The organism is Hymenobacter nitidus (assembly GCF_020447315.1).
Taxonomy (GTDB): Bacteria; Bacteroidota; Bacteroidia; order Cytophagales; family Hymenobacteraceae; genus Hymenobacter; species Hymenobacter nitidus.
Window position 1 is genome coordinate 342,062 of sequence record NZ_JAJADQ010000001.1, and the last position, 55,264, is coordinate 397,325.

53 protein-coding genes (2 of these 53 cut by a window edge) are annotated in these 55,264 nt (G+C 62.0%); 25 read left to right on the forward strand and 28 right to left on the reverse strand.

All coding sequences use genetic code 11. The features are described 5' to 3' along the window. Positions 1 to 488, forward strand: partial view of a response regulator gene (locus LGH70_RS01545; protein WP_226181990.1) — the 3' portion only. 565 nt of this gene lie to the left of the window's left edge; 488 of the gene's 1,053 nt are visible here — the last part of the coding sequence; its start codon lies off the left edge, out of view; the stop codon is at positions 486 to 488. 188 nt (positions 489 to 676) lie between these two features. Here the strand turns inward: LGH70_RS01545 and katG are convergent, their stop codons facing one another. The 3 genes from katG to LGH70_RS01560 form a co-directional block, all read right to left on the reverse strand. Then, positions 677 to 2,923, reverse strand: coding sequence for a catalase/peroxidase HPI (katG, locus tag LGH70_RS01550; RefSeq protein ID WP_226181992.1), 2,247 nt, complete (start codon positions 2,921 to 2,923; stop codon positions 677 to 679). A 90-nt stretch (positions 2,924 to 3,013) separates the two neighbouring features. Further along, positions 3,014 to 3,403 carry a group III truncated hemoglobin gene (locus LGH70_RS01555; protein ID WP_226181994.1) on the reverse strand — a complete coding sequence of 130 codons (390 nt, stop codon included), beginning with the start codon at positions 3,401 to 3,403 and terminating at the stop codon, positions 3,014 to 3,016. A 31-nt stretch (positions 3,404 to 3,434) separates the two neighbouring features. Next, entirely contained in the window at positions 3,435 to 3,929 is a 495-nt protein-coding gene (locus LGH70_RS01560; RefSeq protein ID WP_226181996.1) for a hypothetical protein, read from the reverse strand. Between the two features lie 186 nt (positions 3,930 to 4,115). On the opposite strand from LGH70_RS01560, the gene LGH70_RS01565 reads away from it, so the two are divergent. The 3 genes from LGH70_RS01565 (at position 4,116) to LGH70_RS01575 (ending at position 7,279) form a co-directional block, all read left to right on the forward strand. Continuing rightward, on the forward strand, positions 4,116 to 6,548 hold the full coding sequence (locus LGH70_RS01565) for a heavy metal translocating P-type ATPase (protein WP_226181998.1): 2,433 nt from the start codon (positions 4,116 to 4,118) through the stop codon (positions 6,546 to 6,548). A 12-nt stretch (positions 6,549 to 6,560) separates the two neighbouring features. After that, positions 6,561 to 6,707, forward strand: a complete 147-nt coding sequence (ccoS, locus tag LGH70_RS01570; RefSeq protein WP_226182000.1) for a cbb3-type cytochrome oxidase assembly protein CcoS — start codon at positions 6,561 to 6,563, stop codon at positions 6,705 to 6,707. Positions 6,708 to 6,778: 71 nt separating this feature from the next. Continuing rightward, positions 6,779 to 7,279, forward strand: coding sequence for a DUF2199 domain-containing protein (locus tag LGH70_RS01575; RefSeq protein WP_226182002.1), 501 nt, complete (start codon positions 6,779 to 6,781; stop codon positions 7,277 to 7,279). Here LGH70_RS01575 and LGH70_RS01580 read toward each other — a convergent pair. Further along, positions 7,268 to 8,029: a DUF8737 domain-containing protein gene (locus tag LGH70_RS01580; RefSeq protein ID WP_226182004.1), complete on the reverse strand. Its 762-nt coding sequence runs from the start codon at positions 8,027 to 8,029 to the stop codon at positions 7,268 to 7,270. The two genes, LGH70_RS01575 and LGH70_RS01580, sit on opposite strands and share 12 nt — an antisense overlap. An 11-nt stretch (positions 8,030 to 8,040) precedes the next feature. Then, positions 8,041 to 8,631 carry a Crp/Fnr family transcriptional regulator gene (locus LGH70_RS01585; RefSeq protein WP_226182007.1) on the reverse strand — a complete coding sequence of 197 codons (591 nt, stop codon included), beginning with the start codon at positions 8,629 to 8,631 and terminating at the stop codon, positions 8,041 to 8,043. A gap of 210 nt (positions 8,632 to 8,841) precedes the next feature. On the opposite strand from LGH70_RS01585, the gene ccoN reads away from it, so the two are divergent. From ccoN to hemF, 9 genes are all read left to right on the forward strand, one after another. After that, positions 8,842 to 11,055 (forward strand): cytochrome-c oxidase, cbb3-type subunit I, encoded by a 2,214-nt coding sequence (ccoN, locus tag LGH70_RS01590; RefSeq protein WP_226182009.1) that lies wholly within the window; start codon positions 8,842 to 8,844, stop codon positions 11,053 to 11,055. Between the two features lie 20 nt (positions 11,056 to 11,075). Next, positions 11,076 to 11,285 (forward strand): hypothetical protein, encoded by a 210-nt coding sequence (locus tag LGH70_RS01595; protein WP_226182011.1) that lies wholly within the window; start codon positions 11,076 to 11,078, stop codon positions 11,283 to 11,285. After that, the gene (locus tag LGH70_RS01600) at positions 11,279 to 11,554 is read left to right on the forward strand and encodes a hypothetical protein (protein ID WP_226182013.1); all 276 of its coding nucleotides are present in this window, start codon (positions 11,279 to 11,281) and stop codon (positions 11,552 to 11,554) included. Before LGH70_RS01595 ends, LGH70_RS01600 begins: the two co-directional genes overlap by 7 nt. Continuing rightward, positions 11,551 to 12,429, forward strand: coding sequence for a cbb3-type cytochrome c oxidase N-terminal domain-containing protein (locus tag LGH70_RS01605; protein ID WP_226182015.1), 879 nt, complete (start codon positions 11,551 to 11,553; stop codon positions 12,427 to 12,429). Before LGH70_RS01600 ends, LGH70_RS01605 begins: the two co-directional genes overlap by 4 nt. A gap of 118 nt (positions 12,430 to 12,547) precedes the next feature. Beyond that, entirely contained in the window at positions 12,548 to 13,957 is a 1,410-nt protein-coding gene (gene ccoG / locus LGH70_RS01610) for a cytochrome c oxidase accessory protein CcoG (protein WP_226182017.1), read from the forward strand. Between the two features lie 79 nt (positions 13,958 to 14,036). Next, on the forward strand, positions 14,037 to 14,510 hold the full coding sequence (locus tag LGH70_RS01615; protein WP_226182019.1) for a FixH family protein: 474 nt from the start codon (positions 14,037 to 14,039) through the stop codon (positions 14,508 to 14,510). Positions 14,511 to 14,585: 75 nt separating this feature from the next. Beyond that, positions 14,586 to 15,314, forward strand: a complete 729-nt coding sequence (locus LGH70_RS01620) for a sulfite exporter TauE/SafE family protein (protein ID WP_226182021.1) — start codon at positions 14,586 to 14,588, stop codon at positions 15,312 to 15,314. A gap of 51 nt (positions 15,315 to 15,365) precedes the next feature. Further along, entirely contained in the window at positions 15,366 to 16,286 is a 921-nt protein-coding gene (locus tag LGH70_RS01625) for a universal stress protein (protein ID WP_226182023.1), read from the forward strand. A gap of 53 nt (positions 16,287 to 16,339) precedes the next feature. Continuing rightward, entirely contained in the window at positions 16,340 to 17,263 is a 924-nt protein-coding gene (hemF, locus tag LGH70_RS01630) for an oxygen-dependent coproporphyrinogen oxidase (protein WP_226182025.1), read from the forward strand. Between the two features lie 69 nt (positions 17,264 to 17,332). Here the strand turns inward: hemF and LGH70_RS01635 are convergent, their stop codons facing one another. The 7 genes from LGH70_RS01635 to LGH70_RS01665 all read right to left on the reverse strand — a co-directional run bounded on the left by LGH70_RS01635 (position 17,333) and on the right by LGH70_RS01665 (position 23,386). Next, positions 17,333 to 18,001: an MIP/aquaporin family protein gene (locus LGH70_RS01635; protein WP_226182027.1), complete on the reverse strand. Its 669-nt coding sequence runs from the start codon at positions 17,999 to 18,001 to the stop codon at positions 17,333 to 17,335. A 228-nt stretch (positions 18,002 to 18,229) separates the two neighbouring features. After that, the gene (gene arsS / locus LGH70_RS01640; RefSeq protein WP_226182673.1) at positions 18,230 to 19,276 is read right to left on the reverse strand and encodes an arsenosugar biosynthesis radical SAM (seleno)protein ArsS; all 1,047 of its coding nucleotides are present in this window, start codon (positions 19,274 to 19,276) and stop codon (positions 18,230 to 18,232) included. 60 nt (positions 19,277 to 19,336) lie between these two features. Next, entirely contained in the window at positions 19,337 to 19,669 is a 333-nt protein-coding gene (locus tag LGH70_RS01645; RefSeq protein WP_226182029.1) for an arsenosugar biosynthesis-associated peroxidase-like protein, read from the reverse strand. A 54-nt stretch (positions 19,670 to 19,723) separates the two neighbouring features. Then, entirely contained in the window at positions 19,724 to 20,563 is an 840-nt protein-coding gene (locus LGH70_RS01650; protein WP_226182031.1) for an SDR family oxidoreductase, read from the reverse strand. Continuing rightward, positions 20,553 to 21,554: an NAD-dependent epimerase/dehydratase family protein gene (locus tag LGH70_RS01655; protein WP_226182033.1), complete on the reverse strand. Its 1,002-nt coding sequence runs from the start codon at positions 21,552 to 21,554 to the stop codon at positions 20,553 to 20,555. Before LGH70_RS01655 ends, LGH70_RS01650 begins: the two co-directional genes overlap by 11 nt. Next, positions 21,554 to 22,246, reverse strand: coding sequence for a TIGR04283 family arsenosugar biosynthesis glycosyltransferase (locus LGH70_RS01660; protein ID WP_226182035.1), 693 nt, complete (start codon positions 22,244 to 22,246; stop codon positions 21,554 to 21,556). Before LGH70_RS01660 ends, LGH70_RS01655 begins: the two co-directional genes overlap by 1 nt. A 51-nt stretch (positions 22,247 to 22,297) precedes the next feature. Further along, positions 22,298 to 23,386: a BamA/TamA family outer membrane protein gene (locus LGH70_RS01665; RefSeq protein ID WP_226182037.1), complete on the reverse strand. Its 1,089-nt coding sequence runs from the start codon at positions 23,384 to 23,386 to the stop codon at positions 22,298 to 22,300. Positions 23,387 to 23,498: 112 nt separating this feature from the next. On the opposite strand from LGH70_RS01665, the gene LGH70_RS01670 reads away from it, so the two are divergent. From LGH70_RS01670 to LGH70_RS01685, 4 genes are all read left to right on the forward strand, one after another. Beyond that, a complete protein-coding gene (locus LGH70_RS01670; protein ID WP_226182039.1) occupies positions 23,499 to 24,317 on the forward strand; it encodes a DUF547 domain-containing protein in 819 nt (272 codons plus the stop codon). Positions 24,318 to 24,378: 61 nt separating this feature from the next. Further along, a complete protein-coding gene (gene arsM, locus LGH70_RS01675) occupies positions 24,379 to 25,347 on the forward strand; it encodes an arsenosugar biosynthesis arsenite methyltransferase ArsM (protein WP_226182041.1) in 969 nt (322 codons plus the stop codon). Between the two features lie 78 nt (positions 25,348 to 25,425). After that, positions 25,426 to 26,037, forward strand: coding sequence for a DUF6134 family protein (locus LGH70_RS01680; RefSeq protein ID WP_226182043.1), 612 nt, complete (start codon positions 25,426 to 25,428; stop codon positions 26,035 to 26,037). Positions 26,038 to 26,247: 210 nt separating this feature from the next. After that, positions 26,248 to 27,699, forward strand: coding sequence for a phytoene desaturase family protein (locus tag LGH70_RS01685; protein WP_226182045.1), 1,452 nt, complete (start codon positions 26,248 to 26,250; stop codon positions 27,697 to 27,699). A gap of 114 nt (positions 27,700 to 27,813) precedes the next feature. Here LGH70_RS01685 and LGH70_RS01690 read toward each other — a convergent pair whose 3' ends face one another. The 5 genes from LGH70_RS01690 to LGH70_RS01710 form a co-directional block, all read right to left on the reverse strand. Next, positions 27,814 to 28,218 carry a hypothetical protein gene (locus tag LGH70_RS01690; RefSeq protein WP_226182047.1) on the reverse strand — a complete coding sequence of 135 codons (405 nt, stop codon included), beginning with the start codon at positions 28,216 to 28,218 and terminating at the stop codon, positions 27,814 to 27,816. Positions 28,219 to 28,410: 192 nt separating this feature from the next. Continuing rightward, positions 28,411 to 30,444, reverse strand: a complete 2,034-nt coding sequence (uvrB, locus tag LGH70_RS01695; RefSeq protein ID WP_226182049.1) for an excinuclease ABC subunit UvrB — start codon at positions 30,442 to 30,444, stop codon at positions 28,411 to 28,413. 127 nt (positions 30,445 to 30,571) lie between these two features. Beyond that, positions 30,572 to 30,976 carry a DUF6970 domain-containing protein gene (locus tag LGH70_RS01700; protein ID WP_226182051.1) on the reverse strand — a complete coding sequence of 135 codons (405 nt, stop codon included), beginning with the start codon at positions 30,974 to 30,976 and terminating at the stop codon, positions 30,572 to 30,574. 47 nt (positions 30,977 to 31,023) lie between these two features. Next, positions 31,024 to 32,667 carry a hypothetical protein gene (locus LGH70_RS01705; protein ID WP_226182053.1) on the reverse strand — a complete coding sequence of 548 codons (1,644 nt, stop codon included), beginning with the start codon at positions 32,665 to 32,667 and terminating at the stop codon, positions 31,024 to 31,026. Beyond that, positions 32,648 to 33,313 (reverse strand): RNA polymerase sigma factor, encoded by a 666-nt coding sequence (locus tag LGH70_RS01710; RefSeq protein WP_226182055.1) that lies wholly within the window; start codon positions 33,311 to 33,313, stop codon positions 32,648 to 32,650. The genes LGH70_RS01705 and LGH70_RS01710 overlap by 20 nt, the downstream gene beginning before the upstream one ends. A 357-nt stretch (positions 33,314 to 33,670) precedes the next feature. Between LGH70_RS01710 and wrbA the strand changes: the two genes are divergently transcribed. Together wrbA and LGH70_RS01720 are read left to right on the forward strand one after the other, a co-directional pair. After that, complete coding sequence (wrbA, locus tag LGH70_RS01715) at positions 33,671 to 34,282, forward strand: NAD(P)H:quinone oxidoreductase (RefSeq protein WP_226182057.1); 612 nt, start codon at positions 33,671 to 33,673, stop codon at positions 34,280 to 34,282. A gap of 437 nt (positions 34,283 to 34,719) precedes the next feature. Beyond that, complete coding sequence (locus LGH70_RS01720) at positions 34,720 to 37,263, forward strand: TonB-dependent receptor (protein ID WP_226182059.1); 2,544 nt, start codon at positions 34,720 to 34,722, stop codon at positions 37,261 to 37,263. A 268-nt stretch (positions 37,264 to 37,531) separates the two neighbouring features. Here the strand turns inward: LGH70_RS01720 and LGH70_RS01725 are convergent, their stop codons facing one another. The 9 genes from LGH70_RS01725 to LGH70_RS01765 form a co-directional block, all read right to left on the reverse strand. Next, the gene (locus LGH70_RS01725; RefSeq protein WP_226182061.1) at positions 37,532 to 38,272 is read right to left on the reverse strand and encodes a shikimate dehydrogenase family protein; all 741 of its coding nucleotides are present in this window, start codon (positions 38,270 to 38,272) and stop codon (positions 37,532 to 37,534) included. Positions 38,273 to 38,369: 97 nt separating this feature from the next. Beyond that, positions 38,370 to 39,044, reverse strand: coding sequence for a DedA family protein (locus LGH70_RS01730; protein ID WP_226182063.1), 675 nt, complete (start codon positions 39,042 to 39,044; stop codon positions 38,370 to 38,372). Positions 39,045 to 39,169: 125 nt separating this feature from the next. Further along, entirely contained in the window at positions 39,170 to 40,528 is a 1,359-nt protein-coding gene (locus tag LGH70_RS01735) for a PQQ-dependent sugar dehydrogenase (protein WP_226182066.1), read from the reverse strand. A 190-nt stretch (positions 40,529 to 40,718) separates the two neighbouring features. Beyond that, positions 40,719 to 41,549, reverse strand: coding sequence for a phosphosulfolactate synthase (locus LGH70_RS01740; RefSeq protein ID WP_226182068.1), 831 nt, complete (start codon positions 41,547 to 41,549; stop codon positions 40,719 to 40,721). 168 nt (positions 41,550 to 41,717) lie between these two features. After that, positions 41,718 to 43,115 (reverse strand): tetratricopeptide repeat protein, encoded by a 1,398-nt coding sequence (locus LGH70_RS01745; protein ID WP_226182070.1) that lies wholly within the window; start codon positions 43,113 to 43,115, stop codon positions 41,718 to 41,720. 91 nt (positions 43,116 to 43,206) lie between these two features. After that, on the reverse strand, positions 43,207 to 44,226 hold the full coding sequence (locus tag LGH70_RS01750; RefSeq protein WP_226182072.1) for an NAD-dependent epimerase/dehydratase family protein: 1,020 nt from the start codon (positions 44,224 to 44,226) through the stop codon (positions 43,207 to 43,209). A 53-nt stretch (positions 44,227 to 44,279) separates the two neighbouring features. After that, a complete protein-coding gene (locus tag LGH70_RS01755) occupies positions 44,280 to 45,044 on the reverse strand; it encodes a tyrosine-protein phosphatase (RefSeq protein ID WP_226182074.1) in 765 nt (254 codons plus the stop codon). 20 nt (positions 45,045 to 45,064) lie between these two features. Next, the gene (locus LGH70_RS01760) at positions 45,065 to 47,530 is read right to left on the reverse strand and encodes a polysaccharide biosynthesis tyrosine autokinase (protein WP_226182076.1); all 2,466 of its coding nucleotides are present in this window, start codon (positions 47,528 to 47,530) and stop codon (positions 45,065 to 45,067) included. 64 nt (positions 47,531 to 47,594) lie between these two features. Next, positions 47,595 to 48,551 carry a polysaccharide biosynthesis/export family protein gene (locus LGH70_RS01765; protein WP_226182078.1) on the reverse strand — a complete coding sequence of 319 codons (957 nt, stop codon included), beginning with the start codon at positions 48,549 to 48,551 and terminating at the stop codon, positions 47,595 to 47,597. Between the two features lie 233 nt (positions 48,552 to 48,784). On the opposite strand from LGH70_RS01765, the gene LGH70_RS01770 reads away from it, so the two are divergent. From LGH70_RS01770 to hpf, 4 genes are all read left to right on the forward strand, one after another. Further along, complete coding sequence (locus LGH70_RS01770; protein WP_226182080.1) at positions 48,785 to 49,924, forward strand: acyl-CoA dehydrogenase family protein; 1,140 nt, start codon at positions 48,785 to 48,787, stop codon at positions 49,922 to 49,924. Positions 49,925 to 50,016: 92 nt separating this feature from the next. Then, positions 50,017 to 50,211, forward strand: a complete 195-nt coding sequence (gene rpsU, locus LGH70_RS01775) for a 30S ribosomal protein S21 (protein ID WP_100337199.1) — start codon at positions 50,017 to 50,019, stop codon at positions 50,209 to 50,211. 137 nt (positions 50,212 to 50,348) lie between these two features. Next, on the forward strand, positions 50,349 to 51,236 hold the full coding sequence (locus LGH70_RS01780) for a tyrosine-type recombinase/integrase (protein WP_226182082.1): 888 nt from the start codon (positions 50,349 to 50,351) through the stop codon (positions 51,234 to 51,236). A gap of 37 nt (positions 51,237 to 51,273) precedes the next feature. Further along, positions 51,274 to 51,573 (forward strand): ribosome hibernation-promoting factor, HPF/YfiA family, encoded by a 300-nt coding sequence (hpf, locus tag LGH70_RS01785; RefSeq protein ID WP_226182084.1) that lies wholly within the window; start codon positions 51,274 to 51,276, stop codon positions 51,571 to 51,573. A 106-nt stretch (positions 51,574 to 51,679) separates the two neighbouring features. Here hpf and metK read toward each other — a convergent pair whose 3' ends face one another. Continuing rightward, positions 51,680 to 52,942 (reverse strand): methionine adenosyltransferase, encoded by a 1,263-nt coding sequence (metK, locus tag LGH70_RS01790; protein ID WP_226182086.1) that lies wholly within the window; start codon positions 52,940 to 52,942, stop codon positions 51,680 to 51,682. Between the two features lie 495 nt (positions 52,943 to 53,437). On the opposite strand from metK, the gene LGH70_RS01795 reads away from it, so the two are divergent. Continuing rightward, positions 53,438 to 54,136: a DUF2975 domain-containing protein gene (locus tag LGH70_RS01795; protein ID WP_226182088.1), complete on the forward strand. Its 699-nt coding sequence runs from the start codon at positions 53,438 to 53,440 to the stop codon at positions 54,134 to 54,136. A 1-nt stretch (position 54,137) separates the two neighbouring features. After that, positions 54,138 to 54,371 (forward strand): helix-turn-helix domain-containing protein, encoded by a 234-nt coding sequence (locus tag LGH70_RS01800; RefSeq protein WP_226182090.1) that lies wholly within the window; start codon positions 54,138 to 54,140, stop codon positions 54,369 to 54,371. Between the two features lie 53 nt (positions 54,372 to 54,424). On the opposite strand, the gene LGH70_RS01805 is transcribed toward LGH70_RS01800, so the two are convergent. Continuing rightward, positions 54,425 to 55,264, reverse strand: the 3' portion of a protein-coding gene (locus LGH70_RS01805; protein WP_226182092.1) for a hypothetical protein. It continues 84 nt past the right edge of the window; the window shows 840 of its 924 coding nt (coding positions 85–924); its start codon lies beyond the right edge, outside the window; its stop codon occupies positions 54,425 to 54,427.

The window sequence follows — 55,264 nt, forward strand, 5'->3', positions numbered from 1 at the left end:
TGAAGGCCACGGCCGGCGGCAAGGAGCTGATTACGGGGCTCTACGGCCCCGGCGAGTTTTTCGGGTACCTGCCCCTGCTGGAGCAAACCCCGCACAGCGACTCGGCCGTGGCCCTCGACGACACGGAGCTGGTTTACATTCCCCAGGCCGACTTTTCGCAACTCCTGCGCAACCCCGCGGTGGGGCAGCAGTTTATCAAGCTGCTGGCCGGGCGCGTGTCGGAGCGGGAAGAGCAGCTGCTGGGCATGGCCTACAACTCCATCCGGCGCCGCGTGGCCGACACGCTGCTGCGCATGCACGAGCAGGCCGCCGCCACGCCCGACGCGGCCATCTACCTCTCCCGCGACGACATGGCCGCCCTGGTGGGCACGGCCCCCGAGTCTCTGATCCGGACCCTGAGCGAATTCAAGAACGACGGCCTGATTGAGCTGACGCCCAAGAACATCCGAGTGCTGCAACCCGAGAAGCTGCGCCGCGCCCACTGGTAGAAGGTAGCCCGGCCGTCGTCTGGCATGGTACGATCCAAGCGCCTGGCCTTTGCCCAGCAGGGCCGTTTTATCCCTGCCTGAGCACTACGGGCCCCTCCCGCATACAAAAGGCAGCCCCTGTTCGGAGGCTGCCTTTTATCATTGAAACGGGTTTCTGCCGGTTGCCGGCTCACGCCGCGGCGTGGGCTTTACGCCAGGTCGAAACGCCCCAGGTTCATCATTTTGGCCCACACGGCCACGAAATCCGTGACAAAATTCTCCTGGGCGTCGGTGCAGCCATACACTTCGGCCAAAGCGCGCAGCTCGGAGTTGGAGCCGAAAATCAGGTCTACGCGCGTGCCGGTCCACTTTACCGCGCCGGTTTTACGGTCCCGGCCCTCGAAGGTGGCCTGCGCGTCCGAAGTAGCCTGCCAGGTGGTGCCCATGTCGAGCAGGTTCACGAAGAAGTCGTTGGTCAGGGCGCCCGGGCGGGAAGTGAATACGCCGTGCTGCGACTGGTTGAAGTTGATGTTGATGGCCCGCAGGCCGCCGAAAAGTACCGTCAGCTCGGGCACCGTCAGCGTTAGCAACTGGGCTTTATCAATCAGCATTTCTTCGGCCGCGGCCCGGTGGTGGGGCTTCAGGTAGTTGCGGAAACCATCGGCGGCTGGCTCCAGGGCCGCAAACGACATGACGTCGGTTTGGGCCTGGGAGGCGTCGGTGCGGCCGGCCGTGAATGGCACGGTGACCTGCCGACCGGCATTCTTAGCGGCTTGCTCCACGCCCACGCAGCCCGCCAGCACAATCAAATCGGCCATGGAAACCTGCTTGCCGCCCTGCTGGGCCTGGTTGAACTGCTGCTGAATTCCGCCCAGCGCGTGTAGCACGGGCGCCAGCTCGGCCGGATTGTTTACTTCCCAGTACTTCTGCGGGGCCAGGCGCAGACGCCCGCCGTTGGTGCCGCCCCGCTTGTCGGAGTCGCGGTAGGTGGCGGCCGAAGCCCAGGCGGTAGTTACCAGCTGGGTCACCGACAGGCCCGACGCCTGAATCTGCTCTTTGAGCGCGGCCACGTCCTGGTCGTCCACTAAGGCGTGGGTAAGGGCCGGAATCGGGTCTTGCCAGAGCAGCTCCTCAGTGGGCACCTCGGGGCCCAGGTATCGCTCCTTGGGGCCCATGTCGCGGTGGGTCAGCTTAAACCAGGCCCGGGCGAAGGCATCGGCAAACTGGTCGGGGTTTTCGTGGAAGCGGCGCGAAATTTTCTCGTAGGCGGGGTCTACGCGCAGGGCCAGGTCGGTGGTGAGCATGAAGGGCGCATGCTTCTTGGCCGGGTCGTGGGCATCAGGAATGGTGCCCGCGCCGCCGCCGTTCACCGGCCGCCACTGGTGCGCGCCAGCGGGGCTTTTGGTCAGCTCCCACTCGAAGCCGAACAGGTTATCGAAGTAGTCGTTGCTCCACTGGGCGGGCGTGCGGGTCCAGGCGCCTTCCAGGCCGCTGGTGATGGTATCGGCGCCGTGGCCCTGGCCGTAGCTGTTGCGCCAGCCCGTGCCCAGCTCTTCGATGCTGGCCCCGGCGGGCTCCGAGCCCACGTATTTGCTGGGGTCGGCTGCGCCGTGGGTTTTGCCGAAGGTGTGGCCGCCGGCAATGAGGGCCACGGTTTCTTCGTCGTTCATGGCCATGCGGCCGAAAGTTTCGCGAATGTCGTGGGCCGACGCGGCCGGGTCGGGCTTGCTGTTGGGGCCTTCGGGGTTCACGTAGATCAGGCCCATCTGCACGGCCGCCAGCGGGTTGTCCAGCTTCCGGTCATTGGTGTAGCGCTTGTCGGCCAGCCACTCGGTTTCGGGGCCCCAGTAGATGTCCTGCTCGGGCTCCCACACGTCTTCGCGGCCGCCGGCAAAGCCGAAAGGCTTGAAGTTCATCGACTCCAGGGCGCAGTTGCCGGCCAGCACCAGCAGGTCGGCCCAGGAAATTTTCTGGCCATACTTCTGCTTAATGGGCCAGAGCAGCAGGCGGGCTTTGTCGAGGTTGGCGTTGTCGGGCCAGCTGTTGAGTGGCGCGAAGCGCTGGGCGCCTGAGCCCGAGCCCCCGCGGCCGTCGCCGATGCGGTAGGTACCGGCGCTGTGCCAGGCCAGCCGGATAAAGAACGGCCCATAGTGCCCGTAGTCGGCCGGCCACCAGTCCTGCGACGTCGTCATCACCTCGTAGATGTCCTGCTTAACGGCGGCCAGATCGAGCTTCTTGAATTCCTCGGCGTAGTTAAAATCCTGACCCAGGGGGTTGGAAAAGGCCGCGTGCTGGCGCAGAATATTCAGCTTGAGCTGGTTGGGCCACCAGTCGCGGTTCTGACGGCCACCGCCGGCGCTTTGCTTTAATGCCCCGCTGCTGAACGGGCACTGCGCCGCCGGTTCGTTGAGGTCGTACAGAATGGAGTTTTCGGGAGTACTCTGGGCTTCGTGCATAGTAAAACAGGGGGTTTATTATGCACTTACAATTCATACCGCCGTGAAAAGTTTGCGCCTACTCCGCCCAGTCTACTGAGCAGCTTCGGCCTACAGCAACGACAGCGGGTCGCGCTTGCGCAGGCGGTACTCAAACATGGTGGCAATGTTCAGGGCCCGCAGCCTGGCAACGTCGGCCACGGGACCGACAAACAGCTCGTCCACAGTGGCTTGAAACAACTCTAGCCAGCGGGCAAAGTGGGTAGCATCCACGGGCAGGGGCACGTGCTTGGGGAAGGGCCGGCCGCTGTAGCGCGAGGTGCCCAGCAGCAGGCTGCTCCAGAAATCGTACATGATGGGCAGGTGCTTGGCCCAGTCGACGTGGGCAAAGCCGTTGAAGACCGGGCTGAGCAGCGCGTCCTGGTTTACTTTCTGGTAAAACGTGTCGACCAGGCGCTGCACGTCGGCTTCGGTCTGGATATCGGGGCGGGAATCAGTCATGGCAGGAAGCAGAAAAGAAAAAGGCCGGAAATCAGGCGGGCTGCTGGGCGGCTTTGTGGTTGAGCAGCTGGCCCCGGGCGGCGCGCAGGGCCCACTGAAACGCCCAGCTGCCGGTGAGAAGCAAGGTGAGCAGCTTCACCACTTCCAGCCCGATGTAGGCCATGTGCAGCGAGCTGGGCGGGGCCGGGTGGCCGGCCAGCAACGCCAGGGCCCGCACGTCGAGAGCGGGCAACAGCCAGAAGGTTTGCAGCAGTAGAATGGTGCCGAGCAGCCCCAGCGCGGCGGCAATATGGGCCGGCACCCGCACGGCTAGGGCGCTGACGACGGCCAGCGTGGCCAATACCAGCTCCACCTTGTTCAGGGCCCCGAACACGATGCGGCCGATGCCCAGGCCCAGGGGCACGGTGATATTGGGGGCCGTAAACTTGAGCGGAGCTTCCAGAAAGGAAATGCCAGCCACCATGCCCGCCCACACAAACAGGGCCAGCACCAGCAGCAAGGAGCCAGTAGCGGGAAAACGGGACATAGCAGCAGGCAAAAAAGCAGGCCAGGCCGCCAGCAGCGGCGGCCCGACCAGCACGGAACAACAGGGCAAAGATGCGGGTTCGGCGGCGCACTTCGGGCTGAGATGAGTCAGGGCCGGGAATGACATTCGTCAGGTTTCCGGCGCGCGCCGTGTCGGAGCTTTGGGGCTTCACTAGTTTGCCTGCCCGTGTCTACTCCTGCCACTGCCCCCGCCACTGCCCCGCCGCTACCCCACCTGGCCTGCGCCCACTGCGGTGACGACTGCCCCGCGGAGCCGGTGCGGCTGGCGGCCCGGCCCGCGCTGCCCTTCTGCTGCCAGGGCTGCAAGGCCGTGTACGAGCTGCTCGACGCCAGCAACCTGTGCACCTACTACCGCCTCGACGAGAAGCCCGGCCAGAAAGTAAAGACCGTGGAGCTGCCCGGTCGCTTCGACTACCTCGACCTGGAATCGGTGCAAAGCCAGCTGCTCACGTTTCAGTCGCCTACGCTCCACCGGCTCACCTTCACCATTCCGCAGATGCACTGCGCTTCCTGCATCTGGCTGCTCGAAAACCTATTCAAGCTCAACCCCGGCATCAGCGCCTCGCGGGTCAATTTCCTGCGCAAGGAGCTGACGGTGAGCTACCAGCCGGCCACGACCAGTCTCAAAGACGTCGTGACCCTGCTGGCCGCCATCAACTACGAACCCCAGATTACCCTGGCCGAGCTGGGCGCCCAGCCCCACCACGCCGGCCGCCGCCTCACTTACCAGCTGGGCCTGGCCGCCTTTGCCTTCGGCAACGTGATGCTGATGGCCTTTCCCGACTACTTTTCCTTTACCGAGCAATTGCAAAGCCTGTTTGGCCGCTTCTTCGGCTGGCTGAGCTTCGCGCTGGCTGTGCCGGTGCTGCTGGTCAGTGCCCGCGACTTTTACTTCTCGGCCTGGCAGGGGCTGCGGCAGCGCTACATCAACCTGGATTTTCCCATCAGCCTGGGCCTCACGGCGCTGTTCACGACCAGCGTGTTCGACATTGCCACCGGCCGCGGCCCGGGCTACTTCGACTCGTTTACCGGGCTGGTGTTCTTCATGCTGATCGGCAAATGGGTGCAGCAGCGCACCTACGATGCGCTGCGCTTCGACCGAGACTTCACCTCCTATTTCCCCGTGGCCGTGACGCTCTTGACCAAAGAAGGTGAACAGTCGGTGTCGGTGAAGGAGCTGAAGGCCGGGCAGCGCATCCGGGTGCGGCACCAGGAAATTATTCCCGCCGATGCCGTGCTGCTGCGCGGCGCCGGGCAGATTGACTACAGCTTCGTGTCGGGCGAGAGTATGCCGGTGAGCAAGCAGGCCGGCGACATCGTGTACGCCGGCGGGCGGCAGGTGGGCGAGGCCGTGGAGCTGGAAGTGGTGCGCGAAGTATCGCAGGGCTACCTCACCCAGCTCTGGAACAACCCCGCCTTTCAGAAGGAAGGCAAGCCTACGCTGGAAACCTACGCCAACAAAGTAGGCCGCTACTTTGTGGCCGTAACCTTGCTGCTGGCCGTGGGCGCGGTGCTTTACTGGTACCCCCGCAACCCGCAGATGGCCCTGCGCGCCTGCACTTCGGTGCTGGTTATTGCCTGTCCCTGCGCCTTGTCGTTGGCTACGCCCTTTGCCCTGGGCGCCGCCCTGCGGGTGCTGGGCCGCCGCAAGCTCTACCTCAAAAACGCGGCCGTGGTCGAAACCCTGGGCCGGGCCGACACGCTTGTGTTCGACAAAACCGGCACCCTGACCGATACCCACCGCGCCCTGGTCAGCTTCCACGGCCTGACGCTTAGCCCCGAGGATGAGCAGCGCGTGGCCGCCCTGGCTGCCCAGTCGACCCACCCGCTCAGCCAGCGCCTAGCCGACCAGCTTGGGGCCTCGCCTCTGCGGGTGGAAAGCTACGCCGAAGTGCTGGGCCAGGGCCTGTGCGGGCGCGTGGCGGGGCGGGACGTGCGGCTGGGCTCGGCGGCCTTCGTCGATTTGCCCGCCGCGGCCCCACACGGTGAGCGGCAGGCGCGGGTGTACGTGGCCCTGGATGGGCTGGTGGAGGGCTGGTACGAGGTGAGCAGTGAATACCGCCCCCACCTGAACGGCCTGCTGCAGGAGCTGAGCAAAACGTATACGCTGGCCCTGCTCACCGGCGACAACGACGCCGACGAGCCCCGCCTGCGCCAGCTCTTCGGCCCCGCCGCCGAGCTGCGCTTCAACCAGTCGCCGCTGGATAAGCTGAGCTTCGTAGAAACCCAGCAGCGGCAGGGCCGGCGCGTGGTGATGGTGGGCGACGGGCTGAACGACGCCGGGGCCCTGCAGCGCGCCGATACCGGCCTGGCCCTCTCGGAGACGCTCACCAACTTCTCCCCCGCCTGCGACGCCATTCTGGACGCGGGCAGCTTCGGGCAGCTCAGCACGTTTCTCTGGTTTTCCCAGGATTGCCTGCAGATCGTGCTGGCCACCTTCGTACTATCGTTCTGCTACAACGGCATCGGGCTGGGCCTGGCGGTGCAGGGCCGGTTCACACCCATCGTATCGGCCATTCTGATGCCCATCAGCTCGTTGAGCGTGATGGTGTTTGCTACGTTGCTGGTCCGCTACGCCGCCTATCGGCGCGGGCTTTAACCCCTCTTTATCATGACCATCATCTTCCTGTTAATCGGCATCAGCCTGCTCGTGGCCCTGGTATTTCTGGGCAGCTTCCTGTGGGCCGTGCGCTCGGGCCAGTACGAGGACGACTACACGCCCTCGGTGCGCATGCTCTTCGACGACGAGCCCGAGTAGGGTACTACAGACGCCAGCGGCTGGTATCTTCGGGAAATCTATTTTGCGCCCAAACCAACTTTACGCACCCGATGGAAGGCTTCACCTGCTCCCGCTGCAATGAATTTCACGACGAGCTGCCGATGTGCTTTGGCGCGGAATTTCCGGACTACTACTTCAGCGTGCCACCGGAAGAACGCGCGGCCAGAATAGAGTACAGCCAGGATTGGTGCGTGGTCGACGAGGCCTATTTCTTCGTGCGAGGGCGCATCGAAATTCCCGTTATCGACTCGGACGAGGTGTTCTGCTGGAACGTCTGGACCAGTTTGAGTGAAAAAAGCTTTTTGCGCAGCCAGGATGTTTGGAATGACCCGGCGCGAGTAAATGAGCCAGCCTATTTTGGCTGGCTGCAAACTATCGTACCGGGGTATCCGGATACACGTAGCATCAAAACGAGAGAACACACGCAAGCTCTAGGCACTATTCCACGGGTCGAGGTTTTTGAAGAAGACCATCCGCTGACTATCGAACAGCGAGAAGGAATTACCTGGCAACGCGTGCATGAGCTGGTTGAAACCGTGCTACACGGCTAAAGAGGCAGAAGACCGTCTTGCCCTCAGCAGCTGCCGGATGGCGGCCAGGTGGGCTACCAGCACCAGGGGCACCACGCAGCTGGGCAGCCACTGAAAGGGAAAGTAGAGCACGGCCACGTTGGGCTGCTCGAAGGCCAGCTGCTGCACCGGCGAAGGCGCGGCCAGCACCGCGTGCCCCACAATATTGAAAAGTAACCCCAGACACAGCACATTCCAGAGCAACAAGCCGGTGGAACCCAGCCGCTGCCACCGGAACGCCAGCATGTAAACCAGGGGCGCGCTCAGGCCGGAGAGAATGTCCCAGTTGCGGCCCTCGAAGGTCATGAGCCGGGGCACCGCGCCGTAGAAAAACAGCCCCAGCAGCACCAGCTCCACCGGCACGCGCACGGTGTGCAGCAGCGTCAGGTAGTCGGGGCGCAGCGCGTCGAGGTAGGCCCGGCCGCGGGAGGTGAACAGCAGCCCGGCAATGAGCAGCAGGGCCGGCCCCAGGGCCCACAGCAGCCGGGGCGGCCGGGCCGAAGTAACGGTGTAGAACCCGCTCAGCCCCAGTTTGGCCTGCACCAGCAGCCAAGCGAGCAGCAGCCCCAGGGTGAAGCGGGAGTTGCGGGCTGCCCGGTAGAACAGCAAGACGGCCGCGGCGGTAGTCAGCCCGAAGGCCAGGCCCAGGGCAGCGGGTACGTTTTCTATGAGGCAGGGGGCGTGTGGTGAGCAGCAAAGGAAGCACACCACCCCCACGCCGGCACTTGCCAAATGACAAGAAATCAGGCCGGCTCGGGGCCGCGGCTGCCGGCCCGGATGCGGCTCAGGGACGAATCGGTAACGCCCAGGTAAGAGGCAATGTGCTTGAGGGGCACCTGCTGCAGAATCTCGGGGCTGCTGTGCAGCAGAGCTTCGTAGCGGGCCGCGGCGGAGGTGGTCGTCAGGGCCAGCAGGCGGGTTTTGAGCCGCGTCAGCTCCCGCACCAGCACCGAGCGGCCAAACTCCCGAAACTCGGGCCGGGCGTGAAACAGGCCGTTGAGCTGGGCGTAGCTGATGCCCCAGCCCGCGCTGTCGGTCAGGGCCTGCAGGGTTTCCTGGGACGGCGTGCGGTTAAAGAACGAAGCCACTTCCAGGGCCACCTGCCCGACCGAGAAAAAACCGGTCGTCACGTCGTTGCCATCCTCATCGAGGGCAAACGCGCGCAGCAGGCCCTGGTCCAGAAACAGGTATTCGTCGCTGACCTGGCCGGCCGGTAATAACAGCTCGTGCCGGGCCAGCGTGCGGCGCGTGAAGCCGGCGGCAATTTCGGCGGCCTGAGCCGCGCTGATCAGGCCGGTGCTCTGGAAAAAGCGGATGAGCGGTTCTCGGGTCATGGAGCTGGGGGGCGCAGGTGGTCAGGGCAAGACTGCGGCGGCGCAAACTACACTATTTGTCCCGGGCAAAAAGCCCCCACCGCGCCTTGATTCGGGCGGCACGCCCGGAGCCCTAGTGACATCAATCAGGACCTGGGCTGACATTCGTCATCTTTTCCAAAACCGCCTTGCAGGACCTTTGAGCAAGTAAAACATCTACTTCTGAAGGCTATGCAAGTCGAACCCCTACCGCCGGTTGTCGCGCCTCACCCGCCGCTGGTACCCTCCACGCCCGCCCGGGCCGTCGACACCTTTTTCTACGACAACAAGATTGTGCGCGACTTCGGGGTGGCCACCGTCATCTGGGGCATCATCGGTATGCTGGTGGGGGTGCTGGCCGCGTTTCAGCTGGCCCGCCCCGAGCTGAACATGGGCACGGCCTACACCACCTTCGGCCGCATCCGCCCGCTGCACACCAACGCCGTAATTTTCGCCTTCGTCGGCAACGGCATCTTCACCGGCGTGTACTACTCCTTGCAGCGCCTGTGCAAAGCCCGGATGTTCTCCGATAAGCTCAGCAAGCTCCACTTCTGGGGCTGGCAGCTCATCATTCTCTCGGCCGTGGCCACCCTGCCCCTGGGCTTTACTACCAGCAAGGAATACGCCGAGCTGGAGTGGCCCATCGACATTGCCATTACCCTGGTCTGGGTGGTCTTTGGCTGGAACATGTTCGGCACCATTGCCCGCCGCCGCGAGCGGCACCTGTACGTGGGCATCTGGTTCTACATTGCCACTTTCCTGACGGTAGCTGTGCTGCACATCGTCAACTCGATGGCCGTGCCGGTGAGCTTTATGAAAAGTTACTCCCTGTACGCCGGCGTGCAGGATGCCCTGGTACAGTGGTGGTACGGCCACAACGCGGTGGCCTTCTTCCTGACCACGCCCTACCTGGGCCTCATGTACTACTTCCTGCCCAAAGCCGCCGAGCGGCCGGTGTATTCCTACCGCCTGAGCATCATCCACTTCTGGTCCCTGATCTTCATCTACATCTGGGCGGGGCCCCACCACTTGCTCTACACCGCCCTGCCCGACTGGGCCCAGAGCCTGGGCGTGGCCTTCTCGGTGATGCTGATTGCCCCCAGCTGGGGCGGCATGATCAACGGGCTGCTGACCCTGCGCGGCGCCTGGGACAAAGTGCGCGAGGAGCCCGTGCTCAAGTTCTTCGTGGTGGCCGTAACGGCCTACGGCATGGCCACCTTCGAGGGCCCGATGCTGAGTTTGAAGAACGTGAATGCCATTGCCCACTTCACCGATTGGATTGTGGCGCACGTGCACGTGGGCGCTCTGGGCTGGAACGGCTTCCTGACCTTCGGCATGCTCTACTGGCTGTGGCCCCGCCTCTACCGCACGCCCCTGCACTCCAAGAAGTTGGCCAACACGCACTTCTGGCTGGGCACCCTGGGCATCCTGTTCTACGCCCTGCCCATGTACTGGGCCGGTTTCACCCAGGGCCTGATGTGGAAGCAGTTTAATGCCGAGGGCATGCTGCAGTACCCCAACTTCCTGGAAACCGTGCTCAATCTGGTGCCCATGTACTACCTGCGCGGCATCGGCGGGGTGCTCTACCTGAGCGGCGTGTTCGTGATGCTGTATAACCTCATCAAAACCGCCAGTGCCGGCACTTTGCTGACCGACGAAAAGGCCCAGGCCGCGCCCTTGCTGCCCGAAGCTCAGGACCCGCACGCCCAGGGCGGCCACTGGCACCGCTGGGTCGAGCGGCGGCCCTTCCAGCTGGCCGTGGGTGCCACCATTGCCATTCTCATTGGCGGCGCTATCGAGATGATTCCCACGTTTTTGGTGGAAAGCAACGTACCCACCATTGCTTCCGTGAAGCCTTATACCTCGCTCGAGCTGCAGGGCCGTGACCTCTACATCAAGGAGGGCTGCTCGAACTGCCACACCCAGATGGTGCGCCCCTTCCGCTCCGAAACCGAGCGGTACGGGGAGTACAGCAAAGCCGGCGAATTTGTGTACGACCGGCCCTTCCTGTGGGGCTCCAAGCGCACCGGCCCCGATTTGCACCGCGTGGGCCAGAAATACCCGCACTCCTGGCACTACAACCACATGCTGGACCCCACCAGTATGTCGCCCGGCTCGATTATGCCTGCCTACCCCTGGCTGTTCGACAACGACATCGACTACAGCACGCTGCCCAAGAAAATCACGGTGCTGCGCGACCTGGGCACGCCCTACCCCGCCGGCTTCGAGCAGCAGGCCGTAGCCGACGCCCGCCGTCAGGCCCAGGGTATCGTGGCCGAGCTGAAGAAGGAGGAAATCGAGGTGAAGTCCGACAAGGAAATCGTGGCCCTGATTGCCTACCTGCAGCGCCTGGGCACCGACATCAAAGTGAAGCCCGAGCAAGTAGCGGCCACCTCCGCCGAGTAACCTAAACCGACCCCAACGCCATGCATAAGAACGTGCTGCAATCCATAGCCGGCATTGAGATTTACCCACTCATTTCCCTGGCCATCTTCTTCCTCTTTTTCCTGGGCCTGCTGACCTACGTGGTGCTAGCCAACCGCCAGCACATCAGCGCCATGAGCCAGCTACCACTGGCCAATGACCCCTCCGACGACACCCTTCCCTACCACCTTAACCACGACGTGATATGCTAACCAAACGCGCTTTCCTGCTGACTCTGATGGGCCTGCTTACGGGCTACCTGGCAGAAGCTCAATCGGCTGCGCCGGCTGCCGGTCCCACTCCTTCCTACGTGCTGAGCCTGGCCGTGTACGCCGTGGGAGCAGTGGTACTGATTTTCGGGGTCATGACGGCCGTATCCCTGGCGGCAGTGGCCACTGAGGCCGCGCTACACGAAGAGCCCGCCGCTACGCCGGTAGCCACCGCGGCCCCCGAGCCCACCGAGCAGAAAGTAGCCGCATGAGCCTGGTACCGAACCTTCTGCGCGGCGCGGCCACTCTGCTGCTGCTGACCACCGGGGATGCCCAGGCCCAGACCGACGCCCCAGTGGCGCCGCCCGCCCCGGCCGACAGTCAGGCTATGCTGCTCTGGTTTCTGCTGGGCGCCCTGGCGCTGGTGGTGGCCCTGGTAGCGCTGCTGTTCACGGCCCTGGTTATCCGGCTGCGGCCCCAGCTGCGCCGCATCTACGAGCTGCCCACCGTGCGCGGCTCCTGGAGCGGGCAGGTACTGGGCCTGCTCGTGGGCGACGCGGTGCTGGTGCGAGGCGAGGTGCGCGACGAAATCCTGGACCACGACTACGACGGCATCCACGAGTTCGACAACGACCTGCCACCGTGGTGGAAATACAGCTTCTACGCCACCATCCTGTTTGCCATCGGCTACCTGGGCTACTACCACGTGAGCCAGAGCGGCCAGCTGCAGGGCGACGAATACGCCGCCGAAATGCAGCAGGCGGCCCTGCTCATCTCGGCCGATGCCGACGACCCCAACAAGCTCACCACCTACGCGGCCCTTACCGCGGCCGGGGACCTGAGCAGCGGCAAAAGCCTGTTTGTGACCAACTGCGCGCCCTGCCACGGCGTGAATGCCGAGGGCAAAGTAGGCCCCAACCTGACCGACGAGTACTGGCTGCACGGCGGCGAGGTGAACCACGTCTACAAGACCATCAAGTTCGGGGTACCTAGTAAGGGCATGGTGGCCTGGAAAGGCAAGCTCTCGGGCAAGCAGATTCTGCAGGTCAGCTCCTACCTGCTCAGCCTGCAGGGCTCGAACCCGGCCGGCGCCAAAGAGCCCCAGGGCGAAAAGGAAGCCCCCACCAAACCGGTGGCCAAGCTCTAGCCAGACGACAAAAGCCCAGTCTATTCCCTCACCTATTCCATAATGCTGCACCGCCGCCGTGGCTCCCCCTCTCCTCTTTCGGAGAGGGGGCCGGGGGGTGAGGCGCACGTCAGAACTCATGCCCCATACCCCAACCCAGCCCGCCGCGTCGTTCCGCGACTCCATTGCCACGGTGGACGCGGCCGGCAAGCGGGTGTGGCTCTATCCCAAAAAGCCCAACGGGCGCCTGTATAATTACCGCAAGTGGCTGAGCTACGGCCTGCTGGCCCTGCTGTTTGCCGGCCCCTGGCTGCGCATCAACGAGCTGCCGCTGCTGATGCTGAACCTACCGGCGCGGCGCTTCATCATTCTGGGGCAGATTTTCTGGCCCCAGGACTTCTTCATCCTCTTGCTGGCCACGCTCACCTTTGTGCTGTTCATCATCGTTTTCACGGTGGTGTATGGGCGGGTGTTCTGCGGCTGGGTGTGTCCTCAGACCATCTTCCTGGAAATGGTATTTCGCCGCATCGAGTACTGGCTCGAAGGCGACGCGCCCCAGCAGAAGGCTCTCGACCGGGCCCCCTGGGACTGGAACAAAACCTGGCGCAAAATCACCAAGCACGCGCTGTTTCTGGCCTTGTCCTTTCTGATTGCCAACACCTTTCTGGCCTACATTATCGGCACGGATGAGCTGGTGAAAATCGTGACAGATAAGCCCGCCGAGCACCTGGGCGGCCTGGCCTCGATGGTCTTGTTCACGGGCGTGTTCTACGCCGTATTTGCCCGGTTCCGGGAGCAGGTTTGCACCATTGCCTGCCCCTACGGCCGCCTGCAGGGCGTATTGCTCGACCAAAACAGCCTCGTGGTGGCCTACGACTACAAGCGGGGCGAGCCGCGGGAGAAAATGCGCAAAAACCAGCCGCGCACCGCCGGCGACTGTATCGACTGCCACCAGTGCGTGCAGGTGTGCCCCACCGGCATCGATATCCGCAACGGGGCCCAGCAGATGGAATGCACCAACTGCACGGCCTGCATCGACGCCTGCAACACGATTATGAACCTGGTGAACCTGCCCGGGGGCTTGATTCGCCACGCCTCCGAGCACGACATTGCCCAGGGCACCAAGCCGCGCTTCACGGGCCGCATGAAGGTGCTCTCGGGGGTGCTGGCCCTGCTGCTGCTGGTGCTCACGGGTCTGCTCGTGTCGCGCTCCAACGTGCAGGCCACGGTGCTGCGCACCCCGGGCCAGCTGTTTCAGAAAACCGACCACGGCACCATCACCAACCTCTACAACATCTCGGTTATCAACAAAACCAATCGGCCCTACCCCCTGACGCTGCGGGTGCTGGAGCCGGCCCAGGGCACTATTTCCCTGGTGGGTGCGGCCAGCCTCAAGCTACCAGCCCAGGGTATCACCGAAGGCGTATTCTTCGCCGAGCTGCCCCGCCCCGCCCTGCACCACACCAACCAGAAAATCCGCATCGGCCTGTTCAGCGGCAACGAGCTGATTGCCGAAACCAGCACCAAGTTTCTGGGCCCGGTGCAGTAGGCCCGGACAGCTTATCCTGAACGCTCCGCCCGACGGTCTTTTCACCAGTACTCCGCGCCGCCCCGGCGCTACCTCAACCATGGCTACTACCACTTCTTCCCAGCGCACCATCTGGCCCTACGCCATCATCCTGACCTTCGTGCTGTTTGCCAGCTACATCGGCTACATGGTGCAACAGGCCGTGCGCACCCGCGTCGACCTGGTCAGTGCCGACTACTACCAGCAGGAGTTGCGCTACCAACAGCGCATGGAAACCGTGGCCCGCACCGCCGCCCTGCCCGCGCCTGTGCAGGTGCTCCACGATGCGGCCACGCGCCGCCTCACGCTGCAGCTACCCGCCGATCTGGCCCGCCAGAACCCGCAGGGGCAGATTCACTTCTTCCGTCCCTCCAACCAGCAGCTCGATTTTAGCCTGCCCCTGCAGCTGACTACGGCCGCCGAGCAGCACCTGAGCACGGCCCGCCTGCAGCCCGGCTTCTGGCGCATCCGCATCGATTTCACCGCGGGCGGACAGGCCTATTTCGTGGAGAGGAATATCACCCTGGGCAACTGATTTTTGTCATGGGCGCCCAGACCGGGGCGGCGGAACTTGCCGACAGTTTCCGTCATGCTTCTTTTCGCGCTTGCCATGCTTTGGGCCGGGTTTGTTTTCGGGTTTTTGGGTAGCTTCCACTGCATCGGCATGTGCGGGGCCATTGCCCTGGCGCTGCCCGGCCGCGCCGACGCGGCGTCGGCCTCGGCCCGCTACGTGGGTGGCCGCTTGCTCTACAACCTGGGCCGCGTGACGACCTATGCTACGCTGGGTGCCGCCTCGGGCCTGGTGGGCCAGAGCCTGCGCCTGGCCGGCCTGCAGCAGGGCCTCTCCATTGCCTCCGGTTTGCTGATTCTGCTGCTCATCGGTCTGCCCCAGCGCTACGCCGACCAGCTCAGCTCCCGGCTAGGCTTTAGCCGGCCCCTGGCCTGGGTGAAAAACCAGCTGTCCCGCCTGTTTCAGCAGTACTCGTGGCGGGCGCTGTACGGCGCCGGGCTGCTCAATGGTCTCTTGCCCTGTGGCCTGGTGTACCTGGCCCTGGCCGGGGCCCTGAGCGCGCCCGGCGTGGCTGGCGCGGCCGCCTACATGGCCTGCTTTGGCCTGGGCACCCTGCCCCTGATGCTGGGCCTCTCCCTGACCGGGCGCCTGGTGCCCCTGCGCTGGCGCACCCGCATGCGCCAGGCCGTGCCCTACGCTGCCTCGGTGCTGGCCGTGCTCTTCATCGTGCGGGGCCTGGGCCTGGGCATTCCCTACCTCAGTCCGCAGCTAGGCCACGACGCGCCCAAGGCCGCTACTGCGCCAAGCTCCGTGCACTATTGCCGCTAGCCGGAGCCCTTTGCCCTCCTTTCGCTCCTTTCTTCTGCTAAGATTTCGTTCATGAAAACCATTCTCGTTCCCATCGACCACACCGCCGCCGCCGAGCACACCCTGGCCTACGCCAACAAGCTGGCCGTGCGCTGGCCCGCCGAAGTGGTGCTGCTCTTCTGCCAGCCCGACGCGGCCGGCCAGCCGGCTACGGAGCCGGAGCTGGCCGGGCACGAGCAGCGGCTGCGCAGTTTGGTGGAGCGCCTGCGCTACCAGCAGCTCACCCGCCAGGACGGGCGCCGGATTCAGTACCGCTACCGCCTGCTGGCCGGCTGCCTCCACGACCATGTGCAGGCCGAAGCCGCGCGCTGCGCCGCCGACTTGGTAGTCATGGGCCTGGAGCACGTGGACTGCGGCCGGCAGGAAGCGCCCGGCAACCACGCCGCGGCCATCACCGAGCTGGTCGCCTGCCCGGTGCTGGTAGTGCCCCCGGGCCGCCGCAGCCTGCCCAGCCGGCTGGTGTTCTCCACCGATTTTGCCGCGCTCAGCCCCGCCGTCTTGCAGCGGCTTTCGGCCCTGCAGGAAGCGTTTCCCGGTCCGCTGGATCTGGTGCAGTTCTACTCGCCTACCGAGCGGCCCCGGCGCCGGCAGCTCAAGCAGGCCATCAGCAAAGCCGCGACCCAGCTCTCCTGGCTGACCACGACTCCGCATCTGTTGGAAGACGATGCGCCCCTGGAAGGCGTCAGCGAGTTTTGTGCCCGCCACCAGGCCCAGCTGCTCATCATCGCGCCCACCAGTGCCGGGCAGCTGTTGCGCTACTTCGATTCGTGCTACACCACCACGCGGGCCTACCACACCCAGATTCCGGTGCTGGTGCTGCGCAGCCCCGAGCGGCAGCCCGCCGTGGCCTGCTGCGACCGGTGCGCCGAGCGCCTGGAGCTGGAACGCACCAAAGTCGTGCTGCCCGACTACCACGCCGTGCGCTGGGCGTAATTTTTTCAGCTGCCTAGTCCTCTAGTTATCCGCTTGCTTCTCTTTTAACAGCCATGAATACTTCCGTTGCTCCCGTCCTTGCCCCCGCCCGCGACCTTGTTGAAAACTGGATGCGTCAGTTTCAGGACTGGCTGTGCCACCGGCTCGAAACGGCCGACGGCAGCGGGGCTAAGTTTCGGGAAGACGCCTGGCAGCACGCCGGCGGGGGCGGCGGCCTCACCCGCGTGCTTCAGAACGGGGCCGTGCTGGAAAAAGGCGGCGTGGCCTTCTCGGCCGTGTGGGGCCAGATGAGCGAGCCGGCGGCCCGGCAGCTGCTTATGCCCGATGCCCGCTACTTTGCCACCGGCGTATCGGTGGTGCAGCACCCGCGCAGCCCCATGGTGCCGATTTCGCACATGAACGTGCGCTACTTCGAGGCCGGCAACGGCGAGGCCTGGTTTGGCGGCGGCCTGGACCTGACCCCCATTTACGTGGATAAGCAACAGGCCCGCTGGTTTCACGAGCAGATTCAGCAGGTGTGCCAGCGCTACGATAGCAGCTACTACCCACGCTTCAAGCAGTGGGCCGATGAGTATTTCTACCTGCCCCACCGCCAGGAAACCCGCGGCGTGGGCGGCATCTTCTTCGACCGGCTCACCGTGGGCAAGGATGGCTCGTTTGAGGAGCTGTTTGCCTTTGTGCAGGACGTGGGCGAAGTATACGGGCGCACCTACAGCACCATCATGCGGCAGAACGCGGCTTTGCCCTACACCGAGCGGGAAAAACAGTGGCAGCTGGTGCGCCGGGGCCGCTACGCCGAGTTCAACCTGGCTTTTGACCGGGGCACCAAGTTTGGCCTCGAAACCGGGGGCCGCACCGAAAGCATCCTGATGAGCCTGCCCCCCCAGGCCGAGTGGCACTACAACCTCACGCCCGAGCCCGGCTCGGCGGAAGAAACCACCCAGCAGTGGCTACATCAGGGCGTAGATTGGGTGTAGATTTCAGGTGTAAACTCAGCAACGCCAGAGCTACCCGGTCATTGCGCTTAATGAGCAAGGCGGCAAGCTTTAAGCGGGCGGCGCCGGTTTCAACTCTAGCAGCCGGTCGGTGACGACGGCCAGCAGAACGCCCGCGCAGGGCGCGGCCAGGTACACCCAGATGGCCGTGAGCTGCCCGCTGAGCACCGCCGGGGCCAGGGAGCGGGCCGGGTTCATGGAAGCGCCACTCAGCGGCCCGCCCACCAGAGCCTCCAGCGCTACCGTGGCGCTGATGGTGAGGCCCACCAGCAGGCCTTGCTCGTAGAAGCTGGACGTGACGCGCAAAATGACCAGCATCAGCCAGAAGCTAAGAAACAGCTCGATGCCGAAAGCCTGGGCACTGCCGTGGGCCGGCAGCGTGGCCCCCAGCGCCGAGCCGGGCGTGGCAATCAGCTGCACCAGAAAGCTCCCGATAAAGGCCCCCACCACCTGGGCGGCCACGTAGGGCAGCACCCGCCGCCCGGGAAAGCGCCCCGCCGCCCAGAAGCCCAGCGTTACGGCCGGGTTGATATGGGCGCCGCTTACGTGCCCCAGACTCTGAATCAGAATCAGCACGACCAGCCCGAAGGCGGCCGCTATGCCGCCGTGGCCCAGCGTCTGCGTCTGCTCATTGACAACGGCGGCGCCGGTGCCAAAAATCATCAGTACGGCGGTGCCCAGTAGTTCGGCCAGCAGGCAATGGCGCAGCATGGTTTTCATGCGGCCACGGTTAGGATAGAATAGCGGATCGGCAACTGGGTACTACGTTGAATCATGCGTTAGAATACGTTTTAAGCGGAATACAGCCATATTCAGGCCGCCCGCGCACAAGCTTGGGCGGTTCTCGTGCTTAGTCCAGGGCCAAAAGACGGAATTGGCGGCGCAAGCTACGCCCCGGCCCTGGCCCAACCAACGGGCAGCCAAAAACCAGCGGCGTACTGCTGCCCGCTACGCCGTAGCGCCGCCGCAGCTGGAGCCGGCACCGGCAGTGCAGCCGTAGCAGTGCTGATTCACAACCACGGCACGCTCGGTGAGGGCCGCGGCGTCGAAGTCGCGGATGTGCTGCACGGGACTGGCCACCAGCAGGTCGAGCATCTGGTTGAAGTCGCAGTCGTAGAGCTGCCCGTCCCAACCCACGGAAATAGTGTCGCGGCACATTACGCCGGCCGCCGCCACGGGGTTAAACGCGGCCACTAGCTTTTCCATGTAGCCAGCGTAGTTGCCCGACTCCAGCAGGTAGTCGAGGTAGCGGCTGACGGGAATGTTGGTAATGGCGAACAAATCGTTGAACACAATGCCGAAGTCCTTGAGCAGGGCGCGCTTGAATTGCTGCTGCAAGCCCGCCTGTGAGCCGGGCAGAAACGCCCCGGCCGGGTTATACACCAAGTTCAGTACCAAGCCGCTGCCTTCCTGGCCGTAGCCCACAGCGTTCAGCATTTTCAGGGCCCGAATGGAGTCGTCGAACACGCCTTCGCCGCGCTGCCGGTCGGTTTTGCCGGCGTTGTAGAACGGCAGGGAGCTGACGACTTCCACCCCGTGGCGGGCAAAGAACTCGGGCAGGTCGTGGTACTTCTTGTTGGCCACGATGATGGTCAGGTTGCAGCGCACGATGGTTTTGCGCCCCAGCTTGCTGATGCCCTCTACCAGCCAGCGAAAATCCGGGTTCATCTCTGGCGCGCCCCCGGTCAGGTCCACTGTCTGAATGTCGGTGCGGGCCAGCGCGTCGAGGCACAGCTGCATGGTTTCGCGGGTCATGATTTCCTTGCGGTCGGGCCCGGCATCGACGTGGCAGTGCTTGCAGACCTGATTGCACATCTTGCCCACGTTGATTTGCAGGATGGCCGGCGCCACCGGCCGCAGCGGAAACAGCCCGGCCTCCCGCATCTTGGCAGAAAAAGACGGCAAGTGGGCGCCATCCGCCTGATCGGGCCGGAGCACGGTAAGCTGAAAGGCAGAATCGGCGAGCTGGCTGCCGGTGGCTTTAAGGGACTTAATCATGGGGCTGAGGCAGAGTCGCGGAGGGGCGCAGGGTGGATTGAGTGGGTAACCAGCCGCCTACATGGATAGTTCTTTGGCCTTGTTCATCATCTGCACCCCGTGCACCAGCACCGCCCCTCCCTTGATGGCGGCGGCCACGTGCACGGCTTCCATCATCTGGGCTTCGTCGGCGCCTTTCTGCAGCGAGTCGGTGGTGTAGGCATCGATGCAGTAGGGGCATTGCACGGCATGGGCTACGGCCAGGGCAATGAGCGACTTTTCCCGCTCGGTGAGGGCCCCGTCCTTGAATACTTCACCGTAGTAGTCGAAAAACTTGCGGCCGGCTTCGGCCTGCCACTCGGTGATGTTGCCAAACTTGGCCAGGTCGGCTGGGTTGTAGTAGGTTTCCATGCGTTTTTGGGGAATGTACGAAGAAAGCAGCCCAGGCAGATCTTGGCCCGGCGGCTACTCATAAAACTTGCGCAGCCGCCGCACGCTGGTCAGCACTACCCAGTCGCCGAGGCGGGGCAGCAGGGTGTGCACCAGCAGAATCAGCCGGCCCAGGGCCGAAATAACGGTGCGCTGCCGCCGTCGCCGGATGTGCTGCCAGATAATCGTGGCCACTTCGGCCTGGGTTTTCTGCCAGCGCGGCGGCCGGTGGGCAATGGGTACGGGCTGGCCGCTGGCGTCGAGCACGCGCTTTTCGGGGTCGTTTTGGGTGAAGCCGATATGCACCACCCCGAAATGCACGCCCGACTCGGCCAGCTCCAGGCGCAGGGTGTGGGCCAGGTTGGCCAAAGCCGCTTTGCCGGCGCAGTAGGCCGAGCCGCTGGGCATGCCGTTCAGGGCCGAAATAGAGGAAATAAACGTGACGCTGCCCCGCACGGCCAGCAGGTGGGGCAAGGCAGCCTTAAGGGGAAACACGGAGCCGTAGACGTTGCTGTCGAGCACCTGGCGGAACACCTCGGGTTGCATATCGAGGAAGTAGGCCCGCTGGGAAATGCTGGCGTTGGTCACCAGAATATCGAGGCGGCCGAAGCTACTGATGGCGGCCTCCACCAGGCGCTGGCAGGCGGCGTAGTCGGTTACGTCGGCCACGCAGCTGACGACGGTGAGACCCTCGGCGGCCAGCAGCTCGTGGGTGCGGGCCAGGCGCTCGGGGCAGCGGCCGTTGAGTACCACGGCGGCTCCCTGGCCTGCCAGCACCCGCGCCGTTTCGCGCCCGATGCCCGACTCGGAGCCCGTAATAATAGCTACCTGCCCCGCCAGTGGCCCGGGGCGCAGGGCCGAATACTTACCTGACATAGCCGTGGGCTTTAAACCAGTGAAACGCTTCGGCCGCCGCCTGCCGGATGGGAGTTTGGGGCAAGCCCAGCTCGGCCCGCGCCTTTTCGGCCGTGAAGTAGTGCCCGTCGTTGGCCACGGCTACCATTGCCGAGTTGAGCTGCCCGGCCCGGCCCGTCACGCGGGCTTTCCAGTCGCAGACCTGCCCGTACAGCGTCGCTAGGGCCGGGGGCAGCGGCCAGCGCGGCGCGGCCACGCCCAGCACGTCGGCCAGCAGCGCAAAAGCGTCGCGGTAGCTCAGGTTTTCGTTGCCCAGAATATAGGACTCGCCAACGCGCCCCCGCGTGAGGGCATTGACGGTGGCAACGGCCACGTCGCGCACATGCACGTAGTTTTTGCCCCCGGCCGGATAGCCCGGCAACCGGCCGCCGTGCAGCTCCAGCAGCAGAGCGTTGGAAGTGGGCCGGGCATCTTCGGGGCCCAGCATAAAGGTGGGGTGCACCAGTACGGCGGGCATTTGCTCCTGCTGCACGGCCTGCAGCACAAGCTCGGTGGCGGCGAGCTTGCTGTCCATGTAGTCGAGGCCGTAGCGGCGGCCGGCGTAGGGCCGGGTTTCGTCGCCGGGCCGGGCCTGGGTGCCAAACCCAAACACGTTGGCTGTGCCCACATACACGAAGCGCGCTACCCGGGCCTGACGGGCCAGCTGCAAGACGGCCTCGGTACCGCCCAGGTTGGTGGCCCACACAGCCGGGTGGCGGGCCGGATTGACCTGGGCCAGGGCCGCGGCATGAATAATGGCTTGGCAGCCGTCGGCAGCCCCGGCCAGGGAGGCGGGCTGGGTCAGGTCGCCTTCGTGCAACGCAATGGGCAAGGCACTTAGCGGCTCGGGGCCGGTGGCCGCGCTGCCGGACCGCACCAGGGCCCGCACCGGGTAGCCGCGCCGCAGCAATTCGGCCACGAGGTGGCGCCCCAGAAAGCCGTTGGCACCGGTAACGAGAACAGTCGGCAGCATCAGCGGTAGTTGAGCAGGGCTTTGTAGGTGCGGGCAATGCGGGTGGGCGGCAGCCGCAGAAAAAACATGGAAAAGGCCGTCAGATTGGCCAACTGCACCCGGAGCCAGCTGTTGGTTTCATACTTGCGGGCCGACACCACCACGTCCTGGGGCACGATGTAGAAGCCGCCCTGGCGCCGGATGCGTTGAATAATCTCGAAATCCTCCATGATGACAAACCGCTCGTCGAAGCCGCCCAGCTGCTCAAACAAGCCGCGGGTGATGAACAGCGTCTGGTCGCCGCCCCGGCTCATGAGGCCCCGAAACCGCGTGCCGTAGCTGTTGATGCGCAGCAGCGGATGCTGGGAGTCGAAGCGGAACCGGTAGCAGCCCGCGCTGTGCCCCTGCCCTACTGCCGCCCGGATGGTTGCCACGTAGTCGGGGTGAATGCCGACGTCGGCGTGCACGAAGTAGAGCACGTCGCCGGTGGCGTAGCGGGCCCCGTAGTTCATCTGGGCGGCGCGGCCGGGCGCGGGTGCCGGCAGAACGGTAGCACCGGCCCGGCGGGCGGCTTCGGCGGTGCCGTCGGGGCTGTGCGCATCTACCACCAGTACCTCCACGGCACCGGGCGGGGCGTAGCGCAACAGCTCCGCGACCAGCCGGCCGATATTATCCGCTTCGTTGTAGGTGGGAATGATGACGCTAAGGAGCATAAGGAAAGCTTACGAGGAACGGGTGGCAGGGGGCAAAGTCGGCAGCATTTATCAGAAAGCCTCACCCACGGTAAGATATAGACCTCCGGACTGCCGGCCCAGCCCGTAGTCGACGCGCAGGTTGAGATGGTCGCGGCGGTTGAGCACGAAGCGCAGGCCCGCCCCGTATGCGGCCTTGGGCTGGCGCAGGCGCAGCAGGGTCTGGTCGTCGCCCAAGGTGCCCACGCCCCCGAAGGCCACGGCGCCGAGGCGGCGGTACACGTCGAAGCGCAGCTCGGCCTGCAGCAGTGCCGCGTTCTGGTCGCGGTAGCGGCCTTCGTAGTAGCCCCGCAGCCGCCGGGTGCCGCCCAGCAACGACAGGGCATTGAATGGAGCCGTGCCGGCCGTGAAGCTGGCGGCATAATTCAGGGCCAGCACGGCGCGGGGAGTAAGGGCGTGGTAGCTGGCCACATCGGCGGCATAGCGGCTGAAGCGGGTGGTGCGTTGGCCGGCGCCTACGGCCCGCTGCCCGGGCAGTACCGTCACATCGGCCACCCAGCCCCGCCGCGGAAACAGCACCTTGTCGCGCGCATCATAGAACAGCCCCAGCCCACCGCCGGTCAGGCGGCTGCCCTGGCTGCCGGCCACGCTGCCGGCGGCCAGCAGCCCCCCCGGCTCAGTCGTGGTCACCCGGTAGTCTTCGTACTGGTAGCGCAGGCCGGCGTAGAGCTTGCCACGGCCCGGCAGCTGCAGCAGGCGGCGGAATACGTTCAGGCGTACCCGCGGAAAGTTGACGCCGTACAGCTCCCGGGCCACCTCCTGCCGCCCCACCCCGAAGAAGAAGTAGGTGTAGCGGTAGTAGCCGGCCTCGCCGTAGGCGTAGTAGCGGTTGTGGTCGTAGAACAGCTGAAACGGCAGGTACAGCAGCAGCTGGCGGTTCTGGGTGTAGGCTGCGCCCACGGTCAGCTGCGAGGGCCGGGCCAGCGTGTCGGTGGCGTCGCGGCGGAAGCGCAGCGTGGCGGTAATGGCCGCGCCGTAGGCCAGGCGGGTTTCGGGCGTGTAGTACACCAGCGGCAGCGGAATCAGGGCCACGCGCCGAAACCGGGCGGTATCGGCGGGGGCCAGACCGGCAAAACCCAGCAGCGCGGCAGTCAGGAGCATAGGCAGAAAATAAAGCCGCAAGTGAACAAACTGAACAGCCGTTGGATTCTTACGAAATTAGACGCGGCGGAAGTTTGCCACGCGTCAGATCTTTTCCGCCCGTATTTGCCGTATGTCTGCTCCGATGAAGATTTCCCTCAAGCCTCTGTTGCTCCTGGCCCCGGTGCTGGCCACCGCTACTCTCACTGCCGCAGCCTTCCCGGGCTATTCCAGCACCCTGCCCACGCCGGCCTTTGCCACGCCCGCCGCGGCGCCCGTCGACCACGTGGCCTTCGACCGGCTGCTTAAAAAGCACGTCAACGACAAAGGCCAGGTGAACTACAAAGGCTTCCAGGCCGACGAGAAGGAGTTCAACCAGTATCTGGCGCAGCTCAGCAAAAACCCGCCCGCCGCCACCTGGAGCAAGCCCGAGCAGATGGCCTACTGGATTAACGCCTACAACGCCTACACGATTCGCCTGATTCTGGACCACTACCCGCTGCAAAGCATCAAGGACATCGGCTCCAAAATCAAGATTCCCTTCGTGACGACGCCCTGGGCGGCCAAGTTCTTTTCCATCGGGGGCGAGAAAATGAGCCTCGACAACATCGAGCACGGCACCCTGCGCAAGCAGTACGACGACCCGCGCATCCACTTCGCGCTGGTGTGCGCCTCCGTCTCCTGCCCACGCCTGCGCAACGAGGCCTACACCGCCGCCAAGCTCGACCGGCAGCTCGACGACCAAGGCCGGGACTTCCTGAATAACCCGGCCAAAAACAAGGTCGGCAAAACCGAGGCCCAGCTCTCCAAGTACTTCGACTGGTACAAGGGCGACTGGGAGAAAAACGGGCAGTCGGTGGCCAAGTGGGTGAATAAGTACGCCGCCACCAAAATGAACGACAACGCCCAGGTATCTTACCTCGACTACAACTGGAACCTGAACAAGCAGTAAGCTTGGCCGGCGCCACTTTCCTCCGCTACCTTCTCACCTCCTCTTCTTCCTCCTCCCGCGAATGAGCTACTTAGATACCACCGCCGACGTGTACCGCCAGGCGGCCCAGGAGCCCCAGGTGGGCCTGTGCTGCACCACCAACCCCGTGTGGCAGCTGCCCGGCCTGAGCATTCCGCCGCGCATGCTCTCGATGAACTACGGCTGCGGCAGCACCGTGAACCCGCGCGACCTGACCAACAGCCCCACCGTGCTCTACGTGGGCGTGGGCGGCGGCATGGAGCTGCTGCAGTTTGCCTACTTCAGCCGCCGCCCCGGCGCCGTTATCGGGGTGGATGTGGTAACGGAAATGCTGGATGCCTCCCGGGCCAACATGGAGCAGGCCGAAGCCCAGAACGAGTGGTTCAGCCGCGACTTCGTGGATCTGCGGGCCGGCGACGCCCTGCACCTGCCCGTGCCCGACGCCAGCGTGGACGTGGCCGCCCAGAACTGCCTCTTCAACATTTTCAAGCTTGACGACCTGCGCCGGGCCCTACAGGAAACCTACCGGGTGCTCAAGCCCCACGGCCGCCTGGTGATGTCGGACCCCACCTGCGAGCAGCCCATGAGCGAGGAGCTGCGGGCCGATGAGCGGCTGCGTGCCCTGTGCCTCACCGGCTCGTTGCCCCTGCAGCAGTACCTGGACCTGATTACGTCCGTGGGCTTCGGCACGGTGGAGGTACGGGCCAAGCGCGCCTACCGCGTGCTGTCGCCCCAGCACTACGCCACCGACGAGCTGATTTACATCGAAAGCGTGGAGGTGTGCGCCATCAAGGACCCGATGCCGGCCGATGGACCCTGCATTTTCACGGGCCGCACCGCCATTTATTACGGCCAGGACGAGCTCTTCGACGACCAGAAAGGCCACGTCCTGCTCCAAAACCAGCCCCTGGCCGTGTGCGACAAAACCGCCGGCGCCCTGCTGGCCCTGGGCCGCGACGATATTTTCGTGTCGCCTTCCACCTACTTCTACGACGGCGGCGGGTGCTGCTAACCACGCTCGGTTGCGGAAAACGCCCGGTCGGCCCAAGGCCAGCCGGGCGTTTTTGCGGGGCCGCTTTTTCCTGCCTGCATGAAGTTTGCCCTGCTGTGTTGCCTGAGTAGCCTGCCCGCGCTGGCCCAAACCCCGCCGCCCACCACGGCCGAGGTGCGGCGCTACGGCATCGAGGTGGCCGGCCTGCGGGTAGGCACCATGACGGCCACGCGCCAGCCTCCGGTGGGCGCCGATGTGGTGTACACGCTGGTCAGCGACGTGCAGGTGAACTTCCTACTCTACCACCTCAAGGTGTATTATAAGGTTACGAACCGGGTGCGCAACGGGCAGTTGCTGCTATCTACCGTGGAGGCGCACACCAACCAGGGCGAGTTTGCCTCGCGCACCGAGTGGAAGGGCGACCATTACGACATCGTGGCCGACCAGTACAAGCACCACTACCGCGGCACCGAGCGGCAACCCATTACCTACACCGTCACGGATATGTTTTTCGGGGAGCCCGGCGCCCAGCAGGCCCGGGCCTATGCCGAGTACTTCGGCGACTATTTTACCCTGCTGCGGGCGCCCAAGCACCGTTTCCAGGCCCAGCGCGACGGGCGGGAGGATGAATATCAATACGAAGGCGGCCAGTTGGTAACCATAATCAAGAAAAACCCGCTGAAGAACTTCATCATCCGCCGCCTGCCGTAGTGGAACAAGAAAACAGATGGCCCGGCGTATAAGCTTTGGTAGTTGCCGGGCGCTTTCCATTGTCAGAATGGGGCTTGCGGGCAGGCCACGTTTCTTTGTGCCTGATACGCATCCTGACTACTTTATATATACCGCCGCCCTACGTGCTGCGCCGTATGAGGCAGTGGTTTTACTTCCATTATGAGCTGACAGGCCAAACCATCGTGGGACATGAGCACAACCGAGTATGATGCCGTAGTCGTGGGTTCGGGCCCTAACGGGCTGGCGGCGGCTATTGCGCTGCGACAGGCGGGCCTGGAGGTGCTGCTGCTGGAAGGCAGCAAGCAGCTGGGCGGCGGGCTGCGTACGGCCGAGCTGACGCTGCCCGGCTTCCGCCACGACGTCTGTTCGGCCATTCACCCGCTGGCGGCCGCCTCACCTTTTTTCCAGACGCTGCCACTGGCCCAGTACGGCCTCGAATACATAACGCCCCCGGTGGCCGCAGCTCACCCGTTCGACGACGGTACAGCCGCCGCCGTATTGCCTTCCCTGACCGATACCGCACGCCGCCTCGGAGCCGATGAAGCAGCGTATCAGCAGCTGCTGATGCCGCTGGTAGCCGCCTGGCCCCATTTGGCCAACGACGTGCTGGCCCCGCTGCACTTTCCGCAGCATCCGTTCCAGATGGCACGCTTTGGACTCTCGGCCCTGCTGCCGGCCACTTCGCTCACCAGCCGGTTTACGACCAAGGAAGCCCGGGGTCTGTTTGCCGGCATGGCCGCCCACGCCATTCAGCCCCTGACCAACCTGACGACCTCAGCCATTGGCCTGGTCCTGCTGATTGCGGCCCACCGCCAGGGCTGGCCCCTGCCCAAGGGAGGCTCCCAGGCCATTGCCGATGCCTTGGCCGCGCATTTTGTGGCCCTGGGCGGCAAGATTGAAACCGGCACCTACATCCGCTCCCTGAGCCAGCTGCCCACGGCCCGCGCCGTGCTCTTCGACGTGACACCGGCCCAGCTGCTGCAAATTGCCGGGCATAGCCTCTCGGATGTGTACCGCTGGCAGCTGCGGCGCTACCGCTACGGCATGGGCGTGTTCAAGGTCGATTGGGCGTTGGATGGGTCCATCCCCTTTACGGCCCCCGAGTGTGCGCAGGCCGGCACGGTGCATCTGGGTAATACGTTCGAAGAAATTGAGACCGGGGAAAGAGCGGCGGCCCAAGGCCAGCATCCCGAGCGGCCCTTCGTGCTGCTGGCCCAGCAAAGCCTGTTCGACAGCACCCGCGCCCCGGCCGGCCAGCACACGGCCTGGGCCTACTGCCACGTCCCCAACGGCTCGACCCAGGACATGACGGCGGCCATTGAGCAGCAGGTGGAGCGCTTTGCCCCCGGCTTTCGGGAGCGAATCATCGGGCGCCACACCTTCAACACCCGGCAGCTGGAAGCCTACAATCCCAACTACGTGGGCGGCGACATCAACGGCGGCCTGCTCGACGTGGGCCAGCTGTTTACGCGGCCGGTGCTGCGCGCCTCGCCCTACCGCACCTCCCGGGCCGGTTTGTACCTGTGCTCCTCCTCTACCCCGCCCGGTGGGGGCGTGCACGGCATGTGCGGCTACCACGCCGCCAGCCGGGCCCTGCGCGACATCTTTCACCTGCCCCCGCCCCCGCTTTTTCAGGGGTAAAGCGCGTTGGCACCGAGGGCGCCCGTAGCAAGCAGCTTCTTCACCTGTAGCACAACGAGCCCGGCCTTTGCAAGTGCTTCCGAAGGCCGGGCCGATGCCAGATGAACGCACTGTTTACTGGGGCTTTCGAAACAGGTAGCGGGTCATGAAGATGCCGGTTGACGCCAGGGAGCCGGTTCCGGCAGAGGGGCTTATCGTCAGCGGGACAACCTGCAGCAGCTCCCACCCTTCCGAGTTCAGTTCGGTTAGGAAACGGGCCGTGGCGTCGTCGTTGGCGTGGATGTTCCCGAAGTTGATGCCGGTGATGCCAAAAGGACTTTCAATCGTCACTTCTTTCTGCCCTTTGAAATCGGGCGTGAACAGAATCCGGCTTCGTCCTCCGCCCCCGCCCAACACCGACTCGACGGTCGTCATATACAAGTAGGAAAACTTGCCGGCCTGGGCAGCGGCGCGGTGCGGCAGCAACGGCAGAATAAACAGCGCCAGCAGCAGCGCAAAACGGGTAACGCGTGACTTCATACGCTAGGCAAAGCGGAAATAAAGAGTAGAAACGACAGGACAAAATACTAGTTTACGCTGAACCAGCTACTGCGCCGCCGCCCAAGAAATAGAAGTAGCGTTGCCGAAGTGACGCAACAAAAAACCGGCCCCGAAGTCCGCTACGTGACTTTCGGGGCCGGCTTACGTGCTGGCTAAGCTGTAGGCTAAAGCCTAGTCGCGCTTGCTCTTGAGCATCTGGCGCAGCTGGGCCAGCTCGTCGCGGAACTTGGCGGCCTGCAGGAAGTCGAGGTCTTTGGCGGCAGCTTCCATCTGCTTTTCGGTGGTTTTGATGAGCTTCTCCAGATCGGGCCGGGCCATCATGGCAATAACGGGCTCGGCGGCCAGTGTCAGCGTATCCGATTCGGGGCCCACGTAGGCAGCCGGCTCGATGCGGCGCTTATCCGACAGCGAGGTTTGGCCCATGATTTCGTCGTGCGACTTCTTCACCGTGCGCGGTGTAATGCCGTGCTCTTCGTTGTAGGCCATCTGCACGGCCCGACGGCGGTTCGTCTCGTCGATGGCGCGCTGCATGGAGCCTGTCATGCGGTCGGCGTACATGATAACCTTGCCCTTATCGTTTCGGGCGGCGCGGCCCATCGTCTGAATCAGGCTGCGCTGGTCACGCAGGAAGCCTTCCTTGTCGGCATCCAGAATACAGACCAGGCTTACTTCGGGCAAGTCGAGGCCTTCGCGCAGCAGGTTTACCCCGATCAGCACGTCGATAACGCCCAGGCGCAGCTGCCGCAGGATTTCCACCCGGTCCAGGCTTTTCACGTCGGAGTGCACGTACTGCGACTTGATACCCAGGCGCTCCATGTACTTCTGCAGCTCCTCGGCCATGCGCTTGGTGAGCGTGGTCACGAGCACCCGGTCGCCCATCTTCACGCGGTTGTCTACCTCGTCCAGCAGGTCGTCGATCTGGTTTACGCTAGGGCGCACGTCGATTTCGGGGTCGAGCAGGCCGGTGGGACGGATAATCTGCTCGACGATAACGCCGTTGGACTGCGCCAGCTCATAATCGGAAGGCGTGGCCGAGACATAGATGGCCTGGCGGTACATGCTTTCAAACTCGTTGAACGTCAGCGGACGGTTGTCCATGGCCGAGGGCAGGCGAAAGCCGTATTCCACCAGCGCCGTTTTGCGGCTCCGGTCGCCGCCCCACATGGCCCGCACCTGCGGAATGGTGGCGTGGCTTTCGTCGATGACCAGCAGGTAGTCGTCGGGGAAATAGTCGAGCAGGCAGAACGGGCGCGAGCCGGGCTGGCGGCCGTCGAAGTAGCGCGAGTAGTTCTCGATGCCCGAGCAGTAGCCCAGCTCCCGAATCATTTCCAGGTCGAACTCCGTGCGCTCCATGATGCGCTTGGCTTCCGAGTCGCGGCCTTCCTTCTCGAAGTAGGTGTGCTGCTGCACCATGTCGAACTGAATTTCCTTGATGGCCTGGTTCAGCGTGTCTTTGCCGGTCACGAAGAGGTTGGCCGGGTACAGGGTCATGCTGTCCTCGTCGCTGAGCTTTTTGCCGCTTACCGGGTCAATCTTCTGAATGGCCTCGATTTCGTCGCCGAAAAAGAAGATGCGGTAGGCAAAGTCGGCGTAGGCCGGGAAGATGTCCACGGTGTCGCCCTTCACCCGGAATGAGCCGCGCGTAAACTCCACTTCGGTGCGCGAGTACAGAATCTGCACGAACTGGTAGAGCAGGTTGTTGCGCGAGTATTTCAGGCCGGGGGCCAGGTAAATGACGTTTTTGCTGAACTCCTCGGGGTTGCCGATACCGTAGATGCACGACACGGACGCCACCACAATCACGTCGCGGCGGCCCGAGAGCAGCGTGGCCGTGCAGTGCAGGCGCAGCTTCTCGATTTCCTCGTTGATGGCCAAGTCCTTCTCAATGAAGACGTCGGTACTGGCAATGTAGGCCTCGGGCTGGTAGTAGTCGTAGTAGCTGATGTAGTACTCGACGGCATTGTTGGGGAAAAACGACTTAAACTCGCCGTAGAGCTGGGCGGCCAGGGTTTTGTTGTGGCACAGCACCAGCGTGGGCTTGCCGGTCTGGGCCACCACGTTGGCTACCGTGAAGGTTTTGCCGGTGCCGGTGGCCCCCAGCAGCACCTGGGCCGGCTCACCGCTTTCGATACCCGACACGAGCTGGGCAATAGCCTTGGGCTGGTCGCCGGTGGGTTTGAATTCGGAGGTTAGTTGATAGTCCATTCGGGCAAAAAAGTGGCAGCTAAGACAGCCTAGGATAACTCCATTGCCGCAAGGTAGGTTTCTTCGGAAACGAAAAAACCTGTCCGAGCGAATCGGACAGGTTTTTCTGCTTTTAGCGTAAAGATACTTAGCGCGGGTCGCGCCACACGAGGCAGCCATTGGTAGCCTGGGCCGAGAAGGTCGGGCATTTGCCGTCTCCCTTGCCCGTGATACCACCGCTGGGCGCCCCCACATACTGCAATTGTGAATTAGTCACTTCGTATACCTTTTGATAATCATCGGGCCGGAAAGACTTGACCAGAAACACCGGCCGGCCTTCCCAGGTGTAGCGCCACACTTCTCCGGCGGGGTTGGCTTTTGGGGTCCGCAGCAGCTCGTCAATCAGGGGTTGGGCCTTGGCGTCCTGGCAGGAAGTCGCCGTTGGGTTGGCCGGAGCAGCCTCCGTTTGGGGCTGCGGAGCCTCGCCGTCACGTTGGCACTGCACCAGTCCCAGGCAGCCCCAGGCACTTAGTAGCACGAGTAAGGTTTTCATAGCGTACAGAACAGTAAAGTGAAAAACAGAAACCTGAATTTTCAGAATTAGCGCACTATTACGGCCTGCTTGCCGCCAAACTCCACGCTGGCCTCCATGCCGATGGCGTAGGGCCGAACCTGGGAAGACGACTGGGCGGCATTGCTATTCAGCGTCGACAGGCCGGCTTCGGCCATCGGGCCCAGGGCCAGGCTCCACTGCCCCGCGGCGGGCTGGTAGCGCACCCCGGCCCCACCATTCACCGAGGTTTGCACCTTACGGTAGGGCGAGTCGGTAGAGGTGAGCGAGTAGGAGGTGGTCGATTCGGGCAAACCCACCAGCTCCGAGCGGCTGTTGAAAAGCACATTCACGGCCGCACCTACTTTGGCATAGAGCGAGACACCCTTGCGCTGCGAGCCGTAGCGCACACTCACCGGCACGCCGGCCGTGCGGTAGCGGTACTGGGCCGTGCGCAGCTGCGGAGCGGGCGGAGGCGTCAGGGAGTAGCCGTTGCCCAAGTCCTTACTGGCGGCGGAAATCTCCACCACGGGCATTTTGCCGTCCAGGAAGTTGTAGGAAGTTTGGGAGGTGGCGCGCTGCTCAGCCACTTCCACGCCGGCGCTCAGCGTCCAGCGGCGGGTGGCGGCGTAGCTGCCCACCAAGGCTACGCGCTGGGCAAAGCCGGGCCGGAGGTTGCGGCGGTACTCATTGGCAGCCTGCTCGTAGGCCGCTGCGGCCCGGAACGCCCCTGGGTTGCCGCCACTCACGCTATTGGTAGCAGTAGCCACCGCGCCGGAGCCGAAGCTCATATTGGGGTTGTAGGCCGATGCGGCGTAGGCGCCCATCAGCCGCCAGCGCTTGGGCCGGGCAGGGGTCTTTTCCGGCTGCGGCTCCTCGGCAGGATAAGCCTGGGCCACTGCCGAGGCCGGAGCCGTGGGCAATGCCAGCTTAAGCGTATCGGGCTGCCCCAGGCGCAGAATAGTCGGCACGGCGGCCGACGAAACCAACGACGAGCCGGAGCCGCTCTGCCCCGCCAGCCACGCCGACGATGAAGCCGCAGTGCCCGAATAGGCAGCCCGGCCGGCCACTACCCGGTCGAAAAACGTGCCGGTCGGTTGGGCCAAGATGGGGTCGAAGCCGGCGGGTGCGCTGTATCCGGTAGTAGTCAGAGCCGGGTTTGCAGCCAGGAACGCGGCTTCCACTGCCGCGTTCTGCCGTGCGGCAGCCAGCGTTTGGGGGCGGCCTTCTTCCGGTGCCGGACCGGCAATGGCCGAATGCAGCGCCGCCCCGATTTCAGCCAGGCTACCAATACCACCCGCTTCAGCAGCTGAAGCTGGCTCAGTAGTCACAGCCAGGCTTTCCGAGCCAGCCGTGGAGCCCAGGCTATACCCGGGAGCAGCATCGACAGCCGAACTAGCCGAGTTGGCCGATTGCGTGCTGGCTACTACCGGTTCCCCAGTAGTGGCGGGGCGCAGGCTAAACCAGGTGCCGGCGCCCAGAAACAACAGGATGCAGGCAGCGGCCACCCAGCGGTGCCACACCAGCCGGCGGCGGAAGGTGTCGTTTTGCTGCACCAGCAGCTCGTGGTCAATCTGCTCCCACAGGTGCATCCGGGGCGCTACCTCAGCGTCGCCCAGCTTCTGCCGAAACAGCTGCTCTAAGTCGCCGGTAGGCTCCGGCGTAGGCGTGTGGTTATTTGCGGTAGGTACCATTGGAACGATGCGCTTCGAGGCGCTCTAATTTGGTCTTCAGAATGCCCCGGGCGCGGGCGTATTGTGATTTGCTGGTGCCTTCGGAGATGCCCATCAGCTCCCCGATTTCCTTGTGGCCGTAGCCTTCGATGGCAAACAGGTTGAACACCATCCGGTAGCGGGGGGCCAGCTCCTGCACCATGGCCAGCATTTCTTCGAAGGCGTAGTTGGACAGCGTAAACTCTTCGCCGGCCAGCTCTTCGGGGTACTCTCCCTCGCTCACGGCCACCAGCGGGGCGTTGCGGCGGTGCTGGCGCAAGGCAGCATTCACCATGATGCGGCGAATCCAGAACTCGAGCGGGCACTCCCGGCGGAAGTTACGCAGGTTGCTGAACACCGTGATAAAGCCTTCCTGCAGCACGTCCTCGGCCTCGAAAGTCGTTTGGGCGTAGCGCAGGCACACGGCCATCATCTTGCCGGCAAACCGGTCGTAGAGCTGCTTTTGCATGGCCCGGCTGCCGGCCAGACAGCCATCGATTATCTCGGCCTCGGTCATGGCAGCGGGTGGGGTAAGATGACGCACGGGAGTAGGCTTGCTAGCCGCCCCATCGGGGAGCAGGCTGCGCAGCGCCCCCACGTTTCCCAGGGCAGAAGACAGGGCTCCCATCAGCGTAGGTGGGCCAGCCGGCCCGCTTGCAGTGCTGGCGCGGGCGTTAAAACCTGCGGCGGCGTGACGTAAGTAACCAATAAGGCCATAGTGCTGCGCTAATGAAATCTGAAAGGTGACGCTAGGTAAACTGTGGGGTTATAGTAGGAAGAGGCCACTTTTGAATCGGTGGTTGCATATATATTTTAAAAATCTTCCTATTAGCAATACCCAACTGAAAGTCAGCAGCTTATTTCCAGCCCAAAGATAGGTTTCTGCCGCCCGTGCTTCAAGCGGCAACAGCCGTAAGGCCTAGCCGCAGCAACAAACCCGGGCCCGGGCCGTAGCTCAGCTATTGTTCTACTCAAACCTGCGCTCATGAAAACCTTGGTTCTGTTTTACTCCACCTATGGTCATATCTACAAAATGGCGGAAGCCATAGCGGAAGGCGCCCGCGAAGTAGCCGGCAACGACGTAGTGGTAAAGCGCGTGCCCGAAACACTGCCCCCCGCCCTGCTCGACCAGATTGGCGCCACGCAGGCTCAGAAGGCATTCGAGCACATTCCGGTGGCCAGCCCCACCGAGCTGACGGAGTACGACAACATCATTTTCGGCACTCCTACGCGCTACGGCAACCTGTGCGGCCAGATGCAGGCCTTTCTGGACGGCACGGGCGCCCTGTGGGCCTCGGGCGCGCTGGTGGGCAAGGTCGGCTCGGTTTTCGTGAGCACGGCTACCCAGCACGGCGGCCAGGAAACCACGATTCGCTCGTTTCACACCGAGCTGCTGCACCACGGCTTCGTGATTGTGGGCCTCCCTTACGCCTGGCAGGGCCAGATGGGCCACACCGAGGTAACCGGTGGCACGCCCTACGGTGCCAGCACCGTGGCCGGCGGCCAGGGTGAGCGGCAGCCCAGCGCCAACGAGCTGGAAGGCGCCCGGTATCAGGGTCGGCACACCTCTGAAATTGCCAGTAAACTAGCTCGTTAACCAGACTCTGCTATATTAGCCGGATAATTTTCCGACGCGCCTACCTGCAACTTGTGGCAGCCACTTCTTTGGAGGTGGCTGCTTTTTTTATGCCCGGCGCTGGTGGGCCGCCGCAGTGGGTACCGGCAGCCAGAAACTGGCTGTCCGAAATGCCATTAGTAGGGTAATTGGGGAAAACCATCCGCTGTTTGGCCGAGTTGGTAGAATAAGCCGGCAAAGCCCCCGGCCCTTGGGTAGGTTTGTGGGCTGCTACGGCAGCAGTGGCAAGAATTTTATCCTTCCTCTGTAATAATCACCCTTGTCGGACGATACATAGGCAAAGAGAATTATTCTTCGGCAAAGCTCCGCAGTGCAACCTCCCGGCCCTAATAATCGACCCTGGGCAAGCTGTACTAGCTAGCTGCCGCTTTTCCTTCCGGCTTTCCTTTCCCCACTACATGAAACGTTATTTACCCCTGCTGGTCACTGGTTTGCTCACTACCCCGATTTGGGCCCAAACAACCCCGCCCCCGGCCGGGGCTCCGGGCCGGCCGGGGGCGGGTGCTGGCGCGCCTGCCGCCGCGCCTAAGCCGCTGGCCGTGCCCTCGGCCCCCAAAGGCACGGGCCGCCTGACCGGCACCGTGCTGGATGCCACGACCAAAAAGCCCGTCGAGTTTGCCACCGTGGCCCTGCTGCCGACCACCGGCGCCACGCCCATCGATGGCACCGTGTGCGACGACAAGGGCCGGTTTGTGCTGAAAAGCTTGGCCTCCGGCCCCTACCGCGTCCAGATCAGCTTTATCGGCTACGTGACGCGCACCGAAGACGTGACCATTACCGACGGCACCGCCGACCTGGGCACCCTGCAGCTGACCTCGGCGGCGCAGAAGCTGGGCGAAGTAACCGTAACCGGGGAGCGGGACGTGGTGGAAACCAAGCCCGACCGTATCGTTTATAACGCCGACCGCGACATCACCAACTCGGGCGGCACGGCGGCCGACGTGCTGCGCAAAGTGCCCCTGGTAAACGTGGACCCCGACGGCAACGTGGAGCTGCGCGGCACCAGCAACGTGCGCGTGCTCATCAACAACAAGCCCTCGGGCATCGTGGCTTCTTCGGTGGCCGATGCCATGAAGCAGATTCCGGCCGACCAGATCAAGTCGGTGGAGGTGATTACCACGCCCTCGGCCAAGTACGACGCGGAAGGCACGGGTGGTATTATCAATATCATTCTCAAGAAGAATAACCTGGAGGGCGTGAACGGCAGCCTGGGCCTGGCCGCCGGCACGCGCAGCTCGAACGGCAACGCCTCGCTGAACTACCGCAAAGGCAAAGTGGGCTTGACCAGCTCGGTGAGCGGCTTTATGTTTTACAGCCCCAACCGCAATGACCTGACCCGCTACCAGAAAAACGCTAATGGCAGCGAAGACAAGACGCTGGAGCAATCCGGTGATGGCAACACGCTGGGCGGCGGCGGCTTCACGCGCCTGGGCCTCGACTACGACCCGGCCCAGTACCACAACCTGACGCTGAATGTGCAGGGCAACCTGTTTGCCAACCAGGGCGAGTACAACCAGTTCACCAACGTGTTGCTGCCCACGCCCAACCAGTTCACGCGCGACACCGACCGGCGCTTCAGCACCCGCAGCTACGACGTGAGCGGCTCCTACACCCGCACCTTCGAGCAGAAGCGCCGCGAGTGGAGCGTGCTGGCCCAGCACACCCGCAACCGCAACCAGCAGGAATATAACCTCGACCAGTTTGCGGGCCGCACCACGGCCAACAGCGAGAAAAACTACCGCGAGGAAAGCACCAACCTGGCCAAAAACCTCGAAACGACGCTGCAAACCGACTACGCCCACCCCTTCTCGGAAACGGCCCTGCTCGAAACCGGTGCCAAAGCCATTCTGCGCCGCGTGAGCAGCGACTACGACATTGTCACGGGTCTGGCCACGCTGCGCTTCGACCCGAACCGCTCCAACCTGTTCAACTACAGCCAGGACGTGCTGGCGGCCTACGGCACCTACGGCTTTTCGGCCTCCAAGAAGGTGAGCTTCAAGCTGGGCACGCGGGTGGAAAACACGCGTATCGGCGGCGACTTCCAGCAGCGCATGACCGAAAACACGAGCGTGGCGCAGGACTATACCAACGTGCTGCCCAACCTGAGCATGAGCTACCAGCCCGGCAACCCGAAAAAGCCCGGCCAGACGCTGCGCGTAGCCTACTCCCGCCGGATTCAGCGGCCCCAGATCTTTTACCTCAACCCCTTTATTAACGCCGCCGACCCGCTCAACGTCAGCCAGGGCAACCCGGATCTGCGGCCCGAACTCACCGACAGCTACGAGCTGAACTACACCACCTTTATCAAAGGCTCGGTGCTGAACATGTCGGGCTACGCGCGCCGCACCGGCAACGCCATCGAAACCTACCGCGAGGTGCGCAACGGCGTCAACTACCAGACGTTCCGCAACATCGGCCGCAACGCTACTTACGGTGTCAGCTTGTTTGGCTCGGTGAAGCCCGTGCCCAAGTGGGATTTGAGCGGCAACATCAACGTGTACTACGTCTCGCTGAAAAGCCCTTCCCTGGATTTGAGCAATGAAGGCGTGATGTATAACCTGAACCTGAACTCGGCCTACAAATTTGAGAAGGGCCTGAGCCTGCAGTTCTTCGGGGGCCTGAACTCGCCCCGCATCCAGCTGCAGGGCCGGCAGGCTGCCTGGACGTTCTACTCCCTGGGCCTGCGCCAGAACCTGCTCAAGGACAAAGCCGACCTGACTTTGAACGCCGACAACTTCCTGAGCGCCACGCGCAACCTGAACTCGGTGCTCGACGCCCAGAATTTCCGCCAGGAGAGCAACAACTACATCTACCTGCGCGGGGTGCGTCTGGCCTTCAGCTACCGCTTCGGCAAGGTTTCGGCCCAGCCCCAGAAGCGCCGCAAAGGCATCCAGAACGACGACGCCAAACAAGGCGAAAGCGGCCAGCAAGGCCAGCAGTAAGGGTAATGTGCTGATGTGTTAGAATGTGAGTAATATGCTAATGCTCGTCGTACCCTTGAGAGGAAGCATGATATTCCGCGCCTAGCGGCACTCCGTCCTTTAAAATGTGCCGAGTGCGCTTGAATGAAAAGCCCTTTCCTGCTCGTGCGGGAAAGGGCTTTTTGGTAAAAGGTCAGGTCGTACTGCGCAGAAGACGGATTGCCACGGCTACGCCTCGCAATGATAAACCATTAGCACATCAGCGCATTAAGAATTAGCACATTAAAAATCACCGGTTCCAGATTTCCCAGGCGGCTTCGGCCTGCAGGCAGAGCATTTCGAAGCCATTTTTGGTTTGGGCACCCTGCTCGGCACCTTTGGCCATAAACTGGGTTTCGCTGGGGTTATAAATCAGGTCGTAGAGGTAGTGCTGGGGCGTGAGGGCGTGGTAGGGAATGGCCGGGCACTGGTCCATATTGGGAAAGGTGCCCAGGGGCGTCGTATTTACAATCAGGGAGTGACCCGCCATGATGGAGGGCGTCAGGTCGTCGTAGGTCAGGCCGTGGTTTAGCGGGTTGCGCGACACCAGCCAGTAGCGGATACCCAGCTCGCGCAGAGCCGCCTCCACCGCTTTCGACGAGCCGCCCGTGCCCAGCACCAGGGCCCCGGCCTCAGCCCCGCGTAGCGGATAAAACCGCCGCAGCGACTCCCGAAACCCGATGTAGTCAGTGTTGTGGCCTACCCGGCGCCCGTCGGCCGCGAATTCGATGACGTTGACGGCCCCGATGCGGGCGGCCGAAGCCGCAACCTCGTCCAGGTAGGGCCACACCTGCTCCTTGTACGGAATCGTGACGTTGAGGCCCCGCAGCTCGGGCTGGCGCTCCAGCAGGCCGGCCAGATCTTTGATGCTGGGCAGCTCAAACAAATCGTAGCGGTGGTCGGGCAGCTCCAGGCTTTCGAACTTCTGGGTGAAGTAGGTCTGGGAAAACGAGTGTTCGAGCTTTGCCCCGATAAGTCCAAACTGGCGCATACAAGTGAGAAGGAATAACGTCCCGAAAAAACAAAAAAAACCACCCCAAACCATACGATTTGGGGTGGTTTTCTAAAAATAAATCCAACTGACCAGCTTAGGCGGCCGACGAGTTGCCACTGATCTTTTCCTTCAGGAACTGAAAGGCGGGCGGCAGAATCGAGAACAGGATGATGCCGTAAATCACGTAGGTGAAGTTTTGCTGCACCCAGGGTATGTTGCCCAGAAAGAAGCCGGCCAACGACAGCGACACAACCCACAGCACGGCGCCGGCAATGCTGTAGCCGATAAAGAAGCTGTACTTCATGGTGCCTACGCCCGCGACGAAGGGCGCAAACGTGCGCACAATCGGGATGAAGCGGGCCATGATGATGGTTTTGCCGCCGTGTTTGGCATAGAACGCCTGGGTTTGCTCCAGGTACTTGCGCTTCAGAAAGCGGAAGTCTTCCCGGAACACGCGAGGCCCGAGGTAGTCGCCCACGAAGTAGTTAAGGTTGTCGCCCAGAAAGGCGGCGGCAATCAGCAGCGGCACCAGATAAAAAATATTCAGCAGCGTGTCGGGGCCACCGCCGGCAGCGGGCTGAGCGGCCAGGGTACCGGCTACGAACAGTAGGGAGTCGCCGGGCAGGAAGGGCATCACAATCACCCCGGTTTCGGTGAATACAATCAGGAACAGAATCAGGTAAATCAGGTTGCCATACTCACCGACGAGCAATTTGAGGTGCACGTCGAGGTGCATAACGATGTCGAGAAAATGCTTGATCAGCTCCATTGCGGGATGTAAGTGAGGAAAATGACTGGGTTGTACGCGGCAAATATCCTGCAAAGAAAACAGGCTGCCGGGAAAGTGGCAGCCTGTCAGTGCATTTTGCTTGGATTTATCCTTGGCTTGCGGCCCTACGCCTCACTGGGCAGGCCCGCGGCGGCGGTAGTACTTACCCGCCACACCTTGTCGCCGGCATCGTCGGCCACCAGCATCGAGCCGTCGGGCAGCACCGTGACGCCCACGGGCCGGCCATACACTTCTTTCTCCGCCTCATTGGCGACGAAGCCCGTCACGAAATCCTCCATCGGGCCGCTGGGCTTGCCGTTCTGAAACGGCACAAATACCACTTTATAGCCCGAAAAGCTGGAGCGGTTCCAGGAGCCGTGCTGCCCGATAAAGGCGCCGTTCCGGTATTTGGCCGGGAAGCCTTTCTGGTCGTAGAACGCCAGGCCCAGAGAAGCCGTGTGCGGGCCCAGGGCCACATCGGGCACCACGGTTTTCTGCACCAGGTCGGGCCGCTCGCCCTTGCGGCGCGGGTCCTCATGGGTGCCGAAGTAGGCGTAGGGCCAGCCGTAGAAGGCTCCGGGCCGCACGCTGGTCAGGTAGTCGGGCACCAGCTCGTCGCCCAGCTCGTCGCGCTCATTCACGGCCGTCCAGAGCGTTTTGGTGCCCGGCGCCCAGTCCATGCCCACGGGGTTGCGCAGACCGGCGGCGTAGATTTTTTCACCCGAGCCGTCGGGGTTTATTTCCAGAATAGCGGCCCGGCGCACTTCCTTGTCCATACCGTTTTCGCCCACGTTGGAACCCGAGCCCACCGAAATATAGATCTTGGAGCCGTCGGCATTAGCCAGCAGGTTGCGCGTCCAGTGGTTGTTGTAGCCCCCGGCCGGCAGCGTCAGGATCTTCTGCCCCGCCCCGCTGATTTTGGTTTGGCCGGGCTGATAAGCATAGCGCAGCACGCCGTCGGTGTTGGCCACGTAGAAGTAGTTGCCGACCACGAGCATGCCCAGCGGCTGGTTGAGGCCGCTGAGGAAGGTTGCGCGCACGTCGGGCTTGCCATCTTTGTTGGTGTCGCGCAGCAGCGTAATGCGGTTGGCGCTGGTGGCCCGTAGTGAGCGGGACGGGTCGAGGTCCAGGGCGGCTACAACTTTTTTCTTGGTGTCATTCGGCACCGTGTTCGACTCGGCCACCAGCACGTCGCCGTTGGGCAGCACGTAGGTCCAGCGCGGGCTGGTGAGGTTGGCGGCGTATTCGGTGATGATAAAGCCAGACGGCACGGTAGGCGTGCGGCCCGCCGGCCAGCCAATTACCTTGCTGCGCTTGGTAGCCGATTTGGAAGCGTAGGGCTCGGGCAAGTTGACGGTGGCGGCCGCAGTGGCGACGTTATCGGCGGGTGTGTCGGCAGCGGCCTGGGCTTTTTCCTCTTTGCTAGGGCCGCCGCAGCTGGCCAGCAGCGCCAGCAGAGACGCGTAAACGGGTAGTTGTTTCATAAAAGCAATAAGACTGTCTGTTGCTTTTACTGCCTTGCTGCCAGATGGTTGTTGAGCTTAGCCGCGGCTGTGCTGGCAGAACTCGATTTGCTCGTCCAGCCGACCATAACCAGCCTCCCCGGACCAGCACAAAAAAGGGCTGCACCTTACCTGCGCAGCCCTTTTCAGTACGTCATAACAACTCTATGGCTTAGCCGCGGGGCATTGAGGTGCCGGGCTTGCCGGTGGGCTTTTCGGGCTTGAAGTCGTCATCCACGGCATCCATGTCGAGGAAGTGGGTGAACGTGTCGCCACGCAGGCCCAGACGGATGGTTTCCAGCGACACTACCTCGTTGGGCGCAATGTTGCCCAGGTTCACGTTGGCGCCGAGCAGTTTGATAAACCATACCTGCTGAGCTTTCTGCGGGGCTTCCCACAGGATTTTCTCGAACGGAATCTGCGTCAGGATTTCCTCTACCAGACCCGAGCGAACTTCCCCGGTGCTGCGGAACAGGCCCACGTTGCCGGCCTCCCGGGCCTCCCCGATTACCTTGATGGCCCCGGCTTCCAGCTCAGTTTTCATCTGCGAAATCCACTTGTAGGGCGGAATAATCTTCTCCGCATCCTTCGAGCCTACTTCGCTCAGCACCTTCACATCCTGAGCCAGGGTGCGGATATATTCCAGCTTCCGGTCGTGCTTCAGGTCGATGGAGCCGTCGGAAACCTCGGCGTACTCCATACCGAAATCGGCTAGCAGGCGGCGGTAGTCGTCGAACTGGTTGCGGATGATGAAAGCCTCAAACAGGGTTCCGCCGAAATACACCGGAATACCGGCTTCCTTGTAGGCATCCAGCTTTTTGCGCAGGTTGGGCACCACGTAGGAGGTGGCCCAGCCCAGCTTCACGATGTCGGTGTACTCGGCGCCTACTTCCAGGAAGTTCTCGACTTCCCGAAGGCTCAGGCCCTTGTCCATAACCATGGTGTAGCCCTGCTCACGGGGCTTGCTGGTGCGTTCGGGGAGGTTGTTGAGGCTGTAATTCATGCGTTGGAGCTTGGAATCTTAAGGTCTGACAAACACGGCGCGGCTGGTCCGGGGCGCGCGGGCAACGGGGCCGGGGTCAAAAGTACGCCCGAATTCTGTATCTGCTTCAAACAACAAGAGGTCCGGCCCACCAGGTGAGCCGGACCTCCGTCTTTTCGGCACTGCCGCTTACTTGCGGTACTGGTCAATCAGGCGGGCCAAAGCGCGCTGCGACTCCAGCTCCGGGAAGTACTCAAACAGCAGCCGGTGCTTGTCGAAATCGAGTACAAGGGCGTTTTCGAGGTTTTCGTAGGCTTCGCGGTAGCGGCCGGCGGCCAGCAGGTAGGCACACAGGCGGTAGTGCAGCTCGGCCTCCCCGGGCTGCACTTCCACGGCGTTGCGCATCAGGTCGATGGCGCCGTCGAAATCACCCTGCTCGTAGAGAATAATGCTCCAGTTCAGCCAGGCGTCCTTGTTGTCGGGGGCTACCTGGGTGGCTTTGTCGTAGCATTCCAGGGCACTAACCACGGCTCCTACTTGGTACTCGGCCCCGGCCAGGGCCAGCCAGTACTCCACGCTGTCTTCGTAGAGGGCCACGGCCTTGCGGAAGAAATGAATGGCCTCAAACCACTTTTCCTGGGCGTTGAGCACGATACCGATGCCAAACCAGGCTTCGTCCATCGTCTGGTCTAGGTCGATGGCGCGCTGGTAGTTTTTGCGGGCCTCGTCCCACTCCGCCAGCTTCTCGTGGCACTCCCCGATGTTGCACAGGGCTTCCGGAGTCGGCTCTCCCTGCTCGTAGCTCAGGTGAAACTCGGCAATGGCTTCGCGGTACTTCTCCTGGCTGACCAGGGTGCTGGCCAAAAAGCCGTGGGCGTCGTAAAACTTGGCGTCAATCAGGATGGCGTACTCGAAAGCCGCTACGGCCTCGTCGAAGCTGCCGGCGCGGTAATACGCCTGGCCCAGGTTGTACCAGGCCGTAGTCGAATACGGGTCTTCGTCGGTGAAGCGGCGGAAAAACTCCAGGTTTTTCTCCAGACGCTCCGATATTTCCAGGCAGTACAATAGCTCCTGCACCGCAATATCGTTGTCGGGGTTCAGGCGCAGGCTCTGCTTGTAATACTTGGCGGCACTCTTGAACTTCTGCCAGCTCTGATACGCCAAGCCCAGGTTGAAGTAAATATCGTCCCGGTCGGGCGCACTCTCGGAAGCGGCCCGAAAGAAATCAACGGCCAGGGCAAAGTCGCCTTTCTGGGTGGCAATAATACCGCGGGTTACGGCTACGTCCGGGTTGGTGGGGTCCAGCTGGGCCACGGCCTCAATCTGCTCCGACGCCTGAATATACTCGCCTTTCATGGCCAGCACCTGGGCCCGGTCGATGAGCAGCTCGGTGGAGAAAGGATACTGGGCAACGGCTGCTTCGCACGCCTGCAAAGCCTTCTCGTAATGCGTGTTGGAGGTATAGTGGTCGATAATACTTTCGAAATCGGCCAGGTCAAAAAATACGGGCTCGTTGTTGGCTACCATCTGCTCAAACCGGCGGACGGTATCCAGCACTTGCTCCTGGTCCTCAAAATTTTCGTTCATTCTCATTCTACTACAAGCAACGCAAAAAATGCCAAAAAGGCAGGTGCTGCGAATTTTTTTTCCAGGATGCCGCCGCAACTAGCCGGCCAGCCTAATATACAACAACCACACCGGAGCCAACGGAGTTCTGCTTTACGTTTTGGCAACACCAGTGGATGGTGTCGGCCAGGGGCCGGAAGCCGCGCCCGGTGGCCTGCTGCACCTTTTGGCTCTGGTACACCACCGATTTGCGGCCGGCCCGGGCTGTATCTTTCGTGATGAGCGGGCGGGCCCCGGTCAGCACGGAGCGGGCATGCTCGGCGCGCCAGATGATTTCGGCCGCCCAGTCGGGTACGGCTATCGACGGGGCTTTCTTACCAAAGCAAGCCGCAGCCTGGGCCAGAAAATCGTGCAAAGGCACAGCTCCCGCGCTCAGAATATACCGCTGCCCCGAAACAGCCGTCTGCAGGGTGAGGTGCAGCATGGCGTCAACTACGTCGCGCACGTCCACAAAATTAATGTTTCCGGGCGTATAAAAGGCGTGCTCGTTGTAGGCATACCGAAACAGCCGGGTGCTGCTCCGCTCCCAGTCGGCGGGGCCCAGCACCACCGAGGGATTCACCATCACGGCGGAAAGCCCCTCGGCCACGCCGCGCCACACTTCCAGCTCGCCCAGGTATTTGGAAGTAGCGTAGGCATTGTGCTCGGCCCCCAAATCCCACTTGGCGTCTTCCGTCAGCTCCTGCGCAACGCCCGGGGCCTGCTCAGCCGAGACGGCCGCGCTACCCAGTGCCGCCACCGACGAGACGTGGCACAATCGGATGCCGGGCCTGTCGAGGCAGGCATCTACCACGTTGGCGGTGCCTTCCACGTTGGTTTGTTGCAGCGCGTCTTCGTCCTGCGGGGCGTAGGATACCAGGCCCGCGCAGTGAAACACGTGGGTTACGCCTTCCAGGGCCCGGCGCAGGACCAGAATATCCAGCACGTCGCCTTCCACCCACTCCACCTGCTCGGCGCCAACCAGCCGCGGAATCTGCCGCCGGTAGAGGGCGCGCACGGCGTGGCCTTGCGCCACCAGAGCCGGAATCAGAAAGCTGCCAATCAGGCCGCTGCCACCAGTGACGAAAACCATGTTCTTAGGGGAAGTGTAGACAACAGTTCCAAACAACGCAATTCCCGCCCGGGTTACAAGGAGCTATTCAGCAAAGGTAGCGCCAGGGCCTTTTTCAGGTAGGGCGTGGGCAGTACTTTGTTCAGCAGCGTATCGGTGTGCTTCAGGTTGTGCGCATCGGAACCCAGCAAATCAACCAAACCCGCGTCAATCAGCTTTTCGGCCACGCGCTTGGCCCCGGCCGAATAGTAGCCCGCCAGGGAGTTCAGGTTTACCTGCAGCAGCACGCCGCTTTCCCGCACCTTTTCCAGCTCGGCAAACCGGCCGTAGAAGTAGGTATAGCGCTCCGGGTGGGCCAGCACCGGCTGGTAGCCCGCCGACTTGAGGTTAAACACCGTTTCGGCGAAGTTGAAGGGCTCGTTGATGTAAGAAGTCTCGAAGAGCACGTACTTGTTGTCGCCGCCGAAGCTGAGCAGCGGCTCCTGGCTGTCGAGCTTGTGTTGAAACCACTCATCGAGGTAATACTCGGCGGCGCACTCCAGCTCGATGTTGGTAATGCCGGCCGCTGCCGCCGCGTCCCGCAGCAGCTGCAGGGCCGCCTGGATACCGGTGGGCGTGTTCTTGAAGAAGTCGCCCATGATGTGGGGCGTCATGATGAGCTTACGGTAGCCCAGCGCCTGCATGGCCCGCAGCAGCTCCACCGACTGCTCCATGGTTTCGGCGCCGTCGTCGAGGCCGGGCAGCAGGTGGGAGTGCATGTCTACTTCCAGGCTACCCAGGGAAACCGGTGCCACCGGGGCCGAGGAGCTGCCAAAAAGCTTCTGGAAGAAAGACGCCATACCGAGTGAGTTGAGCAACCTTACAGGAAACGCTTGCGCAGGCGGGAAATTACGCCAGCCGCCGGCTTGGTATCCTCGTAGTAGCCCTGCCCGTAGCCGTAGCCGTAGCCGTAGCCATAGCCGTAGCCGTAGCCATACATGCCGCTGGCTGTCGAGTCGTTCAGAATAGCGCAGAGGCGGGTGAAGTTGTTGGCCCGGATCAGCTTGTTGATATTCTTCAGGAAGGTCTTTTTCGAGTAGTTAGCCCGCACGATATAAATTGGAATATCGGCTTTGCGCATAATCAAAATACCGTCCGTTACCAGACCCACCGGGGGCGTGTCAATCAGAATCACGTCGTAGTGCTGGTAGAGCTCCTGGAGCATCTCGTCGAACTTGCTGCTCAGAATCAGCTCCGAGGGGTTGGGCGGCGTGGGGCCGGCCGAAATGAAGTCCAGCGTTGGGATGTTGGTGTGCTGAATGCACTCCAGAATGGTGTGCTTCTCGATCAGGATGGTGCTGATACCACGCACGTTTTCGGCCCCGAAAGCCAGGTTTACCTTGGGCTTGCGCATGTCCAGGTCCAGAATTACCACGCGCTGCTCCGAGAGGGCAATAATGCCGCCCAGGTTTACCGTCACGAAGGTTTTGCCTTCTCCGGAAATGGTGGACGTAACCGAAATCAGCCGCTTTTTCTTCGAGGAGCTGATAAAGTCCAGGTTGGTTCGAATCGAGCGGATAGACTCCGAAATGGCCGACTTCGGGTTTTTGTCCACCACCAGCTTCGAGACGGTCATCTTTTCCTTATCGTAGGTCGGAATCACGCCCAGCACCGAGGCCGACGTCGAGCGTTCCAGCTCCCGCACGTTGGTCACGGTGTTGTGCATAAAGTAGCGCACGGCCACCAGCGCCAGGCCCAGAGCAATGCCCCCGGCCAGGCCAATGGCGTAAATCATCATGCGCACCGGCGAAATAGGGGCCGACGGCATACTGGCCGGCGACAAAATCTGAAAGTCGGGGGTGGTGCCGGCTTTGGCGATGCTGAACTCCACCTTTTTGTCCATCAGCATCAGGTACGATTTCTCGTAGAGCTCGAAAGGACGCTTGAGGCGGGCCAGCTCGGTTTCCTTCTGGGGCAGGGTCTGCAGCTCGGCATTGAGCTGGTCGCGCTGCCCGTTCATGGTCCGGATCTGGGCCTGCAGCAGGCGGCGGTTTTGCTGCAGCAGGCGCCGGATGTTGTTTTTCACGTAGGACAGGGCTGCTTGCTGCTGCTTTACGGCCTCGGTCGTCTCGTTGTAGGAGCGCAGCAGGCGGCGCAGGTTCCACTGCAGGTTATTCAGTTCCGACAGCTGGCTGGTGAGCTGGTTGTCCTCAATGGCGCTGATACCGGGAATGCTTTGCTCCAGGGTGGCATCCTCGCTCTGGGTGAGGCGGTCCTGCTCGACGAGGTTGGTAATTTCCCCCAGCAGGCGGGCTTTTTCCTCCAGCTTCAGCCGCTCCTCTTCCTGCTTGGCTAGCTTCTCGGTGATGACCGATACTTCGCCTTTTACATCATAGGTCTTGTTCTGCTGCACGAAGGCCTGCAGATTGGCCTCGGCGCCCTGCAGCTGCTGCTGGTTTTCAGCCAGCGTCTTTTCCAGGAACTGCAGCGTCTGGGCCGTAGCTTCCTGCTTTTTAGCCAGCTTCTCCTGCAGATACACCGTGTCAATCTTGTTGACGATGTCGCGGGCTTTGGCCGGGTTGAAGTCGGTGAAGGCAATCTGAATCGTGTTGGCGTCGGGGTTGACGATGTCCACGCTCAGGTTAGTGTTCAGGTAGGCATTCACCGCGCTGTCGTCGTTGATGACGAAGTGGTAATTCTTCTCCCGCCCTTCCTCGTCCATGAGCCCGGTGGTGGTCACCAGCAGCTCCATGCCGGGCACCACTACGGGCTGCCCGATGGTGTAGTCGCCGGTTCTTTCCTGGCCCTGGTAAAGGTAGGAAAGCCGGAACTGCTGCGGGCCGGTGAAGTTCAGGTTGAACTTGGTGTTGTAGAAGTTCGGGTCCTTGATGGTGTAAGCCACCTTGAAGGGCGAGACGCCATACAGCTCGTTTTCCAGCACAGTGCCCTCCACGTAGTAGTTCACGTTGAGCTCCAGTGAGTCTTTGAGGCGTTCGTAGATGATGTTGGATTTGATCAGCTCCACCTCACCCGACAGCTTGTTCAGGCTGCTGGTGGCGCCCACGGCCTGGCCCAGCGGACCATCGAGGCCCAGTGCGCCAGCCTCGGTTTTCTCATCAATCTTGAGCAGCGACGACGACTTATACACCGGCTTGGTGTAGCGCAGCATCAGCCAGGAGGCCGACAGCCCCAGCGCGATAAGCAGAATAATCCAGAGCAGGCTCCGGCGGGCCACCAGCAATAGAGTGGCAATATCAAGCCCGCCATCTTCATCTTCCGCCGTAGGTTCGGCGCCGCCGGCACTGCGAATAAGTTCTTCTAGCTCAGCGTTTTCGTTTACTGCCATTCCGTCGTTACAAGTTAGTATCAGAGTCTTGGGGCCCGGGTCCTGCTACGGACGAGGGAGCCGACTACTTGGCAATAAGATCTTTTACCAAGATGTAAGTGGTCAGAATGCCGGCCAAGCCTCCAATCAGGCCAAACACGGATCCGGCATCAGAAAGTGCCTCAAAGAAGGGACGACGTACGGGTTCGATATACACCACGTCGCCGGGCTCCACCTGCAGGTTGGCCCGGCGCATGCCCTCGATGGTGGAAAGGTCGATGACCTGCACCTGCGGATTACGCAAGTCGCCGCGAATCAGCCGGATATTGTAAGCCCGGCCCCGGCCGCCGCCAATACCGCCGCCGCCGATGCCACCGCCTTCCAGGCCGCCGGCCGAAGCCAGCACTTCCAGCAGGTTCATGTTGTCGTTGAACATGGGAATCACCTGCCCGCCGGGCGAGCCCAGCACCACTATGCGGTTGTTGGTTACCCGCGTGGCTACGTACGAGTCTTTGTAGAACACGTCGTACTTGGTTTTGAGCAGGCTGTCGGCTTCGAGCAGCGTGAGGCCACTGACTTTTACCATGTTCACCATCGGCAGATTGACAAAGCCGGTAGCCTGCACCAGAAATTCGGTGGTACCCGCGGCCTGGCCCACGCCTTGGCTGCCCCGGTTGGCGCCGACGCCGCCGGTGCGGCCGCCAGCAATGGTTTGGCCTACGCGGCTGGTGCTGCTCCCGCCGTTCACGCCGGTTCCGCCCGGGGCGCCAAACTGCAGCTCACCGTTCGGGTCCAGAATTCGCTCCCCTTTGTTGGTATACACCCGAACATCCAGGTAGTCGTTGGGTTGAATAACGTAGTTACGGGTGGTGCGGCCCACTAAGCTGCGCAGCTTCATCGTGTCAACGCCTTCCCCGGTGGGCGTGCGGAACATGATGTTCTGGCGGTAGTACTTGCCAGTGGTGCAAGAAGAAAATAGTACGGCGAAAGGCACGCACAGCACCCAAAGGCGCAGAAGGCGGTGAAAAGCGGTTTGTTGCATGCAGGCTGATAAAGCCGAAGTATAGTCCGAAAGCTATGGGAAAGACCGGTTTAGACCGGTATATTTTTCCCTAAAAAACCTTCAAAGTAACCGAATTGGCGCGCCCTTTCAAAATCGGAGGGGTTGGCGCCGGGTTTCAACTGGCATCTGTGCCGCTAAAACCGTACTTTCGCAAACCCAAAACCGTGCCTAGCCGGTTATACTCTACCTCACCCACCCAACCGCTTTTTTTCATGGAACTTGTAGCCACCGAAAATCAAACAATGATTGCCCAGATGGTGCGCGACTTTGGCGCGACCCACATCAAACCTGACATGATGAAGTGGGACGAAAGCCAAGAGTTTCCCGTTGAAATATTTAAGAAGCTGGGCGAGCTGGGTCTGATGGGCGTGCTGGTACCCCAGGAATACGGTGGGTCGGGCTTCGGCTACGTGGAGTACGTAACGGCCATTGCCGAGCTGTCCAAGATTGACGGCAGCATTGGCCTGAGCATGGCGGCCCACAACTCGCTGTGCACCGGCCATATCCTGCAGTTTGGCTCGGAAGAGCAGAAGCACAAGTGGCTGCCCAAGCTGGCCTCGGCCGAGTGGATCGGTGCCTGGGGCCTGACGGAGCCCAACACGGGCTCGGATGCCGGCAACATGCGCACCGTGGCCGTAGAAGACGGCGACTACTACGTGCTGAATGGCGCCAAGAACTTTATTACCCACGGCAAGAGCAGCAACATTGCCGTTGTCATTGCCCGCACCGGCGAAGTCGGCGACTCGCACGGCATGACGGCCTTCGTGATTGAGAAACCTACCGAAGGCTTCACCCACGGCCTGAAAGCCGACAAGCTGGGCATGCGCGCCTCGGAAACTACCGAGCTGATCTTCACCGACTGCCGCGTACCCAAAGCCAACATCCTGGGCAAAGTCGGGGAAGGCTTCATCCAATCGATGAAGGTGCTCGACGGCGGCCGGATTTCCATTGCGGCTTTGTCGCTGGGTATTGCGCAGGGCGCTTTCGAAGCCGCTTTGCGCTACTCGCAGGAGCGCCACCAGTTTAACCAGCCGATTTCCAACTTCCAGGGAATTTCCTTTAAGCTGGCCGACATGGCGACCGAAATCGAGGCGGCTTCTCTGCTCACCTACCGCGCCGCCGATATGAAGGACCGCGGCCTGAACGTCAATCAGGAATCGGCAATGGCCAAGCTGTATGCCTCGGAAGTGTGCGTACGCTGCGCCAACGAAGGTGTGCAGATCTTTGGCGGCTACGGCTACACCAAGGACTACCCCGCCGAGAAGTACTACCGCGACTCCAAGCTGTGCACCATCGGCGAAGGAACTTCCGAAATTCAGAAGCTCGTTATTGCCCGCACTTTGCTAAAGTAAATCAAGCAACTTCATTAGGGCTTGCACAGTAAGAAAGAGCCTGTTACCTTTGCAACCCCTAAAGAAGAAAGTTTTTCATTCCAACTGAGCATATGATCATCGTCCAGATTAAGGATAACGAGTCTGTTGACCGTGCCTTGAAGCGTTTTAAGAAGAAGTTTGAGCGCACCGGCGTTCTGAAGGAGCTGCGTCGTCGTACCTTCTTCCAGAAGCCTTCGGTTACCAAGCGTAAGCAGAAGGAGAAGGCCGTGTACAAGCAGACGATGTACGCTACCGACAACTACTAGGGAGCAGCCTGCTGCTTGTTAGGAATAACCGCCTGAGTTGCTTTTCATAGCGAATCAGGCGGTTTTTTCGCGTTCGTACTTTCCAAGATAATTCCATACATTGGGTATCCGGCCTCAGCAGTACGGGCCCCCAGTGTATGGAATTATTTTTTGATTTTCTCCGATTCGAACGGCGCTACAGCCCCCACACGGTGCTGTCGTACCAAACCGATATGCGGCAGTTTTCGGCTTACCTGAAAGCCACCTACGAGTTGGAAGACCCCGCCCAGGCCGACCACACGCTGATCCGCTCCTGGGTTGTAACCCTGATGCAGCAGCAGATGGATCCGCGCACCGTAAACCGCAAGATTGCCTGCCTGCGCTCCTACTATAAGTTTTTGCTGCGCACCGGCGTCGTCAGCAAAAACCCGATGTTGCGCATCAAGTCGCCGAAGGTAGCCAAGAAGCTGCCCGACTTCGTGCCCGAGGACTCGCTCAACGGCCTGCTCAATTCCTTTGCCTTTCCGCCCACCTTTGTCGGCTCCCGCGACCAGCTGGTGCTGGAGCTGCTCTACGGCACCGGAATACGCCTTTCCGAGCTCATTGGCATCAAGCACGAAGACCTGAGCCTGAGCGGTAAAACGGTGCGGGTAACGGGCAAAGGCAACAAGCAGCGCATCGTGCCGCTCAACCCCAGTCTGATTATAGTGCTGGAACGCTATATAGCGCAGAAGCAGGTTGAATTTGGCGCCGCCGACAACGCCCGCGGGCCCCTGCTCGTTACGGAGAAGCTAGAGCCTCTTTACGAAAAGCTTGTGTATCGCACCGTGAAGCACTATTTAAGTCAGATAACGACGGCCTCATCCCAGCAGCACCCGCACGTGCTGCGGCACTCCTTCGCTACGCACCTGCTCAGCAAGGGCGCCGACCTGAATGCCATTAAGGAGCTGCTCGGCCACGCGAATCTGGCCGCTACCCAGGTATACACGCACCTCTCGATTGATAAGCTCAAGTCCGTGTTTGAAAAGGCCCATCCGAAAGCCTAGTTGTTTCCCTTTCTTTTACCCCAAAACCCTACGACTGATGAAAGTACAGATGCATTCGGTACACTTTGATGCCGACCAGAAATTGCTCGATTTCATCCAGAAACGCCTCGATAAGCTCGAAACTTTCTATGACCGTGTCACGGAAGGTGAGGTAATTCTGAAGCTCAATAACAAGGACGGTATCGACAACAAGACCGTCGAAATCAAACTCCTGATTCCGGGTACTACCTTGTTCAGCCAGGAGGATGCGCCTTCTTTCGAAGCCGCCGCCGATGCCGCCGCTGACAACCTTCGCCGGCAGATTACCAAGTACAAAGAGAAAGTAACCAGCCACTAGGCTGCTTCGCACCTGTCATGCACGCCTTAAGTGTATGGCATAAAAAAGCCCCGCCAGATTCAACTGGCGGGGCTTTTTTAGTTACTACCGAATGGCAGCCGGCATTCTATAAGCCAAACTCGGCTTTGATTTTATCCACGTAGTCGAGCTTCTCCCAGGTGAAGGTTTCGAACGTCTTGGTTTCGCCCGAAGCCATTTTCACCTCCTTGGTGCCCGGCGGGCGCCCCATGTGCCCGTAAGCAGCCGATTCGGCAAAAATGGGGTTGCGCAGGCCAAAACGCTGCACAATAGCATAGGGGCGCATATCGAAGAGCTTGCTTACTTTCTCGGCAATTTCACCGTCGGTGAGTAGCTGGCCGTTGGCGCCTTTGGCCTTCGTCGTGCCGTAGGTCGTCACGTACAGCCCCACGGGCTGGGCCACGCCGATGGCGTAGGCGACCTGCACCAGGGCCTGATCGGCTACGCCGGCGGCTACCAGGTTCTTGGCAATGTGACGCGTGGCATACGCAGCCGAGCGGTCTACTTTACTGGAGTCTTTGCCCGAGAAGGCGCCACCCCCGTGGGCACCCTTGCCACCGTAGGTATCCACGATGATCTTGCGGCCGGTGAGGCCGGAGTCGCCGTGGGGCCCCCCGATAACGAACTTACCGGTTGGGTTGATGTGGTAAGTAATCTGGTCGGTGAAGAGGCTTTGCGTAGCAGCGTCCAGACCGGCTTTCACGCGCGGTACAAGGATGTTGCGGATGTCATCCGAAATCTGCGCCAGCATGGTTTCCTCCGACTCATCAAACTCGTCGTGCTGGGTGCTGACCACGATAGTGTCGATAGCCTCGGGCGTGTTGTCGTCGGCGTAGCGAATGGTAACCTGGCTTTTGGCATCGGGCCGCAGGTAGGTCATCTGCTCCCCCATCTTGCGGATTTTGGCCAGCTCGTCGAGCAAGCGGTGCGAGAGGTCAAGGGCCAGAGGCATGTAGTTGGCTGTTTCGCGGGTAGCGTAGCCGAACATCATACCCTGGTCGCCGGCGCCCTGCTCTTCGTCGCTGGCGCGCTCTACGCCCTGGTTGATGTCGGGCGACTGCTCGTGCAGGCGGTTCATCACCTCGCAGGTATCGGCGTTGAACAGGTACTCGGGCTTGTTGTAGCCAATGCGGCTGATAACGCCCCGGATAATGGGCTCAGCCTCGACGTGCGCGGTCGACTTGATTTCCCCGGCTACCATCGCAAAATCGGTGGTTACGAGCGTTTCGCAGGCAACCTTGGAAGCCGGGTCCTGTCGCAGGTACTCGTCGAGGATGGCGTCGGAAATTTGGTCGGCAACTTTATCGGGGTGGCCTTCCGAAACGGATTCGGAAGTGAATAGATACGGCATCAGGTTTCAATCTAGCGACAGGGTCGAAAAACAGGGCCCGGCATCGGCATGTGCGCAGACGGCGGGTCGCAAAGCTAACGGAAAAAGGCGAAGGACTTACTTCGATTTATGCAGTCGGCAACGGATAAAAATCAACTCTGAATAGCTTAGGAACAAGCAGTAAACAATAATTTATATTTTTTTATATCTATAATCCTGTTTAACAAGAAGTTAATAACTACTCAGGATTCTACTGCTTCGGTTTGGGCAGGTGACTTTATGCGCAATAAAATCAGGCCCCAGAAACGCTGGCTGTGTATGGCTCGGGCACCAGAAACAGGGCCCAGCTACCGATGAATACTAGCGTCCATGAAACATCAAACATAAGCTGTTGGCGAGAAGCCACAACTTCTGCTGTTTACTGCCTAGCGGTAATTTATTTCTGTTAAGCAATTAAAAATTATTGTTTATCAATAATAATCCTCCTTCTTTTGAATAACCTCTAATCAATCCTTTATGGCTTCTACCTATACCTCCCTCCCGCCCTTTCTACGCCTGGTCCGGTGGCTAGCGGCAGCCCAGTACACCTTATCGGCTCTGGGCATCATTATTTACCTGACCTTTAGTTTCTCAACATTGCGCCGCGACTACAGTATGGCTTCCGTGACGCTGCAGGTGCGGGCGCCGCAGAACGGGCAGCTCGGCATGCCGGGCTACGATTCCCTGGTAGCCAGCAAGCAGCCGAACGCGCACCGCCTAGTGCCACTCACGGAGCGGCTGTCGCTGAAATATATAGAGCACAACTGGGGTAAAAAGGTGGTTCTGGAACTGCTGGGGGTTCTGAACTCCTCAGCCGGGGGACGCGGCTCACTGCCGCTGATGCTGTATTCCATGCTCACGGGCATGCTGCTGTACCGCATTCTGAACGAGATGCGGATTGAGTCGCCCTTTACGGAGAAGAATGCCCGGCGCATCCGTTGGCTGGGTTTGCTGATAATAGGTATCGACCTTTACCAGTACCTGGCCCGGATACTTCTGGCCAAGCTGGTACCGCCCGTGCCGATGCCGGGCCACCAGGGTAGCGTGGCCCAGTATATACTGGTGGATGTGGGTCCGGAAATCGGAGCCTGGAAATTCGGCTTAGTTTTGCTGGTCATTGCGGCCGTGTACCAGCGGGGCGTCGTGATGGCGCAGGAAGCCGAACTGACCGTTTGATATGCCCATTATTGTAAATCTGGACGTGATGCTGGCCCGGCGCAAAATGTCGCTGAGCACCTTGGCCGCCGCCGTCAACATCACGCTGGCGAATCTCTCCATTCTGAAAAGCGGCAAGGCCAAGGCTATCCGGTTCAGCACCCTAGCCGCTATCTGCCAAGTGCTGGAGTGCCAGCCCGGCGACCTGCTCGAACACCGCCCCGACCCCGACGACCTGCGCACCGGCACTGAATAGTCAGTGAAGACAAAAGCCTGCCGGGAGTAGCAGGCTTCTGTCTTCACTTATAATTAGCCAGCGGTGACGCTTTCCGCGGGCACGGGGGCCGTCCCGAAGCGGGCGTGCAGGTCGCGGCAGACCTGGGGCGAAACCTGCAGGTACTGGAGCACATCAGTTGCCTTCTCACTGGACTTGCCCTTGTCGTCGACTTCGATGGTCACGTTTTCGAGCGAGAGGTAGCAGCAGTCCTCGTCCTGGGGAGCGTGGAAGAGGTGCAGGCGGCCAAAGGAATTAGTGATTTCCTCGGCGGGTAGCGGCTGCAGGTGGCTCCAGTCGGCGGCTTCGAGGGCAGCTTTAGTAGCGTCGGGGTCGGAGAAAGCGGCGGCGGGCTGCGGAAAGGTGAGCTTTTCGGCCCACTGCCCGGCCCGCTCGGAGAACGGAGTAGCGGCTTCGGCATGAGCCACAATCCAGGGGAAAACCAGCAGGATGGCCAGCTCGGCAAACCAGACCAGGTACAGCAGAAACCCGCTGACCTTCACCGTGAAGATGCTCCAGATACCGTCTTCGGCCAGGCGGGGCAGCATTGCCAGCACCAAGTCGGGGCGGGTGATAATACCCAGGAAGGTGTCCGTCTCGAAGGACGTGTGGGTTATCGAAAACCGGTGGCCCGCATATTCCGTTTCGCCGGCCCCGTTGAGCAGCGTCAGGTATACGGCCCACTGCACGTACCACGCCCACAAACCCACGGCCAGCGCCAGCCAGCCCACCAGGGCCGGATTGCGCAGCTTGCCCACGGTGGTCATGCGCTTGACCGCGTAGGCCAGCAGCGCCCCGAAGCCTAGGGTGAGCACCACGTTGATGTAGATAAAGGGAATGTACCAGGTGGCGTACACGTAGGCAAAGGCCAGCCC

What these genes read in the sequence shown, in the direction of transcription:
- LGH70_RS01600 (WP_226182013.1), top strand. Translation starts at nt 11,279, where the DNA reads ATGCTAACCAAACGCGCTTTCCTGCTGACTCTGATGGGCCTGCTTACG.
- LGH70_RS01760 (WP_226182076.1), bottom strand. Translation starts at nt 47,530, where the DNA reads ATGGCAGTAAACGAAAACGCTGAGCTAGAAGAACTTATTCGCAGTGCC.
- LGH70_RS01685 (WP_226182045.1), top strand. Translation starts at nt 26,248, where the DNA reads ATGAGCACAACCGAGTATGATGCCGTAGTCGTGGGTTCGGGCCCTAAC.
- LGH70_RS01665 (WP_226182037.1), bottom strand. Translation starts at nt 23,386, where the DNA reads ATGCTCCTGACTGCCGCGCTGCTGGGTTTTGCCGGTCTGGCCCCCGCC.
- uvrB (WP_226182049.1), bottom strand. Translation starts at nt 30,444, where the DNA reads ATGGACTATCAACTAACCTCCGAATTCAAACCCACCGGCGACCAGCCC.
- LGH70_RS01800 (WP_226182090.1), top strand. Translation starts at nt 54,138, where the DNA reads ATGCCCATTATTGTAAATCTGGACGTGATGCTGGCCCGGCGCAAAATG.
- LGH70_RS01705 (WP_226182053.1), bottom strand. Translation starts at nt 32,667, where the DNA reads ATGGTACCTACCGCAAATAACCACACGCCTACGCCGGAGCCTACCGGC.
- katG (WP_226181992.1), bottom strand. Translation starts at nt 2,923, where the DNA reads ATGCACGAAGCCCAGAGTACTCCCGAAAACTCCATTCTGTACGACCTC.
- LGH70_RS01605 (WP_226182015.1), top strand. Translation starts at nt 11,551, where the DNA reads ATGAGCCTGGTACCGAACCTTCTGCGCGGCGCGGCCACTCTGCTGCTG.
- LGH70_RS01750 (WP_226182072.1), bottom strand. Translation starts at nt 44,226, where the DNA reads ATGGTTTTCGTCACTGGTGGCAGCGGCCTGATTGGCAGCTTTCTGATT.
- hpf (WP_226182084.1), top strand. Translation starts at nt 51,274, where the DNA reads ATGAAAGTACAGATGCATTCGGTACACTTTGATGCCGACCAGAAATTG.
- LGH70_RS01655 (WP_226182033.1), bottom strand. Translation starts at nt 21,554, where the DNA reads ATGCTGCCGACTGTTCTCGTTACCGGTGCCAACGGCTTTCTGGGGCGC.
- LGH70_RS01690 (WP_226182047.1), bottom strand. Translation starts at nt 28,218, where the DNA reads ATGAAGTCACGCGTTACCCGTTTTGCGCTGCTGCTGGCGCTGTTTATT.
- ccoG (WP_226182017.1), top strand. Translation starts at nt 12,548, where the DNA reads ATGCCCCATACCCCAACCCAGCCCGCCGCGTCGTTCCGCGACTCCATT.
- LGH70_RS01770 (WP_226182080.1), top strand. Translation starts at nt 48,785, where the DNA reads ATGGAACTTGTAGCCACCGAAAATCAAACAATGATTGCCCAGATGGTG.
- LGH70_RS01680 (WP_226182043.1), top strand. Translation starts at nt 25,426, where the DNA reads ATGAAGTTTGCCCTGCTGTGTTGCCTGAGTAGCCTGCCCGCGCTGGCC.
- wrbA (WP_226182057.1), top strand. Translation starts at nt 33,671, where the DNA reads ATGAAAACCTTGGTTCTGTTTTACTCCACCTATGGTCATATCTACAAA.
- LGH70_RS01575 (WP_226182002.1), top strand. Translation starts at nt 6,779, where the DNA reads ATGGAAGGCTTCACCTGCTCCCGCTGCAATGAATTTCACGACGAGCTG.
- LGH70_RS01620 (WP_226182021.1), top strand. Translation starts at nt 14,586, where the DNA reads ATGCTTTGGGCCGGGTTTGTTTTCGGGTTTTTGGGTAGCTTCCACTGC.
- LGH70_RS01555 (WP_226181994.1), bottom strand. Translation starts at nt 3,403, where the DNA reads ATGACTGATTCCCGCCCCGATATCCAGACCGAAGCCGACGTGCAGCGC.
- LGH70_RS01735 (WP_226182066.1), bottom strand. Translation starts at nt 40,528, where the DNA reads ATGAAACAACTACCCGTTTACGCGTCTCTGCTGGCGCTGCTGGCCAGC.
- LGH70_RS01660 (WP_226182035.1), bottom strand. Translation starts at nt 22,246, where the DNA reads ATGCTCCTTAGCGTCATCATTCCCACCTACAACGAAGCGGATAATATC.
- LGH70_RS01755 (WP_226182074.1), bottom strand. Translation starts at nt 45,044, where the DNA reads ATGGCGTCTTTCTTCCAGAAGCTTTTTGGCAGCTCCTCGGCCCCGGTG.
- LGH70_RS01745 (WP_226182070.1), bottom strand. Translation starts at nt 43,115, where the DNA reads ATGAACGAAAATTTTGAGGACCAGGAGCAAGTGCTGGATACCGTCCGC.
- LGH70_RS01720 (WP_226182059.1), top strand. Translation starts at nt 34,720, where the DNA reads ATGAAACGTTATTTACCCCTGCTGGTCACTGGTTTGCTCACTACCCCG.
- LGH70_RS01725 (WP_226182061.1), bottom strand. Translation starts at nt 38,272, where the DNA reads ATGCGCCAGTTTGGACTTATCGGGGCAAAGCTCGAACACTCGTTTTCC.
- LGH70_RS01585 (WP_226182007.1), bottom strand. Translation starts at nt 8,631, where the DNA reads ATGACCCGAGAACCGCTCATCCGCTTTTTCCAGAGCACCGGCCTGATC.
- LGH70_RS01710 (WP_226182055.1), bottom strand. Translation starts at nt 33,313, where the DNA reads ATGGGAGCCCTGTCTTCTGCCCTGGGAAACGTGGGGGCGCTGCGCAGC.
- LGH70_RS01730 (WP_226182063.1), bottom strand. Translation starts at nt 39,044, where the DNA reads ATGGAGCTGATCAAGCATTTTCTCGACATCGTTATGCACCTCGACGTG.
- ccoN (WP_226182009.1), top strand. Translation starts at nt 8,842, where the DNA reads ATGCAAGTCGAACCCCTACCGCCGGTTGTCGCGCCTCACCCGCCGCTG.
- rpsU (WP_100337199.1), top strand. Translation starts at nt 50,017, where the DNA reads ATGATCATCGTCCAGATTAAGGATAACGAGTCTGTTGACCGTGCCTTG.
- LGH70_RS01795 (WP_226182088.1), top strand. Translation starts at nt 53,438, where the DNA reads ATGGCTTCTACCTATACCTCCCTCCCGCCCTTTCTACGCCTGGTCCGG.
- metK (WP_226182086.1), bottom strand. Translation starts at nt 52,942, where the DNA reads ATGCCGTATCTATTCACTTCCGAATCCGTTTCGGAAGGCCACCCCGAT.
- LGH70_RS01595 (WP_226182011.1), top strand. Translation starts at nt 11,076, where the DNA reads ATGCATAAGAACGTGCTGCAATCCATAGCCGGCATTGAGATTTACCCA.
- LGH70_RS01625 (WP_226182023.1), top strand. Translation starts at nt 15,366, where the DNA reads ATGAAAACCATTCTCGTTCCCATCGACCACACCGCCGCCGCCGAGCAC.
- LGH70_RS01635 (WP_226182027.1), bottom strand. Translation starts at nt 18,001, where the DNA reads ATGAAAACCATGCTGCGCCATTGCCTGCTGGCCGAACTACTGGGCACC.
- LGH70_RS01765 (WP_226182078.1), bottom strand. Translation starts at nt 48,551, where the DNA reads ATGCAACAAACCGCTTTTCACCGCCTTCTGCGCCTTTGGGTGCTGTGC.
- LGH70_RS01645 (WP_226182029.1), bottom strand. Translation starts at nt 19,669, where the DNA reads ATGGAAACCTACTACAACCCAGCCGACCTGGCCAAGTTTGGCAACATC.
- hemF (WP_226182025.1), top strand. Translation starts at nt 16,340, where the DNA reads ATGAATACTTCCGTTGCTCCCGTCCTTGCCCCCGCCCGCGACCTTGTT.
- LGH70_RS01740 (WP_226182068.1), bottom strand. Translation starts at nt 41,549, where the DNA reads ATGAATTACAGCCTCAACAACCTCCCCGAACGCACCAGCAAGCCCCGT.
- LGH70_RS01780 (WP_226182082.1), top strand. Translation starts at nt 50,349, where the DNA reads ATGGAATTATTTTTTGATTTTCTCCGATTCGAACGGCGCTACAGCCCC.
- LGH70_RS01670 (WP_226182039.1), top strand. Translation starts at nt 23,499, where the DNA reads ATGTCTGCTCCGATGAAGATTTCCCTCAAGCCTCTGTTGCTCCTGGCC.
- LGH70_RS01650 (WP_226182031.1), bottom strand. Translation starts at nt 20,563, where the DNA reads ATGTCAGGTAAGTATTCGGCCCTGCGCCCCGGGCCACTGGCGGGGCAG.
- LGH70_RS01560 (WP_226181996.1), bottom strand. Translation starts at nt 3,929, where the DNA reads ATGTCCCGTTTTCCCGCTACTGGCTCCTTGCTGCTGGTGCTGGCCCTG.
- LGH70_RS01615 (WP_226182019.1), top strand. Translation starts at nt 14,037, where the DNA reads ATGGCTACTACCACTTCTTCCCAGCGCACCATCTGGCCCTACGCCATC.
- ccoS (WP_226182000.1), top strand. Translation starts at nt 6,561, where the DNA reads ATGACCATCATCTTCCTGTTAATCGGCATCAGCCTGCTCGTGGCCCTG.
- LGH70_RS01700 (WP_226182051.1), bottom strand. Translation starts at nt 30,976, where the DNA reads ATGAAAACCTTACTCGTGCTACTAAGTGCCTGGGGCTGCCTGGGACTG.
- arsM (WP_226182041.1), top strand. Translation starts at nt 24,379, where the DNA reads ATGAGCTACTTAGATACCACCGCCGACGTGTACCGCCAGGCGGCCCAG.